Annotated in this window: 49 protein-coding genes and 2 pseudogenes (1 of these 51 running past the window's edge); 30 read left to right on the top strand and 21 right to left on the bottom strand. The window is 71.2% G+C overall.

The window, feature by feature from the left end:
- Nucleotides 1-111 precede the first annotated feature (111 nt).
- Both ACGFX9_RS37065 and ACGFX9_RS37070 read right to left on the bottom strand, forming a co-directional pair.
- A complete protein-coding gene (locus ACGFX9_RS37065) occupies nt 112-681 on the bottom strand; it encodes a DinB family protein (protein ID WP_393483894.1) in 570 nt (189 codons plus the stop codon).
- A gap of 55 nt (nt 682-736) precedes the next feature.
- A complete protein-coding gene (locus tag ACGFX9_RS37070; RefSeq protein WP_393483897.1) occupies nt 737-1,204 on the bottom strand; it encodes a DUF1348 family protein in 468 nt (155 codons plus the stop codon).
- 127 nt (nt 1,205-1,331) lie between these two features.
- Here ACGFX9_RS37070 and ACGFX9_RS37075 point away from each other — a divergent pair, with 127 nt between their 5' ends.
- Nucleotides 1,332-1,883 carry a TetR/AcrR family transcriptional regulator gene (locus ACGFX9_RS37075; RefSeq protein ID WP_393483900.1) on the top strand — a complete coding sequence of 184 codons (552 nt, stop codon included), beginning with the start codon at nt 1,332-1,334 and terminating at the stop codon, nt 1,881-1,883.
- Nucleotides 1,884-2,007: 124 nt separating this feature from the next.
- Here ACGFX9_RS37075 and ACGFX9_RS37080 read toward each other — a convergent pair whose 3' ends face one another.
- Together ACGFX9_RS37080 and ACGFX9_RS37085 are read right to left on the bottom strand one after the other, a co-directional pair.
- On the bottom strand, nt 2,008-3,387 hold the full coding sequence (locus ACGFX9_RS37080; RefSeq protein WP_393483902.1) for an alpha-amylase family protein: 1,380 nt from the start codon (nt 3,385-3,387) through the stop codon (nt 2,008-2,010).
- A 154-nt stretch (nt 3,388-3,541) separates the two neighbouring features.
- A pseudogene (locus tag ACGFX9_RS37085) lies at nt 3,542-4,918 on the bottom strand (alpha-amylase family protein); the annotation flags it as partial.
- 325 nt (nt 4,919-5,243) lie between these two features.
- Here ACGFX9_RS37085 and ACGFX9_RS37090 point away from each other — a divergent pair.
- Both ACGFX9_RS37090 and ACGFX9_RS37095 read left to right on the top strand, forming a co-directional pair.
- A complete protein-coding gene (locus tag ACGFX9_RS37090) occupies nt 5,244-6,158 on the top strand; it encodes a diiron oxygenase (protein ID WP_393483905.1) in 915 nt (304 codons plus the stop codon).
- Between the two features lie 41 nt (nt 6,159-6,199).
- Nucleotides 6,200-7,720, top strand: a complete 1,521-nt coding sequence (locus ACGFX9_RS37095; protein WP_393483908.1) for an FAD-dependent oxidoreductase — start codon at nt 6,200-6,202, stop codon at nt 7,718-7,720.
- Nucleotides 7,721-7,729: 9 nt separating this feature from the next.
- Here ACGFX9_RS37095 and ACGFX9_RS37100 read toward each other — a convergent pair whose 3' ends face one another.
- Nucleotides 7,730-7,942 carry a DUF4287 domain-containing protein gene (locus ACGFX9_RS37100; RefSeq protein WP_393483911.1) on the bottom strand — a complete coding sequence of 71 codons (213 nt, stop codon included), beginning with the start codon at nt 7,940-7,942 and terminating at the stop codon, nt 7,730-7,732.
- A gap of 196 nt (nt 7,943-8,138) precedes the next feature.
- Between ACGFX9_RS37100 and ACGFX9_RS37105 the strand changes: the two genes are divergently transcribed.
- From ACGFX9_RS37105 to ACGFX9_RS37150, 10 genes are all read left to right on the top strand, one after another.
- Nucleotides 8,139-9,725 carry an MFS transporter gene (locus tag ACGFX9_RS37105; RefSeq protein ID WP_393483914.1) on the top strand — a complete coding sequence of 529 codons (1,587 nt, stop codon included), beginning with the start codon at nt 8,139-8,141 and terminating at the stop codon, nt 9,723-9,725.
- A 143-nt stretch (nt 9,726-9,868) separates the two neighbouring features.
- Entirely contained in the window at nt 9,869-12,919 is a 3,051-nt protein-coding gene (locus tag ACGFX9_RS37110) for a BTAD domain-containing putative transcriptional regulator (RefSeq protein ID WP_393483917.1), read from the top strand.
- Nucleotides 12,920-13,255: 336 nt separating this feature from the next.
- Nucleotides 13,256-13,912 (top strand): M15 family metallopeptidase, encoded by a 657-nt coding sequence (locus ACGFX9_RS37115; RefSeq protein WP_393483920.1) that lies wholly within the window; start codon nt 13,256-13,258, stop codon nt 13,910-13,912.
- A gap of 188 nt (nt 13,913-14,100) precedes the next feature.
- Entirely contained in the window at nt 14,101-15,744 is a 1,644-nt protein-coding gene (locus tag ACGFX9_RS37120; protein WP_393483923.1) for an ATP-binding protein, read from the top strand.
- Nucleotides 15,741-16,187, top strand: coding sequence for a roadblock/LC7 domain-containing protein (locus tag ACGFX9_RS37125; protein ID WP_393483925.1), 447 nt, complete (start codon nt 15,741-15,743; stop codon nt 16,185-16,187). The genes ACGFX9_RS37120 and ACGFX9_RS37125 overlap by 4 nt, the downstream gene beginning before the upstream one ends.
- A complete protein-coding gene (locus tag ACGFX9_RS37130; RefSeq protein WP_393483927.1) occupies nt 16,184-16,546 on the top strand; it encodes a DUF742 domain-containing protein in 363 nt (120 codons plus the stop codon). Before ACGFX9_RS37125 ends, ACGFX9_RS37130 begins: the two co-directional genes overlap by 4 nt.
- Nucleotides 16,524-17,174, top strand: a complete 651-nt coding sequence (locus ACGFX9_RS37135) for an ATP/GTP-binding protein (RefSeq protein WP_393483930.1) — start codon at nt 16,524-16,526, stop codon at nt 17,172-17,174. Before ACGFX9_RS37130 ends, ACGFX9_RS37135 begins: the two co-directional genes overlap by 23 nt.
- Nucleotides 17,171-18,469, top strand: a complete 1,299-nt coding sequence (locus ACGFX9_RS37140; RefSeq protein WP_393483933.1) for a cytochrome P450 — start codon at nt 17,171-17,173, stop codon at nt 18,467-18,469. Before ACGFX9_RS37135 ends, ACGFX9_RS37140 begins: the two co-directional genes overlap by 4 nt.
- 48 nt (nt 18,470-18,517) lie before the next feature.
- Entirely contained in the window at nt 18,518-19,777 is a 1,260-nt protein-coding gene (locus tag ACGFX9_RS37145) for a cytochrome P450 (protein WP_393483935.1), read from the top strand.
- A 22-nt stretch (nt 19,778-19,799) separates the two neighbouring features.
- Nucleotides 19,800-20,363 carry a cysteine hydrolase family protein gene (locus ACGFX9_RS37150; protein WP_393484153.1) on the top strand — a complete coding sequence of 188 codons (564 nt, stop codon included), beginning with the start codon at nt 19,800-19,802 and terminating at the stop codon, nt 20,361-20,363.
- A 14-nt stretch (nt 20,364-20,377) separates the two neighbouring features.
- Here the strand turns inward: ACGFX9_RS37150 and ACGFX9_RS37155 are convergent, their stop codons facing one another.
- Complete coding sequence (locus ACGFX9_RS37155; RefSeq protein WP_393483938.1) at nt 20,378-20,704, bottom strand: cupin; 327 nt, start codon at nt 20,702-20,704, stop codon at nt 20,378-20,380.
- Nucleotides 20,705-20,916: 212 nt separating this feature from the next.
- Between ACGFX9_RS37155 and ACGFX9_RS37160 the strand changes: the two are divergent.
- A pseudogene (locus tag ACGFX9_RS37160) lies at nt 20,917-21,191 on the top strand (endonuclease/exonuclease/phosphatase family protein); the annotation flags it as partial.
- 19 nt (nt 21,192-21,210) lie between these two features.
- Here ACGFX9_RS37160 and ACGFX9_RS37165 read toward each other — a convergent pair.
- Nucleotides 21,211-22,248, bottom strand: coding sequence for an NAD(P)-dependent alcohol dehydrogenase (locus tag ACGFX9_RS37165; RefSeq protein WP_393483941.1), 1,038 nt, complete (start codon nt 22,246-22,248; stop codon nt 21,211-21,213).
- 121 nt (nt 22,249-22,369) lie between these two features.
- Here ACGFX9_RS37165 and ACGFX9_RS37170 point away from each other — a divergent pair, with 121 nt between their 5' ends.
- Both ACGFX9_RS37170 and ACGFX9_RS37175 read left to right on the top strand, forming a co-directional pair.
- Complete coding sequence (locus tag ACGFX9_RS37170; protein ID WP_393483943.1) at nt 22,370-22,960, top strand: TetR family transcriptional regulator; 591 nt, start codon at nt 22,370-22,372, stop codon at nt 22,958-22,960.
- 184 nt (nt 22,961-23,144) lie between these two features.
- Nucleotides 23,145-23,564 carry a hypothetical protein gene (locus ACGFX9_RS37175; RefSeq protein WP_393483946.1) on the top strand — a complete coding sequence of 140 codons (420 nt, stop codon included), beginning with the start codon at nt 23,145-23,147 and terminating at the stop codon, nt 23,562-23,564.
- A gap of 293 nt (nt 23,565-23,857) precedes the next feature.
- On the opposite strand, the gene ACGFX9_RS37180 is transcribed toward ACGFX9_RS37175, so the two are convergent.
- Nucleotides 23,858-24,175, bottom strand: a complete 318-nt coding sequence (locus tag ACGFX9_RS37180) for a hypothetical protein (RefSeq protein ID WP_393483948.1) — start codon at nt 24,173-24,175, stop codon at nt 23,858-23,860.
- A 137-nt stretch (nt 24,176-24,312) separates the two neighbouring features.
- Here ACGFX9_RS37180 and ACGFX9_RS37185 point away from each other — a divergent pair, with 137 nt between their 5' ends.
- From ACGFX9_RS37185 to ACGFX9_RS37195, 3 genes are all read left to right on the top strand, one after another.
- Nucleotides 24,313-25,725, top strand: coding sequence for a PepSY-associated TM helix domain-containing protein (locus ACGFX9_RS37185; protein ID WP_393483951.1), 1,413 nt, complete (start codon nt 24,313-24,315; stop codon nt 25,723-25,725).
- A gap of 159 nt (nt 25,726-25,884) precedes the next feature.
- The gene (locus ACGFX9_RS37190) at nt 25,885-26,643 is read left to right on the top strand and encodes a hypothetical protein (RefSeq protein WP_393483954.1); all 759 of its coding nucleotides are present in this window, start codon (nt 25,885-25,887) and stop codon (nt 26,641-26,643) included.
- A gap of 22 nt (nt 26,644-26,665) precedes the next feature.
- On the top strand, nt 26,666-27,565 hold the full coding sequence (locus tag ACGFX9_RS37195; protein WP_393483957.1) for a DNA-binding protein: 900 nt from the start codon (nt 26,666-26,668) through the stop codon (nt 27,563-27,565).
- A gap of 48 nt (nt 27,566-27,613) precedes the next feature.
- Here ACGFX9_RS37195 and ACGFX9_RS37200 read toward each other — a convergent pair whose 3' ends face one another.
- From ACGFX9_RS37200 to ACGFX9_RS37210, 3 genes are all read right to left on the bottom strand, one after another.
- Nucleotides 27,614-29,815, bottom strand: a complete 2,202-nt coding sequence (locus ACGFX9_RS37200) for an FUSC family protein (RefSeq protein WP_393484156.1) — start codon at nt 29,813-29,815, stop codon at nt 27,614-27,616.
- Between the two features lie 520 nt (nt 29,816-30,335).
- On the bottom strand, nt 30,336-31,322 hold the full coding sequence (locus ACGFX9_RS37205) for an AraC family transcriptional regulator (protein WP_393483960.1): 987 nt from the start codon (nt 31,320-31,322) through the stop codon (nt 30,336-30,338).
- Nucleotides 31,323-31,450: 128 nt separating this feature from the next.
- Nucleotides 31,451-32,026, bottom strand: coding sequence for a TetR/AcrR family transcriptional regulator (locus tag ACGFX9_RS37210; protein ID WP_393483963.1), 576 nt, complete (start codon nt 32,024-32,026; stop codon nt 31,451-31,453).
- A 294-nt stretch (nt 32,027-32,320) separates the two neighbouring features.
- Here ACGFX9_RS37210 and ACGFX9_RS37215 point away from each other — a divergent pair, with 294 nt between their 5' ends.
- The 4 genes from ACGFX9_RS37215 to ACGFX9_RS37230 are packed head-to-tail and all read left to right on the top strand — an operon-like array spanning nt 32,321 to nt 37,176.
- Entirely contained in the window at nt 32,321-32,875 is a 555-nt protein-coding gene (locus ACGFX9_RS37215; protein WP_393483966.1) for a 2Fe-2S iron-sulfur cluster-binding protein, read from the top strand.
- The gene (locus ACGFX9_RS37220; RefSeq protein WP_393483969.1) at nt 32,872-33,864 is read left to right on the top strand and encodes an FAD binding domain-containing protein; all 993 of its coding nucleotides are present in this window, start codon (nt 32,872-32,874) and stop codon (nt 33,862-33,864) included. The genes ACGFX9_RS37215 and ACGFX9_RS37220 overlap by 4 nt, the downstream gene beginning before the upstream one ends.
- Entirely contained in the window at nt 33,861-36,023 is a 2,163-nt protein-coding gene (locus ACGFX9_RS37225) for a xanthine dehydrogenase family protein molybdopterin-binding subunit (RefSeq protein ID WP_393483972.1), read from the top strand. Before ACGFX9_RS37220 ends, ACGFX9_RS37225 begins: the two co-directional genes overlap by 4 nt.
- The gene (locus ACGFX9_RS37230; RefSeq protein ID WP_393483976.1) at nt 36,016-37,176 is read left to right on the top strand and encodes an XdhC family protein; all 1,161 of its coding nucleotides are present in this window, start codon (nt 36,016-36,018) and stop codon (nt 37,174-37,176) included. The genes ACGFX9_RS37225 and ACGFX9_RS37230 overlap by 8 nt, the downstream gene beginning before the upstream one ends.
- A 101-nt stretch (nt 37,177-37,277) precedes the next feature.
- Here ACGFX9_RS37230 and ACGFX9_RS37235 read toward each other — a convergent pair whose 3' ends face one another.
- The 7 genes from ACGFX9_RS37235 to ACGFX9_RS37265 form a co-directional block, all read right to left on the bottom strand.
- Nucleotides 37,278-38,042 (bottom strand): YqjF family protein, encoded by a 765-nt coding sequence (locus ACGFX9_RS37235; protein WP_393483979.1) that lies wholly within the window; start codon nt 38,040-38,042, stop codon nt 37,278-37,280.
- Nucleotides 38,043-38,107: 65 nt separating this feature from the next.
- On the bottom strand, nt 38,108-39,328 hold the full coding sequence (locus ACGFX9_RS37240) for an MFS transporter (protein ID WP_393483982.1): 1,221 nt from the start codon (nt 39,326-39,328) through the stop codon (nt 38,108-38,110).
- A complete protein-coding gene (locus tag ACGFX9_RS37245) occupies nt 39,325-40,032 on the bottom strand; it encodes an ATP-binding cassette domain-containing protein (RefSeq protein ID WP_393483985.1) in 708 nt (235 codons plus the stop codon). Before ACGFX9_RS37245 ends, ACGFX9_RS37240 begins: the two co-directional genes overlap by 4 nt.
- Nucleotides 40,029-41,084 carry an ABC transporter ATP-binding protein gene (locus tag ACGFX9_RS37250; protein WP_393483988.1) on the bottom strand — a complete coding sequence of 352 codons (1,056 nt, stop codon included), beginning with the start codon at nt 41,082-41,084 and terminating at the stop codon, nt 40,029-40,031. The genes ACGFX9_RS37245 and ACGFX9_RS37250 overlap by 4 nt, the downstream gene beginning before the upstream one ends.
- Nucleotides 41,074-42,831 carry an ABC transporter permease subunit gene (locus ACGFX9_RS37255; RefSeq protein WP_393483990.1) on the bottom strand — a complete coding sequence of 586 codons (1,758 nt, stop codon included), beginning with the start codon at nt 42,829-42,831 and terminating at the stop codon, nt 41,074-41,076. Before ACGFX9_RS37255 ends, ACGFX9_RS37250 begins: the two co-directional genes overlap by 11 nt.
- Nucleotides 42,828-44,333: an ABC transporter substrate-binding protein gene (locus tag ACGFX9_RS37260; RefSeq protein ID WP_393483993.1), complete on the bottom strand. Its 1,506-nt coding sequence runs from the start codon at nt 44,331-44,333 to the stop codon at nt 42,828-42,830. Before ACGFX9_RS37260 ends, ACGFX9_RS37255 begins: the two co-directional genes overlap by 4 nt.
- A gap of 173 nt (nt 44,334-44,506) precedes the next feature.
- The gene (locus tag ACGFX9_RS37265; protein ID WP_393483996.1) at nt 44,507-44,911 is read right to left on the bottom strand and encodes a DUF5997 family protein; all 405 of its coding nucleotides are present in this window, start codon (nt 44,909-44,911) and stop codon (nt 44,507-44,509) included.
- A 58-nt stretch (nt 44,912-44,969) separates the two neighbouring features.
- On the opposite strand from ACGFX9_RS37265, the gene ACGFX9_RS37270 reads away from it, so the two are divergent.
- Nucleotides 44,970-45,794 carry a LysR family substrate-binding domain-containing protein gene (locus ACGFX9_RS37270; protein ID WP_393483999.1) on the top strand — a complete coding sequence of 275 codons (825 nt, stop codon included), beginning with the start codon at nt 44,970-44,972 and terminating at the stop codon, nt 45,792-45,794.
- 30 nt (nt 45,795-45,824) lie between these two features.
- Here the strand turns inward: ACGFX9_RS37270 and ACGFX9_RS37275 are convergent, their stop codons facing one another.
- Nucleotides 45,825-46,829 carry a YdcF family protein gene (locus ACGFX9_RS37275; RefSeq protein WP_393484002.1) on the bottom strand — a complete coding sequence of 335 codons (1,005 nt, stop codon included), beginning with the start codon at nt 46,827-46,829 and terminating at the stop codon, nt 45,825-45,827.
- 114 nt (nt 46,830-46,943) lie between these two features.
- On the opposite strand from ACGFX9_RS37275, the gene ACGFX9_RS37280 reads away from it, so the two are divergent.
- The 5 genes from ACGFX9_RS37280 to ACGFX9_RS37300 all read left to right on the top strand — a co-directional run bounded on the left by ACGFX9_RS37280 (nt 46,944) and on the right by ACGFX9_RS37300 (nt 54,224).
- Nucleotides 46,944-47,174 carry a hypothetical protein gene (locus ACGFX9_RS37280; RefSeq protein ID WP_393484005.1) on the top strand — a complete coding sequence of 77 codons (231 nt, stop codon included), beginning with the start codon at nt 46,944-46,946 and terminating at the stop codon, nt 47,172-47,174.
- 491 nt (nt 47,175-47,665) lie between these two features.
- A complete protein-coding gene (locus ACGFX9_RS37285) occupies nt 47,666-48,754 on the top strand; it encodes a DUF1996 domain-containing protein (RefSeq protein ID WP_393484008.1) in 1,089 nt (362 codons plus the stop codon).
- Nucleotides 48,755-48,838: 84 nt separating this feature from the next.
- The gene (locus ACGFX9_RS37290) at nt 48,839-50,593 is read left to right on the top strand and encodes a discoidin domain-containing protein (RefSeq protein WP_393484011.1); all 1,755 of its coding nucleotides are present in this window, start codon (nt 48,839-48,841) and stop codon (nt 50,591-50,593) included.
- 65 nt (nt 50,594-50,658) lie between these two features.
- Nucleotides 50,659-53,109: a glycoside hydrolase family 3 C-terminal domain-containing protein gene (locus tag ACGFX9_RS37295; protein ID WP_393484014.1), complete on the top strand. Its 2,451-nt coding sequence runs from the start codon at nt 50,659-50,661 to the stop codon at nt 53,107-53,109.
- 74 nt (nt 53,110-53,183) lie between these two features.
- Nucleotides 53,184-54,224, top strand: coding sequence for a LacI family DNA-binding transcriptional regulator (locus ACGFX9_RS37300; RefSeq protein WP_393484017.1), 1,041 nt, complete (start codon nt 53,184-53,186; stop codon nt 54,222-54,224).
- Nucleotides 54,225-54,358: 134 nt separating this feature from the next.
- On the opposite strand, the gene ACGFX9_RS37305 is transcribed toward ACGFX9_RS37300, so the two are convergent.
- Nucleotides 54,359-54,979 (bottom strand): sigma-70 family RNA polymerase sigma factor, encoded by a 621-nt coding sequence (locus ACGFX9_RS37305; protein WP_393484020.1) that lies wholly within the window; start codon nt 54,977-54,979, stop codon nt 54,359-54,361.
- Between the two features lie 102 nt (nt 54,980-55,081).
- On the opposite strand from ACGFX9_RS37305, the gene ACGFX9_RS37310 reads away from it, so the two are divergent.
- On the top strand, nt 55,082-55,918 hold the full coding sequence (locus tag ACGFX9_RS37310; protein WP_393484023.1) for an alpha/beta fold hydrolase: 837 nt from the start codon (nt 55,082-55,084) through the stop codon (nt 55,916-55,918).
- 49 nt (nt 55,919-55,967) lie between these two features.
- Here the strand turns inward: ACGFX9_RS37310 and ACGFX9_RS37315 are convergent, their stop codons facing one another.
- Nucleotides 55,968-56,870: the 3' portion of a hypothetical protein gene (locus ACGFX9_RS37315; RefSeq protein WP_393484026.1), read on the bottom strand. 483 nt of this gene lie beyond the right edge of the window; 903 of the gene's 1,386 nt are visible here — the last part of the coding sequence; the start codon falls outside the window, past its right edge — the gene reads right to left on this strand; the stop codon is at nt 55,968-55,970.

The raw sequence follows: 56,870 nt of genomic DNA on the forward strand, positions 1-56,870 counted from the left end.
GGGGGGGGGGGGGGGGGGGGGGGGGGGGGGGGGGGGGGGGGGGGGGGGGGGGGGGGGGGGGGCCCCCCCCCCCCCCCCCGCCGCACAGTGATGCGTGGTGTCACCTGCGGGTCACTGACCCACCCTCCCGTCGACACACTCGCGCAACAGGTCGGCGTGCCCGCAGTGACGGGCGTACTCCTCGACCCTGTGCACCATCAGCTCCCGGACCGCGGTGCCGTCCTTCCCGAGGCGCTCGCCCAGATCCGGGTGTCCGGCCAGCGCGGCGTCGGTCTCGGCCTGCTCGCGCGCCAGATCGGCGTACGCGCCGTCGACCACCGCCTGGTCGGCGACGGCTCCGTGGAAGTCCCCGTCATCCTTGCCGTACAGCGTCGGCAGCGGATCATCGTGGGTGATCCAGTTGCGCCAGTCCCGCTCCACCTCGGCGAGGTGGCGCACCAGGCCGAGCAGCGACATCGTCGACGGCGGCACCGACCGGCGGGCCAGTTGCTCCGGGGCAAGGCCCTCGCACTTCATCAGCAGTGTCATGCGATAGCTCGTCAGAAAGTCCTGCAGGGTGGCCAGTTCGCCGTCCGGACTGACTCCTTCGCTGTTGCGGGGGTCGTCGTCCGGGTCCGCCCACATGTCGGGGTAGACGGTTGCCTGGGTCCAGCGCGCGGGTTGGTCGCTCATGTGGTGCATGTTCGTCCGTGGGGGCCTGGGCCCGCCAGTCCTTTTCGCCCGCGGGTCGCCGTGATCACAGGCCGAGATCGCTGAGACCGGGGTGGTCGTCGGGGCGACGGCCGAGCGGCCAGTGGTACTTGCGGTCGGACTCCTCGATGGGGAGGTCGTTGATGCATGCGTGGCGCACACGCATCAGACCGTCGTCGTCGAACTCCCAGTTCTCGTTGCCGTACGAGCGGTACCAGTGGCCGGAGTCGTCGTGCCATTCGTAGGCGAAGCGCACCGCGACGCGGTTGCCGTCGTACGCCCACAGTTCCTTGATGAGCCGGTAGTCGAGCTCGCGGTCCCACTTGCGGGAGAGGAAGGCGACGATGGCGTCTCGGCCCACGACGAACTCCGCACGGTTCCGCCAGCGCGAGTCCTTGCTGTAGGCGAGGGACACCTTCTCGGGATCGCGGGTGTTCCAGCCGTCCTCGGCCAGGCGGACCTTCTCGGCCGCGGTCTCCCGGGTGAACGGCGGTACGGGGGGTCGTGCGGTCATGGCTCTCTCCTGTATCTGCGGGAGCGCCACGATAGGAGAACGAGCGTTCTCGCGCAATGGTGAGGCGCCTCAACTCCCCGTAGTAGCCTTGGAGAACGTACGTTCTCGTCCCTCGTCTGGAGCTCCCATGGATCGCGCTGAAGCGGAAACCAGACTGCTCGACGCCGCCGAAGAGCTCTTCTACGAGCGCGGCGTCCAAGCCGTGGGCATGGACCAGGTGCGTGCGGCCTCCGGTGTGTCGCTCAAGCGGCTGTATCAGGTCTTCCCCTCGAAGTCCGACCTCGTCCTCGCCTACCTCGAGCGCCGCGACCGTCGCTGGCGGGCCCGGCTCGCCGAGTACGCGGACGGCCGGCCCGCGGGGAGGGAACGTGTCCTCGCGGTCTACGACTGGCTGTACGAGTGGTTCTGCGAACCCGGCTTCCGGGGTTGCGCCTTCATCAACTCCTTCGGCGAACTCGGCGCCGTCGACCCGGCGGTGGCCGAGACCGTCCGCGCGCACAAGAGAGCCTTCCGCGACTACATGGCCGCACTCGTGGCCGACGCGGGCGAATCCGGGCAGACTGTCGCCCCGTTGGTCCTGCTCGCGGAGGGGGCCATGACCGCGTCCGCGATATCAGGCTCACCCGAACCCGCGCGCCAAGCCCGGCAGGGCGCGGCCCGGTTGCTGGCGGCGCGGTGACCGCCGGGCGCCCGACAGCGCCTACGCCGACGTGACGGCCGACTCGGCGGACGAGGAGTTCGCCGCCGAGTCGGTACGTCATCCGGTGTTCCGTCCGGTCCAGGCCTGAAGCACGGCCCGACGGTCAGCCGACCCGTGCCCCGACGTGCAGGGCCAGCGCCCCGCGGGCGGGCACCGTGGTCTCGGCCTTCCCGTCGTCTCCGACGGTGACGGTGTTGCCCTCACAGCTGTCCGGGGAGGCCTTGGCGACATTGCAGTACGTTCCGGCGGGCAGGGACGTCGCGAAGGTCTGGGTCAGTTCGCCGTCGCCGTTGTTGAGGGCGACGAAGCCCTTGTCGCCACGGCTGAAGGCGAGGGCGCTGCCGCCGTTGTCCCACCAGTCGGTCAGCTCCGCGGAACCCACCTCGTTGCGGAACCCGACCAGACCGGTGATCGCCTGCTGGGCATGCGTGCCGGTCCAGCCGTCCGCGCCGCTCGGCGGGCCCGAGTCCTTGTCGGAGAACTCGTAGCCGGAGTAGACGTTCGGCGATCCGTAGGGCGAGGCGAGCATGAAGACATTGGCGAGGGTGTAGACCGCGCCGTCCTTGTAGGTGAGCGTCGAGCCGTTGCGTTCGGTGTCCCAGTTGTCGACGAACGTACGCGCCGAGCCGCTGCCGAGCTTGCCGTCCGCGACGGACTTCAGCTGCGCGATGTCGCCGCCCTGGAAGGCGCTCTTGAGGTGCCCGCCGTAACGGAACTCGTCGACGTCCCCCACGCCCGTGTACTCGTCGGCCTGGACTGCCTCCCCCTCGCCATGGATGACCTCCGAGACCCAGAAGCCGGGATCGCTCATCTTGCCCTTGATGGCGGCCATGTCCTCGGCGGCGATGTGCTTGGCGGCGTCGATGCGGAAGCCGTCCACGCCGAGGGACTTCAGGTCATCGAGGTAGGCGGCGATGGTGCCGCGCACCGCGTCGCTGCCGGTGTCGAGGTCGGCCAGGCCCACCAGTTCGCAGTTCTGGACGTTGTCACGGTTGGTGTAGTCGTTGATGCTCGTGCGGCAGGTGTGGAAGTCCGCGTCCTGGAAGTAGCCGGGGTAGTCGTACTTGCCGTAGGCCGTGCCGCCCGTGCCCGTCCCGGAGCCCGCGGCCATGTGGTTGATGACGGCGTCCGCGATGACCTTGACGCCCGCCGTGTGACAGGCGTCGACCATGCTCTTGAAGGCCGCGCGGTCGCCCAGGCGGCCCGCGATCTTGTAGCTGACGGGCTGGTACGAGGTCCACCACTGGTCGCCCTTGATGTGCTCGGATGCGGGCGACACCTCGACGTAGCCGTATCCGTCAGGGCCGAGCTGATCGGTACAGGACTTGGCCACATCCGCGTACTGCCGCTCGAACATGGTGGCGGTGACGGTCTTCTCTCCGGGTGGTGTCGCCTGCGACTGCGAGGGCGCGAACGTCGCGAGTCCTGCCGCGGCCAGGACCCCGGCCGACGTCGCGCCCAGCAGGCGGGAACGGTGCTGCATGGTGCGGCTCCTTCGAGACCGGGCACAGCTGTGCCCTGAGAAGGCAACTCCTCGTGGGGGAGGGTGCCGTGGGGGGATTCCGAGTCGGAGCCTGCCGCTCATGCATGTACGGGTCAAGACTTTCTGCAAGAGATTTCAACTACTTGCGCAAGGTGCAACTCCGGGCTCCCGTGTGAAGGGCAAGGGCTGTGTTGGCGCCCAGGGTCGCCGTGAACCGGCCGGATCCGTCGACGGTCACCGGGGCGTTGCGCTGCACGTCGCAGTAGGTGCCCGCGGGCAGCGAGGTCTGGAACGTCCTGGTGAGGGAGGACCCTTCGTGGTTGAGGGCGACGTACGCCCTGTCGCCGCGGCCGAAGGCAATCGCGTTGCCGCCGTTGTCCCACCAGTTCGTGACGCCCTGCCCGCGCGCGGTGTTGCGGAACTTCACCATGCCCGCGATCTCGGGCCACGCGTGCTGGCACTTCCAGCCGTCGCTGTAACAGGCCTTCACCGTGCCGCCGTCCGGCGGACCGGCGTCGCGGTCACTGAACTCGTAACCGGAGTGCACGTCGGGGGAGCCGTAGGGCCAGGCCAGCATGAAGACGTTGGCCAGGGTGTAGTTGGCGCCGTCCTTGTAGCTGAGGGTGTCGCCGCCGCGCTCGGTGTCGTGGTTGTCGACGAACACGGCGGACTTGCCCGAGGCCATGTAGCCCCAGCCCTCGCCGTAGTTCTTCAGGTAGGCGAGCTTCTCGCCGGTGAAGACCCGCTTGAGGTCGCGGGCGTACCGGAACTCCTGGACGTCACCGCTGCCGAGGTACTCGGTGGGTGAGACGGCCTCACCGGCGCCGTAGATGGCCTCCTGCTTCCAGTAGGCGTTCGGGTTGCTCAGCCGGGACTTGATGTTCGCGAGGTCGCCCGCGGCCATGTGCTTGGCCGCGTCGATGCGGAAACCGTCCACGCCGAGCGACAGCAGGTCGTTCATGTACGCGGCGATACGGCCGCGCACGTAGTCCTCGCCGGTGTCCAGGTCGGCGAGCCCGACGAGCTCGCACTCCTGGACGTTGTAGCGGTCCTGGTAGTTGCTGATCTGCGCGGTGCAGTTGTCGAAGTCGAAGGATGAATAGGTGCCCGGATAGGCGTACTTGGTGTACGACGACCCGCCTGTGCCGGTGCCCGAGCCGGACGACATGTGGTTGATGACCGTGTCGGCGACGACCTTCACGCCCGCTGCATGACACGTATTGATCATGTTCTTGAAGGCGGAGCGGTCACCGAGCCGGCCCGCGATCTTGTAGCTGACGGGCTGGTACGAGGTCCACCACTGGGAGCCTTGTATGTGCTCCTGTGGTGGCGAGACCTGCACGTAGCCGTAGCCCGCGGGGCCGAGCCGGTCGGTGCAGGCCTTCGCCACCGAGTCGAATTTCCACTCGAAGAGCACGGCGGTGACGTCCTTGTCGCCGGGCGGCGCTGCCTGCGCGGGGGCGGGTGCCATGACGGCCGCCGCGGCGCCCGCCACAAGGGCGAGAGCGGCGGCCACGGATCTTCTGGGCATGCGTCCTCCTGGGGGAGAAAGGGGGGTGGCGCGAGCGCGGCAAGTGACGCCAACAGGGCGCGATCACGCCACTCTTGGTGAATCTTGCTGCAAGAACTTGCATCCGGGTGCGGCGAGAACGTATGGCCGCGCCGAGGGTCCGTCAACCCTTCCGGCAGGTCGCGATCAGGTGCCCGGATTCAGTTCTTACTCGGGGGTAGGCTGCCCGGCCCGCTTGTTATACGGTCCGTCTAACAAGCGGGCCGGGGCGCGTCGCGGGACGGCGCCCCGGTCCGTTGCCTGAGCGAACAAGAGAACGTACGCATCAGAGTCAAGGAGCCGCAGCATGGCAAGCAGCACTGTTCGGCCGACAACGCAGGACCGCCCCGAAGGGGACGACGTGGCCCGGCGGTTGCTCGACTCGGCCGCCGTGTCGGCCTACGACCCGGCCACCGAAGTGGACTGGGACACCCCCCTCGACCGGGACTTTCACGGCGCGAGCCCGGAATGGAGCTCCCTGTACGGCACGTCGTACTGGCAGGAGCTCACCGATGCGCAGCGCAAGGAGCTGACACGGCAGGAAGCCGCGTCGGTGGCCAGCACGGGCATCTGGTTCGAGATGATCCTCCAGCAAATGGTGCTGCGTGACGTGTACGCGAAGGACCCGACCAGCGACGAGGTCCAGTGGGCGCTCACCGAGATCGCCGAGGAGTGCCGGCACTCGATCATGTTCGCCCGTGGCGCCCAGAAGCTGGGCGCGCCCGCCTACCGGCCGAACCGGTTCGTGATGGAGCTCGGCCGGGTGTTCAAGACGGTTGCCTTCGGTGAGGCGGCCTATGCCGCGATCCTGGTGGCCGAAGAGGTGCTCGACGTCATGCAGCGCGACTGGATGCGGGACGAGCGCGTCGTGCCGTTCGTCCGGACGATCAACAACATCCATGTCGTCGAGGAGTCCCGGCACATGAAGTTCGCCCGCGACCAGACCACCAAGCGCCTTGCCGGATCGGGCCGGGTGCGCCGCCAGATCAACGCGTTCGTCGTCGCGATCGCGTCGTACTACATCGTCACCAGCATGGTGAACCGCAAGGTCTACGCGAACGCCGGACTGGACGAGAAGCGCGCCATCGCCGAGGCGAAGGCCAACGAGCACCACAAGTCCATGATGCGCTCGAGCTGTTCGGGCCTGATGGATTTCCTGGCCGCCTCCCGCCTGCTCACCAAGCCGGCCCTTGCCTTCTACAAGCGCGCCCACCTCATCTGAACCGAACGAGTCGAGTGAACCGAACGAGTCGAGCCGACGCCATGACCTACGCCATCACCCAGACCTGCTGCAGCGATGCCACGTGCGTCGCCGTGTGCCCGGTGAACTGCATCCACCCCACTCCCCAGGAGCGGGCGTTCGGCAGCACGGAGATGCTGCACATCGATCCCACGACCTGCATAGGCTGCGGCGCCTGCGCCGACGCCTGCCCGGTCGAGGCGATCTTTCCGGTGGACAGCCTGCCCGTCGCGCAGCGGGAGTACGCGGCGATCAACGCGGCGTACTACGAGGACCAGGCACCCCAACCGGCCCCGGACGGGCCGAACTTCCACGCCTGGGACGAGCCGTCCTTCCCGCGCGTCCTGCCCTCGGACTTCGCGCCGCTCAAGGTCGCCGTCGTCGGCACCGGACCCGCCGGGATGTACGCGGTGCAGGACCTGCTCCTGCACACCAGCGCCGAAGTGACACTGATCGACCGGCTGCCGGTGGCCGGCGGCCTGGTGCGCTTCGGTGTGGCACCGGACCACCCCGCCACCAAGAAGGTCGGCGACACCTTCGCGCGCTTCCACACGCATCCCAGGGTGCGGTTGCACCTGGGACTCGACGTGGGCTCCGACGTCAGCGCGCAGGAGCTCGCCGCGCACCATGACGCGGTCATCTACGCCGTGGGCGCGTCCGCCGACCGCACACTTGCCGTCCCCGGCGAGGAGCTGCCCGGCAGTGTCTCCGCGCGGGCCTTCGTCGCCTGGTACAACGGCCACCCGGACGTGGCGCCGGACGCGGTCGACCTCTCCGTCGAGCGCGTGGTCGTCGTCGGTAACGGCAACGTCGCCCTCGACGTCGCCCGCATCCTGCTCGCCGACCCCGACAGCCTCGCCCGCACCGACATCGCCGACCACGCGCTGACGGCGCTGCGGGCCGGGAACGTGCGCGAAGTGGTTCTGCTCGGGCGGCGCGGGCCTGAAGACGCCGCGTACACCAAGTCCGAACTGCTCGCCCTCAAGCACGTTCCCGGCGTGGACCTGGTCGTCGACGACCACGACCCGCGGATCGCTCCGGCCATCGACGAGGCAGGCCCGAAGGACAAGGCGGCGGTCCTGCGAGGCGTCACGCGCGACCGGACCGACTGGGCCCAGGCGCCCGCACCGGGGCGGCGCATCGTGCTCCGCTTCCACTCCGCCCCCCTCGAAGTGGTCGGCGAGAAGGCCGTCCAGGGCGTACGTGTCGCGGAGGCGTCGGGGGAGCGGACGATAGGGACGGACATGGTGCTGCGCGCGATCGGCTACCGCGGTGTGCCGGTCGCGGGGCTGCCCTTCGACGAGACCACCGGCACCGTGCCGCACGAGGGCGGCCGGGTGGCCGGGCAGCCCGGGACCTACGTCGTGGGCTGGATCAAGCGGGGCCCCAGCGGAGGCATCGGCGCCAACCGCACCTGCGCCGCGGAGACGGTCACCACGCTCCTTGCCGACGCGGTCGCCGGCGCCCTGCCCGCGCCGGGACGCGCCCCGAAGGCCTTCCACCGGCTCGCCCGGCGCCGCAACCGAAGGGCGGTCCTGCGCTGAGCCGACCGCTCACGCGCCGCGGTTCTCGGCCACAGTGTGGGCGACGAGAGCGTTGGCGTGTCCGTGACCCATGCCGTGCTCGGTCTTGAGCCAGGCGACGATCTCCATGTGCTTGGTCAGGGGCGAGGACCGGATGAGCTCCTTCCACTCCGCGATCGGGCGGCCGTAGTTCTTCTCGATCGAAGGGAAGTAGCTCGCGGGGCCCTTGGTGGCTTCGGTCATGGTGACGCCGTCCTGTCTGTCGCAGTGCCGTTGCCAGTAGGACGTGTGGGAACGGATCAAGTCGTCGGGCAGCTGGGGTGTCCTAGGTCACATGGTGTCCGTGCCCCGCCATCGAATGGCGGGGCGGGGCAGCCGGGACTAGCCTGAAGTGAGTGAACGTCTGCGTTCACCCACTGCCTTACGCGCGAGCAATCCCATGACGGGCTCTCGGACGACACCCTCAGAGTCTGCCGCAACCCCGGAGCGGGGCAGCGGCAGCGGTATCGCACTCCTCGTCATCGCCTCGTGCCAGTTGATGGTGGTCCTCGACATCACCATCGTGAACATCGCACTGCCGCACATCCAGACCTCGCTCGGCTTCTCGACCGAGACCCTGTCCTGGGTGGTCAACGCCTACACACTGACCTTCGGCGGCCTGCTCCTGCTCGGCGGGCGCCTCGGCGACATCCTCGGGCGCCGCAGAGTCTTCATGTTCGGTGTTCTGCTCTTCGTGTTCGCCTCGCTGCTCGGCGGACTCTCCCAGGAGTCCTGGCAGTTGCTCGCGGCGCGCTCGCTCCAGGGCGTCGGCGGCGCCATCGCCTCGCCCACCGCCCTCTCGCTGATCACCACGACGTTCCGCGAAGGACCCGAGCGGAACAGGGCGTTCGGCGTGTTCGCCGCCGTATCGGCCGGCGGCAGCGCGATCGGGCTGCTCGCGGGCGGACTGCTCGTGGAATGGCTCGACTGGCGCTGGGTGCTCTTCGTGAACATCCCCATCGGCCTGCTCATCGCGTTCGCGACCCCCCGCTACATCCGGGAGTCCGAACGTCATCCCGGACACTTCGACATCCTCGGCGCGCTCACCTCCACGCTCGGCATGGTGCTGCTCGTCTACGGCTTCATCCGCGCCTCCAAGGACGGCTGGAGCGACGGCGTGACCATCGCTGCCTTCGCGGCGGCCGTCGTACTCCTTGCCCTGTTCCTCGCGGTCGAGCGCCGCTCGAAGCAGCCCATCACCCCGCTGTGGATGTTCCGCGACCGCAATCGCGCCGGTGTCTACGGGATGATGCTGTGCCTGGCCGCGGCGATGTTCGGCATGTTCTTCTTCCTGACGCTGTTCGTGCAGAACATCCTGAACTTCAGCCCGCTGCGGGCCGGACTCGCCTTCCTGCCGGTCAGCGCGATCATCGCCGTGGGCGCGGGTCTCGCCTCGCAGCTGCTGCCCAAATGGGGTCCCAAGCCCTTCATGGTGGTGGGCGCGACGCTGGCCGCCGTGGGTCTCGGCTGGCTGACGCTGACCGACGTCGACAGTTCGTACGCGGGCAGCCTCCTCGGCCCGATACTGGTCTTCGGCTTCGGCATGGGCATGCAGTTCGTGTCGCTGACACTGATGGCGGTGTCGGGTGTGGCACCGCAGGAGGCAGGAGCGGCCTCCGGGATCCTCAACGCCACCCAGCAGGTGGGCGGTTCACTCGGCCTGTCCGTCCTCGTCACGGTCTTCGGCACGGCCAGCCGCAACGAAGCCACCGACCAGGTGCCCCGCTTTCTGCGAGAGGCGAGACCCGCCGAGCTGGTGGAGTTCCGCAGGACAGGCCAACTCCCGGGGCGTTGGGGCGACCAGGTCCTCGCGTCGGGTATCTCGAATTCCTTCGTCGCCGCTGCCGTCTTCGCCGTCGTCGCCGCGCTGATCGCCCTGGTCGTCATCCAGGTGCGGCCCTCCGACCTTGAGCGCCTGCAGGGCGGCGGAGCCGTGCCCGGAGCGCCGGGGCCGGGACCGGGCGAAGGCGGCCCTCCCGGGCGCTGAAACGGTCCGGCGGACGGTCGGCGGGCGGATGGCCTGATTCCCTTGGTGTGACCATGGGCCGGGGCTGGGCAGACGTAGTATGACCAGCCGATCGGCAGGGGGCGGTGGGGGCGACACGGGGCAAGGGACCCATGGAGTTGTGCGTGGACACGGACTACCGCTTACTGGGACCTGTCGAAGTGTGGCGCGCGGGCCGACGGCTCGACGTGGGCGGCCCCAAACCCCGGGCACTGCTCGCGGCCCTGCTCCTGGAACCCGGACGCGTGGTGTCCGTCGACGCCCTGATCGACGCCATCTGGGGCGAGCGCCCACCGGACACGGCACGCTCCCTGATCCAGTCGTACGTCTCCGCGCTGCGCCGGGCGCTGTCCGCCGACGCCATCGAGACCCGCCCGCCCGGCTATCTGATCCACGCGGACGCCACGCTCGTCGACCGCGCCGCGTTCGACCGCCTGACCGCCCAGGGCCGGCAGGCCGCCGCCGAGGGCGATCATCCCGCTGCCGCCCGGCTGTTGGCGGACGCCCTCGCGCTGTGGCGCGGCCCCGCCCTGGGCGGGATCGGCACGACGCTGCGTGCCATCGCCGACCAGCTGGACGAGGCGCGGCAGGCAGCCCTGGAGGAACGGATCGCGGCCGAACTCGCCCTGACGGGCCGTGAGAGGGAACTGGCCGCCGAACTCACCGCGTTGGTCGCCACGCACCCCACCCGCGAACGCCTGCGTGGCCAACTGATGCTCGCCCTCTACCGATTGGGGCGCCAGGCGGAGGCGCTCGCGGTGTACGAGGAGGGGCGCGGCGCACTCGCCGACGAGCTGGGAATCGACCCGGGCCCCGACCTCAGAAGAATGCACGAGGCGATCCTGCGCGCGGACGAAGGGCTGCTGCCCGCCGTCCCGGACGCCCCCGACCCCGCCCCCAAGGAACACGCCGTCCCCGTGGCGGCCCTCCTGCCGCCCACCATCGGCGACTTCACCGGACGCGACACCCAGCTCGCCGGTGTACGGGCCGCCCTTTCGGGGCCCCGCGAGGCCATGCCGGTCGTCGTCGTGTCCGGCCCCGGCGGTATCGGCAAGTCCACCCTGGGCGTCCGGGCGGCACACCAGGTCGCCGACGCCTACCCGGACGGGCAGCTCTACGCCGAACTGCGCGGCGCCACCGATCCCGTGGCACCTGGCGAGGTGCTCGGGCGGCTCCTGTACGCCCTCGGGGCCGATCCTCCCGACGGGGATGCCGAGCGGCGCGACCTCTTCCGCAGCCTGGTGGCCGGGCGCCGCATCCTGCTCGTACTGGACGACGCCGGCAGCGAGTCCCAGGTGCGTCCGCTGCTTCCGGGCAGCGCCACCTGCGGCGTGCTGATCACCGGACGGGCCCGCCTCGGGGCCCTGCCCTGCACGCATCGCGCCGATCTCGACGTGCTCGACACGGAGCCGGGGGCGCAGTTCCTCGGCCGTGTCGCGGGGGAGCGGTTCCTCAGGGACGAGCCGGACGCCGTGCGGCGCATCGTCGAGCTGTGCGGGGGGCTTCCGCTCGCCATCCGGATCGCCGGAGCCCGCCTCGCGACCCGTCGGCACTGGACGGCGCGGATGCTCGCCGAACGCCTCGCCGACGAACACCACCGCCTGGACGAACTCGCCGTCGGCGACCTGGAGGTACGTGCGGGCCTCGGCCTGAGCTACCGGGCCCTTGACGCCCCCGCCCGCACCGCGCTGCGCCGCCTCGGCCTGCTCGCCGCGCCCGATGTGGCCGCGTGGGTGGTGACCGCGCTGCTCGACGTGCCGGAGGCCGAGGCGGACCGTGTCGTGGAACAGCTCATCGACGCCCAGCTCCTGCACTGCACCGGCGTCGACCGCGCGGGCCAGCCCCGCTACCGGCCGCACGATCTGGTGCGGGTGTACGCCGCCGAGCGCGCCGACGCCGAGGACCCGCCCGCCGAGCGGGCAGCCGCCGTCGGCCGTGCCCTTGGCGCCTGGCTCTGGCTGACCGGACGCGCCGCGTCCGCGACACCGTCCGGCGCGGTCGAACTGCACCGCGGGCTCCTGGACCCCGGCGGCCCTGGCGGATCCGGTGCCGACAGCCTGCGGCAACTCGTCCGGCCCGTCGGTCCTGAGGCCACCCAGCGGGCGCTCGCCGACCCGGCCGCCTGGTTCGAGGCCGAGGCCGACGCGATCGCCGCCGCCGTCGAGCGCGCCGCCGCCCTCGACCTGCACACCCTGGCCTGCGAAGCAGCGGCAGCCCTGTGCTCCTCCGCGTACACCGTCGGCAACCGGTTCGAGGCATGGTGGCGCACCCACGACGCGGCACTGGCCGCGGCCCGCCGAGCCGAAGACAGCGCGGGGGAGGCCCTGTTGCTCATCGGCCTCGGCCAACTCCGTTACGAACAGGACCGCTTCCCCGAGTCGCAGGGATACTTCCAGCAGGCGGCGAGGCTCTGCGCCGAACTCGGCGACGTACGCGGCCGGGCCGCCGCCTTCGCCGGGCTCGGCAGCGCGCTGCGGGAAGCGGGACGGCTGCGCGCGGCGCAGGAGACGCTCGTCCGCGCCGTCGAGGGGTTCCGCCGGCTCCACGACGATCCCGGAATCGGCCTGTCCTGCCGGTACGCAGGGTCCGTCCAGCTCGAACTCGGCGACTTCGAAGCGGCGCGCGCCTTCCTCGGCGAGTCGTTGCGGGCCTACCGCAGGCTCGGCAGCCGCCGCGGCGAGTCCCTCACCCTGCGCTCCCTCGGCCTGGTGCACCGCGCGCTCGGCGAGTACGCGGAGGCGGAGGAACTCTCCGGGCGGGCGGTGGACCTCCTGAGCACCCTCGGGGACCCGCTCATGCTCGCGTACGCGATGCAGGCCCGAGCGAAATCCCGTATCAGGCTGGGCCGTTCGGACGAGGCGGCGGCTGAGATCCGCGGTGTCCTCGACGTCTGCCGCGCCCACCGCGACCGCTTCGGCGAGGCCCTCGCCCTGCGCACCCTCGGCGAGTGCGAGCTGGCCGCGGGCCGCCTGGACACCGCCGAACAGCACCTGACGGCGTCCGCCGCCCACTGGCACGAACTGGAGCTTCCGCTGCCCCGCGCCCGCACCCTGCGCGACCTCGCGGCGGTACGGGAGGCGGCGGGGGACCGGGCATCGGCGGGTGCCTTGCGCGGCGAGGCGCGCGACGTCTTCGTGGCGTACGAGGCGCGGGAGCGGGACGAGCCGGGTCTCTGACCCCATGCGATGGCCTGGCTCGCGGCGGTCCTGCAAGGCGCTTGTCGCGGACTTGCAGAGAAATTGCAGCGGCCTGCGTCACGCTCTGGGTGTTGGCGGTGAACGTGCCGCCGGCAACGGGGGATCGCAGTAAACAACGGGGGACTCAGCGGAATTCAACGGGGGAAGCACGGGGGAAGGCCACTGATGCCTCGTACGGCCCACACCACCGACACTGTCGGTCGTGTGGGCCGCTCGTCGCGTAGCGCCCCTGCCAGGGCACGGAGGGGACTTCGGGGGCGGGCGGCAGCCCGTCCCCGGAGCTGTGTCCGCCGACCGTCGCCATGGAGGGGCAGCATGTCGTCGATCATCCTCATGAACGATCCCAGAGTCATCGGCATACCGGTCCACGAATGCGGCGAAGCCCTCATCGACCTGCGCCCGCTGCCCTTCGTGGACGTCGACGACCGCCTGGCCGACCCGGCGGGGGCCTACGCCCAGCTGCGCGAGGGCGTCGTCTGGCGTCTGGCGCGTGCCGCCCGGCTGCTGCCCGAGGGCCTGCGCCTCCTGGTCACCGAGGGCTACCGCCCGCTTGACCTGCAGATCCACTACTTCGACGAGTACGCCGCCGAGCTCAGGAAGGCCAACCCCGACTGGTCGGACGCCTACCTTCACCAGCAGACGAGCCGCTCCCTCTCGCCGCCCGAGGTGGGCCCACACGTCGCCGGCGCCGCGGTCGACCTCACCCTGTGCACCACGTCCGGCACCGAACTCGACCTCGGTACCCCGGTGAACGCGAGCCCGGAGGAGAGCGAGGGCGCCTGCTACATGGACTGCGACCGCGTCTCCACGACCGCCCGCCGCAACCGCCGCACCCTCACCGCGGCCCTGGCCACGGCGGGCCTGGTCAACTACCCCACAGAGTGGTGGCATTGGTCCTACGGCGACCGCTACTGGGCGCTCGCCACGGACGCCGGAGAGGCTCGCTACGGGCCCATGACGCTCGACGCCTAGACGCGCGGGCCAGTTCCGCACAAGCCACGAAGATCCCATTTCGGAAGGCAAGCCTCCTCAACCGCGAGCCAATCCACCCGAGTTGACCTAAGATCGCCACGCTCCCCATTCGTAAGGGAGTTCGGAGCGTGCGGGGAGGGTTCGTTCGTCGTGGTGAAGGTGTGCGGGATCGCCGGGGCAAGTGCTCCATGGTGAGCCGTCTCAAGCGTGAGTCCGTGGGCCGCGAGGCCGTGGTCTGGCTGACGGCCGTGCTGCTCGCGGCCGTGGGCGCGGTGCTGGCCGCTCTGGACGCGGCGGCCGAGTGGCGCCAGGTCCTGGCCGGTGGCTGCGCCGCGGTCGCGGTGCTTTTGCTCGCCTGGGTCCTGGTGCTGGTCCGGCAGTTGTCCGCCGAGCGGGCCGACCGGGCCCGCCACGAGCGGCTGGCCGAGGCCCGCGGAGCGGAGCTGGCGCACCTCGCCGGTGTGCGGCTCCCCGCGATCGCGGAGCGGGTGCGCACGGGACAGCGGCTTGAGGGTGTGCCGGGGCCGTTGGCGGCGCCCGGCGAGATGGGCGAGGAGTTCGCGCGGGCGCTGTCCGCCGTGGTCGTCGCACTAGGGTCGGACGAGGCGGTACGCCGCGAGCGCGGCCTGCGGGACTCGGTGCAGGCCGCCTTCGAGTCCGTCGCGCGCACCATGCACGCGATGGCCACGGTCCAGCAGCAGGTCCTCGACCGGGTCGAGCGCTCCATCGACGACCCGCACCTCATGGACGAGGTGATGAAGGCGGACCACGCGGCCGCGCAGATGACCCGCAAGGCCCAGACGCTGCTCGTGATGTGCGGGATCTGGCCCGCCCGCCGGGAGACACGGCCGGTCTCGCTGTACGACTGCGTACGCGGCGCACAGTCGCGGATCGTGGAGTACAGCCGGATCGAGGTGCACGGCGGGCAGACGCTGTACGCGGTGCCGCCCGCGGTGGAAGGGCTGATGCACGCCATCGCCGAACTCCTGGAGAACGCCACGGTGTTCTCGCCCTCGCGCTCGCACGTCGTCGTCACCATCCGCGAGGTGGGCGCAGGAGCGGTCCTGGAGATCGACGACGCCGGGCTCGGTATGCCGCCGGACGTGCTGCACCGGGCGATGGGCCAGCTCCGCGACGACCAGGACCTGGCCCGCCTCGGCGCGGTGCCCCGCCTCGGTCTGGCCTGCGTGGGCCGCTGGAGCCGGGAGCTCGGCTTCAACGTGGAGCTGAGCGGCGCCTCGGCCTACGGCGGTACGCGCGCCGTGACGTTCGTGCCGTTCCGGCTGCTCACCGAACCTCCCTCGCGGCTCGCGGCGGCTCAGCGGGCCGACGCGCGGGGGGAGTTGCCGCCGCGACGGCCTGCCGAGCCGGTATCCGAGCCTGACCTCGCGGCCGGGCAGCGGCCGACGGCATCGGGTTCGTCGCTGTCGCCGTCGCCGTCACCGGAGCACGCTGCCGCGCAGCCGCACGAAGCGCACGACTCCATCGAGCTGTCCGCCAGGCCCGCGCCGGGCGGGCCTCCCGTGAGCGAGACAGCGGCGGGGCTGCCCCGTCGCCGCAACCGGCGGCAAGCGGCATCGGCGGGCGCCCGCAGGCCGGCGTCGTCACCGTCGCCGGAGCGGCAAGCGGCGCCAGGCGCCGCACCCGCGGCCCCGTGGACGCCTGAGGCGGCCCGCGCCTCGATCGCCAGCGTGGTGTCCGGCTCGCTGCGGGGCCGCGCGGCCCTCGACGCGGACCGGCTGACGGAACAGACCGCGAATCCCACGGCTGAACCGTCGCCACAGCCGCCCCAACCCCCCACCACCGACGACCATGACGGAGGCCGGCAGTGACCGGAATCATCACCCCCCTTCCCGACCTGGGCTGGATGCTCCGCCCGCTGATCGAGATACCCGGTGTCCGGCACAGCGTGGTGGTCTCCGAGGACGGACTGCGGCTCGGGCACGCCTCCGCGGAGAACCTCTCGGGACCGGTGGCCGACCTGAGCGTCGCCGAAGCCGAGTCCCTCTCCGCCGCCTGTGCGGCGATGACCATGACGGGCCGCTCCACGGCCGCGCTGCTGTTCGGCTCCGGCGCCGACGTACGGCAGTTGATGCTGGAGTCCGACCATGGGTTCGTGCTGTTCACCCATGCCGGTGTGGGCGCGCACCTGGGTGTCGCCACCGACCTGGAGGCCGATGTCGGCCTGGTCGCCCAGCAGATGCAGCTGCTCGTGGTGAAGATCGGCTCGCACCTGAGCAGTCAGCCGCGGGATCCGGCCGCCGCGGCGTCATGACGGAACCGCGGCCGCAGGAGCGGCCGGCCTCGGCGGTCCGCCCGTACGTGATCACTCGCGGGCGGGCGGCATCCGACACCGAGATCCTCGCCTGGGAATCCCTGGTGATGGCGACGGACGCGCCGTTCCCCGCGTCCCTCCAGCCCGAGCATCAGACCATCCTGGCGCACTGTCAGGGTCTCCTGTCGGTCGCCGAGGTGGCCGCGCACATCGGCCAGCCCCCCTCGGTCGTACAGGTGCTGCTGTCCGATCTCCTCGAATGGGGGCTCATCGTGACCCGCCCGCCCGTGCCCCCGGCCGAACACACCGATGTGACCATGCTCAGAAAGGTCCTCCATGGTCTCGAAAGCCGCCTCTGACGCGCCGGCCCAGGCTCCCCAGCCGTCCGAGGCCCGCGAGCCGTCCGGGTCCGCCTCCGGCAAGTACCTCACCTCAAGCGTCGCGGGCGCCGCCAAGATCCTGGTCGTCGGGCCGCTCGGGGTCGGCAAGACCACGCTGATCGGCACCGTCTCGGAGATCAAGCCCCTGTCCACCGAGGCCGTCATGACCCAGGCGGGCGCCCGGGTCGACACCAACGTGGCCGACGGCAAGACGACCACCACAGTGGCCCTCGACTTCGGCCGGATGACCATCGACGGTGAGCTGGTGCTCTACCTCTTCGGCACCCCGGGCCAGCAGCGGTTCCTGCCCGCGTGGCGGGACCTGGCCAAGGGCTCGCTCGGCGCCCTGGCCCTGGTGGACACGCGCGACCTGGCGGCGTCCTTCGACGCCCTGGGCAACCTGGAGGAGCTCGGACTGCCCTTCGCCGTGGCCGTGAACGTCTTTCCCGGCAGCCCCCAGTACGGCGTGGACGACCTGCGCGCCGCCCTCGACCTGCTCCCCGACACCCCCGTGGTGGCCTGCGACGCACGTGATCCGTCGTCCTCGGTCCGGGCACTGATCGCACTCGTCAGCCACCTCATCCACGTCGCCACGGAGACCCCATGACCTCGCCCCACGCCGCCGGTCCGCCGACCCGCTGCCCGGTCACCGGCGCCGCCGAGCCGCCCGCCGCGCTGCACGGTCCCGGCCTCGACGGCGACGCGCTGCCCGCCCTGTACGAGCGGCTGCGCCGCGACCACGGACCGGTGGCGCCCGTCTCCATCGCCCCCGGAGTCGACGCCTGGCTCGTCATCGGCCACCGCGAACTGCTCCAACTCACCCGCGACGAACAGGACTTCTCGCACGACCCGCGCCGCTGGAGCCTGCTGCGGGAGGGCCGGGTGCCCGCCGACTCGCCGATCCTGCCCATGGTCGGCTGGCGACCTGCGCTGCTGTTCGCCGACGGCCAGCAGCACCGCAGGATGCGCGCCGCGGTCTCCGCCGCGCTGGCTGGGATCAACGGCCACGAACTGCGGCGCTCCGTGCGGGCAGCCGCCGAGCAGCTGATCGTGTCGTTCGCCGAGCGCCGCGAGGCCGATCTCGTGGCCGACTACGCGCGCAAACTGCCGATGCGCGTCATCACCGCCCTGCTGGGCGTGGACGAGGAGACAGGCCGGCAGCTGGTCGAGGCCGTCGCCGGTACGGTCGCCGCCACCAGCGCCTCCGCCGACGCCAGTCGGCGCATGGGCGCCATCCTCCTCCAGCTGATCGAGGAGAAACGACGCCACCGCGGCAACGACATCACCTCGGCGCTGCTGCACCACCCGGCCCAGCTCACCGACGAAGAGGTGCTGCACAACCTCGTGGTCATGTTCGTCGCGGGCAACCAGACCACGGTCAACTGGATCGCCACCACCCTGCGCATCCTGCTCTGCGACCCGCAGTTCCGCTCCTCGCTGACCGGCGGTCACCTCAGCGTCGACGACGCACTCGACCTGGTCCTGTGGCGTTTCCCGCCCACGCAGAACTTCCCCGCCCGCTACGCCACCCGCGACATGACCTTCGGCGGGCAGGCCATCCGCACGGGCGACATGCTCATCCTCGGCCTGGCCGGCGCCAACGCGGACCCGCTGATCCTCCCGGACGACGGCGTTCCCGTCGTCGGCAACCGTTCCCACCTGGCGTTCGGCGCGGGCCCGCACATCTGCCCGGCCCAGGACCCGGCACGGCTCATCACCCGTACCGCCGTGGACACGATCCGCCACCGGCTGCCCGATCTCGAACTGGCCATCCACGAGAGCGATTTGGAGTGGATCAAGTCGCCCTGGAGCAGGGGGCTCTCCGCGCTTCCGGTGCGCTTCACGACGCCGGTCCTTTCCCAGCATGCCGCCCCCTTGCCGGAGCTCAGGCCCGTGCTGTGAGCTGCCTCAGCCCTTCGCCCGTTCGCCCCTCAGACCAGGAGAGCCCTGTTGAACACGTCACCGGTGAACACCGCGGCCGAACAGCCGCACCGCTTCGACCCGTCCGGCGGCTGCCCGCACGCCGACAACGCCCGGCTGCTGGCCCGGGGCGCCGTCGCACCGGTCGTCCTGCCCGGTGACGTACAGGGCATGGCGGTCCTCGGCCACGACGCGCTCAAGGAGTTCCTCGCCCACCCCGATGTCGCCAAGAACGCACAGCACTTCGCCGCGCTGCAGGCCGGCGAGATAGCCGACGGCTGGCCCCTGAAGACGTTCGCGACGGTGCAGGGCATGACCACCGCCGACGGCGACGACCACCGCAGGCTGCGCTCCCTGATGAGCAAGGCGTTCACCCCGCGCCGGGTGGCGGAACTGCGGCCGCGGATCGAGGCCATGACGGACTCGCTCCTCGACCGCCTGGACCGGGCCGCCGCGGCGGGCGACGGCGTCGCGGACCTGCGCACGCACTTCGCGCTGCCGCTGCCGATGGGCGTCATCTGCGAACTGCTCGGTGTGGACGCCGAGTACCACGACCGGCTGCACCACCTGTCGAACCAGATCGTCGCCACCGACATCGGCCCCGAAGCGGCCATGGCGGCCAACCGCGAGATGGTGGAGGTCCTCGGGGCCGTCGCCGCTGCCCGTGCCGCAGAACCGGGAGACGACCTCACCAGCGCCCTGATCGCGGCCAGGGAGGAGAACGGCGACCGGCTCAGCCCGCACGAGCTGATCGGCACCCTGATGCTCACGATCATCGCCGGGCACGAGACCACCCTGAACCTGATCACCAACGCCGTACGCGCCCTGTGCACGCACCGGGAGCAGCTCGACCTCGTCCGGTCCGGCAAGGCGGGCTGGGCGGACGTGGTGGAGGAGACCTTGCGCTGGGACAGCCCCGTCAGCTACTTCCCCTTCCGGTACCCCACCCGGGACCTCACGCTCGGCGGCACCGTCATCCCCCAGGGCACCCCCGTGCTGGCCGGATACTCCGCCGCGGGCCGCGACAAGCAGGCCCACGGCCCCGACGCCGACCGCTTCGACATCACGCGCGAGAGCACCGCCCGGCATCTGTCCCTGGGGCACGGCGCGCACTTCTGCATGGGCGCGCCGCTGGCCCGCATGGAGGCCACCATCGCTCTGGAGCAGTTGTTCACGCGGTTCCCCGGCCTCGACCTCGCCGTCCCGGAGCCCGAACTGCCCCGGCACGCCTCCTTCGTGGGGAACAGTGTGCAGAAGCTGCCCGTGCGGCTGAGCGGTCGGAGGCCGTAGGGAGCGGGAAGGGATGACCGACATGGCGAACAACGCACTTCTGGTGATGGACGTCCAGCGGGACGTCGTGGCCCTCGCCGATGACGGGTCCGGGTATCTGCCGCGCCTGCGCAAGGCGATCGACGGAGCCCGTGCCGCGGGCATACCGGTGATCTACGTAGCCATGGGTCTAAGGGCGGCCCAACCGGACGTCAGCCCGCGCAACAAGCCGGTCACCGGCGCCGTCCAGGCCGGTCTTTTCACCGAGGGCGAGCCCGGCACCGAGATCCATGACGACATCGCGCCACGCGAGGGCGACATCGTGGTCACCAAGCGGCGCGGCAGCGCTTTCTCGGGCAGCGACCTCGACCTGGTGCTCAGGGCCCGGGGCATCAACAGCCTTGTGCTCACCGGCATCGCCACCAGTGGGGTCGTGCTGCACACCATGTGTCAGGCCAACGACCTGGACCTCGGCCTCACGGTCCTTGCGGACGCGTGCCTCGACCTCGACCCCGAGGTGCACCGGGTGCTCATCGAGAGGCTGTTCCCGCAGTGGGCGGACGTCGTCGCCGTCGAGGAGTGGCTCACGGCGATCGCACAGCGGTAGGGGGCCCAGCAGGCTCAGACTTCGGTGACGGCGGTCAGTACGACGGCCGAGTCGTCCAGGGCGGTCAGGCCGTGGCGCTCGTGCGGGATGGGCGCGAACTCACTCGCGCCCAGCTCCAGCGAGGGCGTACTGCTCTTCGTGGTGAGGACGACCCGGCCGCGCAGGACGAACAGCGTCGCGGCCGTCGGTGTCACGTGCTCGTCCAGTTCCGTACCGGCGGTGAGCACGATGAGGCTCTGCCGCAGCGGACCGTCGTGCAGGAGCAGATGGGCGCTGCGTCCGTGAGCGGAGGCGTGGGCTTTTTCGAGATGCTCTCCGACCAGGGCGTTGAGATCAGCCACAGTGTGTCCCTTCAACGGAAGAGGGGTGCTGGTACGCGCCCAGGGTGCCCGTTGCCCGCGTACCTAGTCATCGGGGCGCGCCGACGCCACGTACCGGAACCTGATCATCCGACGGTGCGTCGTACCAGGCACGTCACTGGGGCAAGAGGGGGGGGCGAGAGAGCCTTGGCGCCGGAGTATCCCTACCGGGCGGTCCCGGGCACGGTAGGACTACGCCATGGGGGGATGTCGCGGTGTACGTCGTCCAGCTGCCTTCGGTGCGCGTCCAGTTGGGCGGCTTCAGTTCGGGGCGGCGAGACGAGAGCGCGGGCCTGCTGGGTGAGGCGCTGGACGCCGAGAGGCTGGAGGAGGTGCTCCCGCCGCCTTCCCCATGTCCCGGATCGACCACGTCATGACCCGCTCGGCGACCGTCACCCACGTCCGGACGCTGCCCGCCACCGGCAGCGACCACCTGCCGCTCACCGCCGGCATCGCGCTTCACCCCTGACGCCGACGGGCCTGCCCGCTCAGTCCAGGTCGGACAGGTCGAGCACGAAGCGGTAGCGGACGTCGTTGCGCCGCAGCCGGTCCAGGGCCTCGTTCACGCGCGCCGATGGGAGCAGTTCGATGTCGGCGGTGATGCCGTGCTCGGCGCAGAAGGCCAGCATGGCGGCGGTCGCCGGCCTGCCGCCGCTGCCCGCGGAGCTGAGCCGCTTGCGCCCCACCAGCAGGTCGGTGATCTCCAGGGTGACAGAACCGAGATGCCCGAGGTGGCTGAGCGTCCCGTCCATGGCGACCAGGCGCAGATAGGGGCCCAGTTCGTGCGGGGCGGCGATGGTGTCGATGACGACGTCGAACCGGTCGCGGGCGGCGGCCATCTGCTCCGGGTCCGTGGAGACGATCACCTCACGGGCGCCGAGCCGGTGTGCGTCGTCGGCCTTGTCCGGCGACCGGCTGATGACCGAGGTGTCGGCGCCGAGCGCCACGGCGATCTTGACGGCGAGGTGGCCAAGACCGCCGAGCCCCGCCACGGCGACGCGGGAACCCGGCCCCACTCCGAGGGCGTGCAGCGGCTCCCACACGGTGATTCCCGCGCAGAGCAGGGGAGCGGCGGCTGCCGGGTCGAGTCCGCGGGGGAGCGGGTAGGCGAACCGATCGCGGACGACGTACTCACGGGAGTAGCCGCCGTGGGTGGGTGAACCGTCGTGGCGGTCGACGCCGTCGTAGGTCAGCGTCGGGAACGTGTGGCAGAAGTTCTCCTGGCCCGCCCGGCACATGGCGCAGGTGCCGCAGGAATCGACGATGTTGCCCACCGCCACCGGATCGCCGATGGCGAAGCCTGTGACCTCGGACCCCGTCTCGGTCACCACGCCGGTGAACTCGTGCCCCGGCACCAAGGGGCGCCCGTCCTCGCGTGCCTGCACGGCGTGCAGGTCCGTGTGGCAGACGCCGCAGTAGTCCACGCGGACCGCGAGGTCGTCGGCGCGCAGGTCACGCCGCTCAAGCGGCGTTCGCCGCAGTGTCGTCCCGGTCCCGTGGGGCTGCCAGCTGACAGTGGTCCTCATGGAGGTTCTCCTTCATCGGCTTTCGGCGGATTTCCTAGACAGACTGTTCGGTCTATTTGGAGAGTAGGGCTCAGTGAACCTCCCAGGCAAACCAACTGTTCTGTTTGGTAGCCTGGCGGACATGGCCGACCAGCCCCTGACCTCGCGCGGAGCCGCGACCTACCAGCGCATCCTCGAAGTGGCGACCCAGGAGTTCGCGGAGCACGGCATCGCCGGAGCGCGCGTCGAGCGGATCGTGGCAGCCGCGCGCACCAACAAGGCGCAGCTCTATGCCTACTTCGGGAACAAGGAAGGGCTCTTCGACGCCATCTTCTTCGGTTCGCTCGAGCGGATCGTGAACGTCGTCCCGATCGATGCCACCGACCTCGCGGACTGGGCCGTACGCCTCTACGACGAATACCTCCGCCGCCCGGATCTCATCCGGCTGGCCACCTGGGCCCGCCTGGAGCGGCGCCCGGCGGGTCACCTGGTCGAGGATCCCGACCGCCTCGACGACCGCAAACTCCGCGCCATCGCCGAGGCGCAAGCCGCCGGGCTTGTGCGCCCGGGTGATCCGTTCGACGTGATGGCCATGGTCATCGCCATGTCGATGGCGTGGTCACCGGTCAGCAACGTCTACGCCGCCACCGCCGAAGAGCCGCCGGAACTGCACGAGCAGCGCCGCACCCTGCTCCACGAAAGCGTCCGGCGCGCGATGGAGCCTGTTTGTTGATCCGGCGAGGAAGCTTGCCGCCTCTGCGCGCGAAAGTAGCCCTTTGGTTGGTTTTGCGAGACCTGTTACGTGATCTAGGGGCGGCCGCAATGTCGGATGCGTACGTTTATGGTCCTCGCCGCAGTGATCGTCGCGCGACGAGGACCGCGTACTGACCGACACTCTGAAGGAGCTCACTGCCGATATGCGTAACAACCGCCGCCGCAGCCTTCTGCGTACCGCCGCTGTCTCCGCGCTCGCCGGATCGGCGCTGCTGGTTCCCGCCACCGTCGCGCTCGCCGCCGATCCCGTCCCGGTGCCGCACGCGGCACAAACCGACCCCGCGCCCGTCGCCGCCACGCTGACGGCGAAGGCATCCGCTACGCATGTCCGCGCATGGCAGGAGCTGCGCATCACGGGCAAGGCGACCGGACTGAAGGCCGGCAGCAAGGTGACCCTGCAGCAGAAGCAGCACGGGGTGTGGAAGGCGCTGCCGGCCAGCACCGTCACCAACGCATCCGGGAGCTACGGTCTGCGCGTCAAGCTCGGCCTCAAGGGCAAGAACGAACTCCGTGTCGTCAGCGGCACCACCGTCTCGCCGGTCGTCTCGGTGACCGTGAGCTGACCCGCGGAGGGGCGGGGGCGCCGAGTGGGGCGCCCCCCCACCTCGCTTGACTGATCGGCGAGTTGGCCATCCGCAGCGACGCGTCCCGCACCGCCCGGGGCAAGCGGCGCCGAACCGGGCACTGCGGCGCACGATGCCCTGCGGTGGTGGTCCGCCTGGGGGGGGGCAGCAGCCAACGCGCCCGGCTCTCATGCCCTCTGCGTCAATGGGCGGGTGCCTGATAGCGCCAAGCGCCCCTGCTGGTCAGCGGCTTGGCGCGGTATCCGTCACGGGCTGCATGCGGTGACGGGCCGTCACTCGCGCTCCGCGCCCGCCGTCGGCTCGGCGGAGCTCTCGGCGGCAGCGGCGTGCTGGTCGACGGCCGCGGCGGCGTGCGCGTCGACCTGCCGCCCCACCTCACGCGCCTCGTCGCTCAGCATGCGCAGCCTCGCCTCGGCCTGGTCAGCGCGGGCCTGGATCCGGGCCGTGTCGTCGGCGATGACCTGGCACGCCAGATCCATCGCGGCGTCCACGTCCTCCGGAGAACCCCGTTCCGCCAGCTCCTCCAGCGCGCTCTTGACGGCGGGGATGCCGCCCCGGTGGTGGATGTCGTTCCAGAACTCATAGTCCATCCGGGCAGTTTGCCGGAAGGGGAGACCCCGGAGCGAACCGTGGCGGCCCCGCCGGGAACTTTTCCGCGCCCGCAGCCGACTCCTGGACCGGTCCGATACGGCCGATCCGCATCAGCCTTGATCCAGGAGAGCAGCTCATGTCCGCCGAACCCACACTTCTCGCCCCGCCCGACGGGCAGGAGACCCAGGGGGCGCCGCCCTCCGCAGGACGGTCCGGATGGGCGTCGCTGCGTCCACTGGTGCTGCGACTGCATTTCTACGCAGGGGTGCTCATCGCGCCGTTCCTGCTCGTCGCCGCCACCACCGGCCTGCTGTACGCCTGCTCGTACCAGGCCGAGAAGATCGTGTACTCCCACGAACTGCGGGTCCCCGTCGGCGAGAACAAGACCGAGCTGCCGCTCTCGGAGCAGGTGGCAGCCGCCCGCAAGGCGCACCCCGAGGGCACGGTCAACGCGGTGCGGCCCTCGCCGGAGGACGGTGCGACGACCCGCGTGCTGCTCTCGGGCGCACCGGGCGTGGACGCCGACCACACCCTCGCCGTATTCGTGAACCCGTACAACGGTGAAGTGCGTGGCGCACTGGAGCAGTACGGCTCCACCGGCGCGCTGCCGCTGCGCACCTGGATCGACGAGCTCCACCGCGATCTGCACCTGGGGGAGACCGGCCGGCTCTACAGCGAACTCGCCGCCAGCTGGCTGTGGGTGATCGCGGGAGGCGGCCTTGTGCTGTGGTTCGGACGGCGACGGTCCCGGCGCAAGCTGCGCGGGACCACCGGCCGTCGGCGCACGCTCTCGCTGCACGGCTCGGCGGGCGTGTGGGCCGCCACCGGACTCGTCTTCCTGTCGGCGACGGGGCTCACCTGGTCGACGTACGCCGGAGCGAGCGTCGGCGACCTGCGTGAAGCCATCGGCCAGACGACTCCGGCGCTGACCGCGAGCGCCGCGGGCGGCGGCGGAGAACACGCGGGCCACGGCGCGGCGGGGGCGGCCGGGGCCACCGGCGACGGCGTCGGGCTCGACGCCGTGCTGAAGGCGGCCCGTGCCGAGGGGCTTTCCGACCCCGTGGAGGTCGTGCCGCCCGCCGACGCGTCGTCCGCGTACGTCGTCCGGCAGATCCAGCGCAGCTGGCCCGAGAAGCAGGACTCCGTCGCTGTCGACCCGGCGACCGGCGAAGTCACCGAAGTGCTGCGGTTCGCCGACTACCCGGTGCTTGCCAAGCTGACCCGCTGGGGCATCGACGCACACACCGGGACCCTGTTCGGAGCCGCCAACCAGATCGCGCTCGTCGCGCTCGCCCTCTGCCTGATCCTGATGATCGTGTGGGGCTACCGCATGTGGTGGCAGCGCGGACGCGAAGGCTCCTTCGGGCGTCCGCTGCCGCGCGGAGCCTGGCAGCATGTGCCCGCGTACGTACTGGTCCCGCTGATGGCGGTGACCGCGGTGCTCGGCTACTTCATGCCGCTGCTCGGCATCCCGCTGGCGGCGTTCCTCGCCGTGGACATCGCGATGGGGGAGATCGCCTACCGGCGCGGGAGGCGCCGCTACACCTGAGGGTGTCCCGTGCGGCGGTTCCGGGCGTGCGGGACCTCGGTGAGCCGCGGGTTCGCTGGATCGGCCACAAGGCCCGGGCGCACCACGGGGCTTGAACGGGGCGAGGCCCCCGCGCGCGGACGGGTGCCATCGGCGGGTGGGGCGCCTAGGCTCTGTGATGTGCTGAGCATTGTTGATGACCTTGCCGGGATCGGCCCGCTGCGGATGTGTGCCCACGCGCCATCGCCCGACGACCCGGACGACCTGAGCGGCCTGCGGGTGCTCCTCGTCGCCGACGTCCTCGCCCGCGTCGTCGAGCTGGGCGGCCGGACCGTACTCATCGGATGGACCTGCCCGCGATCCGCTTCGGCCGACGCGGCAGGCATCCGTCCGGCCGACGCCCACGGAACCCCCGACGAGATCACCGAAGCTCTGGGCGGCCCACCGGCCGTGCACCTCACCGGCCGTACGTACGAAGCCGCGGGCGGTCTGTCCCTGCACATCGGGGAGGCGCCTGCCTCCGGAAGCCTTTCGGCAGAAGAGCGCGACACGGAAAGTGGCGCCACAGACGGCACGGGTTACGACGCGCTCGCCCTGCGGCTCCTCCTGCTCGGCCACCCGCACCACGAACCCGTCGAGGTCACCGGCGAGGCCCTCGCCGCCGCCGGTGAGCGGCTGGCCAACTGGCGCAAGGCCGTGGCCGCTTGGGCCGACGAGCCGTCCAAGGCGATGCCCGCCGACTTCGTGCGCACCGCCGTCGCGGCCCTGGAGGACGGTCTGGACACCCCGGCCGTGCTGCGGCTACTCGGCGAGCTGGAGGCGGCGGGCGACGTACCGGGCGGGGCGAAGTTCGAGACGTTCGCCCACCTCGACCGCGTACTCGGCCTCGAAATCGTCCGCGATGTCGGCCGTTCGCACCCCACCGAGGTCTACCGCTGAGCCTTCACACAGGGGTCGGCGGATGCCGGATCATGACAGGGTGATCCCCTTTGTCGTACGCGTGATCGAGCGCCTCGTCTCCCTCGACGCCACGTCCGGCGCGAGCGCCGCGATGCCCACCGTGCGCGCCACCCTCCGCCGTCTGCCGGACCTGTCCGCCGATCCCGGGTCCCTCCATGCCCGGCCCATCGACCGTCTCGCTGCCCTGGCCGAGCTGTGTGAAGTCATCGGGTGGATCCTCTTCGACGCGGGCTTCTACCGCGAGGCCCACCGGATGAACGCCCGCGCGCTGACCCTGGCGGAGCTGTGCGGTGACCGCTGGACGGCCCGCTTCGTCCTGCTGAACGACAGCATGCTCAAGGCCCACACCGGCAGGCCGCGCGCGGCTCTGGAAGCGACGGCACGCGTAGCCGGGCCGCGGGAGCTGCCCGCCAGGGTCAGCAGTCTCGTACTGATCCGCCAGGCACACGCGATCGCCATGCTGGGCGGCCACCGGGAGCCGATGGACCTGATGGGCCGCGCCTGGAGCCGGTTCCTGGACGGTGTCTCCCGCCAGGATCCGCCCTGGGCCTGGTGGATCGACGAGACCGAACTGCTGGGCCACCAGGGATGGGTCTTCGCCAGACTCCGACAGTGGGACCGGGCCATCCCCCTCCTGCGTCAGGCGGCCACCGCACCAGGCCCGTCCTACCGGAACCTGTTCACCGCCGAGCTCCTCGCGGCCCTGGCAGGGGCCGGAGCCTGGCGGGAGGCGGAGGAGCTCATCGTGGGCCTCGCGTCCCACGCCGCTCACATCGGATCGGCGCGGACGACCCAGACGCTCGGCAGGACCGCCTCCCGCCTGCGAGGCAATCCCACCGCTCCAGCACCCCTGCGAGACGCGGCCGTCTTCCTGCTGGAGTCCCTTCCCCGCCTGCCCTGAACGCCGGAGGGCCCGGCGGTCGAGCGCCTGCTGACTCCCCGGGCGAGGTCAGATCCGCGGAGCCCTGCTCGCGGCGCGGCCCCGGCCCTCGACCGGGACGTCGAGAGGGCGGGCGAGTCCCACCACTCCTTCGTCGAGGCGTTGCAGATGGCGCAGGACGCGGTAGGTGACCGTGCCCGACCGGGGCGCGCCCGAGCCCTCGGCCTCCAGCATCGAGGCGATGCTCGCACCCGACTCGACCTCACCCTTGGCCTTGTCGTCGTCCACGTATCCGGAGATGACCTCGATGTTGCGCGCGATGCGCCGTCCGGCCCGCGCCAGGCGCGGATCGGCCGCCACGTTCTTGCTGTAGGGCACCAGCTCGGCGGTGGCCGCCAGGGAACGGGCGTGGTAGGCGCAGGTTTCCAGGAGCGCCACCAGATAGCGGGCGGTCCGGCGCCTGCCGCGCAGCGGGGTGATCGGATGGGTCAGCGGCTGGATGGAGGCGCGCAGATCGTCGAGCGCGGTGTCCAAGTCCCTCGCCTTGTCCAGGAGATCGGCGGCGGGGCCGCCGCTGAGCTGCTCCACCGATGCGGAGATGACGTCGGAGAGCCTGGTCAAAACCGTGTTCAGGAGCTCGTCCGTGCGGTGGTCGGTGTGTACGGGCAGGACGAGGACCGCCGCGATGATGCCGCAGGCGGCACCGAGCGCCGTCTCCTCGATGCGCAGCCAGAGCACGGAGAGGCTGTAGGTGTTCAGGAGCGTGTAGAGCAGGCCCAGCATCGCCGTGACGAAGAAGGACATGAGCGCGTACGACAGGGGAGCGGAGAAGAACATCGCGAAGATGAAGACCAGGACGAGCGCGAACGCGACCCATGTGTGGTTGCCGACCAGACCCGCGAGCGCCACACCGGCGACCACCCCGAGCACCGTGCCGAGCAACCGTCTGTAGCCCTTGACCAGGATCTCGCCTGTGGACGCGGTGTTGAGGAACACCACCCAGCAGGTGAGCACCGCCCAGTACCAGCGCTGCGTGGAGAGGAACTCGCCGCCGATGATGGCCAGCGTCGAGCCCACCGACACCTGGAACGCGGCGCGGGTGGTGGGGCGCCGCAATCCCGTGCGGTCGTCATCGGCGGACTTTTCCGTCTCTTCGCTGCCTGCGAGCGCGATGTCCTCGGCGTCGAACTCCTCGCGGGAACGGGTCGTCGCCGGTGAGTCGTCGGACTCGTCCTGGGGGCCGTCGAGCGCGAGCCGCAGGCCGAGCACGGCACGGGCGGCCTCACCGATACCGCGGAAGACGTCCTGCACGGCCAGTGATGCCCGCGGCAGATTGTCCTCGTCGCGGTAACCGAGCAGCCTGTTGCGTACGTGGGCCACGGCCGTGCCCCGGTCACCGGTCACCGGACGGCCGACGAGCAGGTGCAGGGCGCTGAGGTCCCGGCGCAGGGTGACGGTCGCGTCGTCCTCGGCGCGTATGCGCGTGCCCGTCGCCGGTACGGGTGCGTGCGGCAGGTGCAGGGTGAGGGTGTCCGCGCGTTCGGCGCTGCGCGCGTTCAGGAGGAGTACGCCGAGGCGTTCGGCGGCGATCTCCGCGTCCGCCACACGGCGTTGCACCAGGTCCGCCGTGGCCGCGTCCGGGGTGCCCTCCTCAAGGCGGCCCTGGATCATCAGGGCGGTCTCGTGCAGCCTGGCGGTGCCCCGGCGCAACTCGTCGAGCACCTTCTCCAACTGCTCGGGCGCCGCGTCGAGCAGCTCGATCTGGGTGGCGACCAACTGCGCGAGCCGCGCTCGGAAGGCGACGCGCAGCCGCCCCAGATCACGCTCGGGCGTCTCCGGCACGACGGCGAACCGTACGACGGCGCTGCACACGAAGGCGACGGCGAGCGCCAGATACAGCCGGGGCAGGGCGGACGCGGTGGCGCCCACGAAGAGCGAGACGAAGTAGATCTGAAAGCCGATCAGGCCCAGAGCCGTGCCCCGGTCACCGAACCGCCGGCTGTAGACGGCGCCGAAGATCAGCGCCACGAAGAACATGTCGCCCGCGATGACCTGTTTGTGCAGCAGCGCCCCCAGGGAGATCGCCGCGATCGCGACGGGCAGGCCGAGCGCGAGCGTGAGTGCCTGACCGCGTACCTCCTTCTCCTTGATGGCGAAGGTGGAGACCATCGCGGCCATGGCGCCCGCGACCATGTGCGTGACGTCCGTGCCGAGGAGCGCGAGGACGACGAGGGTGAGCGCGATCGCACCGACAGTCCGCAGCCCCGCCATCAGCCGCAGGAGTCCTGGGTCCGATGCCACGAAGCGGTCCCATGTGCCGGTCCTGGTCCGCCGTGTCACTGCGCTCACACCCTCGTTGCCGCTGATCAGGCCGAGATTCTGTCACGGCGATGTGCGACGAGGGGTTGAGGGTTCATCATGTGGCGGCCCCGCGGCGTGGCTCGGCGTGCCGCACGTCCACAGTGCAGAGGCCCGGCCTGAGGTGCGGGGGAGCGGCCGGGCCCGAGGCACGCAGGCTGTCTCCCGCTCCTGCGTACGCATCCACGGCGGAGAGTGTCCTGCCAGGGGATGAGCGGCGCCGACTCTGCTCATTCCCCACCGCACGCGCGTCTGCCGCGCGCACCCGCTCGGCCGTGGTGGAGGAAGAAGGTAATGGACCGGAGCGTCCGAGGGCGCTCCGCAATGCGCGACGCTGTCCAGAAAGCGCGAAAATCGAGCGGATATGCGGAACCGGCGCCCTGTTCATACGACTTCATGCGGCTTCATACAGCTTCGCGCGGCTTCGTGCCGTTCACACCGCACGCAGCGTCTGCGAGGGGGACTCCCCGAACCGGGCCCGATAGCGCTGAGCGAACCGCCCCAGGTGGGCGAACCCCCACAGGAGGGCCACCTCCGTCACGGTGACCGTCCCTGGAGTCGCGACGCGCAGCTCTTCCCGCACCCGCTTGAGCCGGACCTCGTTGACGTACGCCATGGGTGACATGCCGATGTTGGTGCGGAACGCCTCCTGGAGAGTACGGAGACTGACCTGGGCGATCTCGGCGAGGCGGGCCGCGTCATAGGGCTCGGCGGGCCGCTCCCGTACGGCGTCCATGACCCGCTTGACCGCCGCGGGCCGCATCGTCAGCGGGGGCGACTCCAACGCGTCGCGGTACTGGTGGTCGGCCGCGAGCAGCAGCCCTTCCAGCAGGGTCTGCTCCAGCCGTCCCGCGATGATCGGCTGCTGGAGCAGCCCGTGCGAGATCTCCTTCTCCATGAGGCTCCACCGCGCCAGGTTCATCCAACTGCGGCCCGGCCCCTGGGAGACGTCGATGTACGGAGGGAACCGCAGCCGGTGTGGGACGGGCCTGCCCAGCAGGGTCTCCAGCTGCCGGTGCACTGCCTGTCTGTCGATCGTGACGGTGAGGGAACGGCAGTCGTTCACCCAGTCGGCGAGACGGATTCTGTCCTCCGGTTCGCAGAGCACCGCCTGACGTTCGGTGGGGTGCCTGATCTCCGCGCGGCCCTGCCGGATGGTGTAGCTGCCGTGGAGCGGCACGGTGATGACATAGACGTCCTGTCCGGCCCAGCTCGCGGTGATCTCGGTGTTGAAACTGGAATCCCCGACGGTGAGCGCACCGAGTTCGACGACGTCCATGCTCGACAGGAAGTCCGTCAGCGCCCCCGTCACTTCGAGGCTGACGTCGAAGAAGTGCTTCGCGATCGCCGCTGTGGACTCTTCCGGGTCGGGCGTGACATAGCGGCTGAATTCGGCCCCTCGGCCATTTCCCGCAGCCATGATGATGCTCCCCCTGACGCGGCCACGACCTCTGCGCCGTGACGCTCCGTTCAGCATGGCACCGCCGGGGTCCGCGCGGACGCGCACTTTGCGGACAGGCGTCGCGGCGGGCATCGCCCGCTCGGCTCTCAGCGGCCGGGAGCCCCGGCGCGCAGCCCGTCCATGACCAGGTCCAGCAGCCGTCCGGCGCGCGCCTGCCAGTCGCTGTGCGGGTCGATCTGCCAGAGGCCCGCGATGGCGAGCATGAAGTCGTCAGGGGTGAGGCCCGGGCGGATGGTGCCCGCCTCCTCGTTCGCCTTCAGGAGGAGCGTGATCGCCGAGGTCACAGGACCGTGCCCGAGGCCGGCCAGGCTGCCGTGCGCGCTGGTGGCCGCGCGCATCGCGGCGGCGAGACCGGCCTTGGCCATGGCGTACTGGGCGAGTCGGTCCATCCACTCCCGCAGGGCCTGGTCGGGCGGGCGGGTCGACAGCAACTGGCAGGCGGTGTCGGAGACCTGCTGGACCTCGTAGCGGTAGACCTCAAGGACGAGCGCCTCGCGGTTGGGGAAGTTCCGGTAGAACGTCCCCTGCCCGACGCACGCCTTCTTCGCGATCGCGCTCAACGGAGCGTCCGCCGAGTGCGTCAGTTCGACAAGAGCCACTTCCAGGATGCGCTCGCGATTGCGTTGCGCGTCCGAGCGCAGTTGGTCCTTCTTCGGGTGCACTCGTCCTCCTCCCGGAAAGCGCGGCCTGGATCTCCCTTGCTAAGCGGACAGCTGTCCACTAAGTTTTGAAGCTAACGGACAGCTGTCCGTTTACGGTCACCATACCGGCAGTCTCGGCCGGCGGGGACGACCGGTCACGGACCCGCCGACCCCACGCCCCACCGCCTACGCCACGGGGTGCCCCGAGCCGACCCCCTCAAGCGCAGCGCCACCCCTTACGGAACTCCGTCGGGACCGCCCCATACGGCGCTCCCGCACGTGCCAGAAGCTGACAGAAGCGAAAGAAGGCTGATCGTGGCCCTATCGACGTCCAGCGCCATCACCCTGAACATCAACGGCGAAAAGCACACGCTGCCCGTCGATCACCGCACCACCCTCCTCGACGCGCTGCGCGAGCGCCTCGATCTGACCGGCACCAAGAAGGGCTGCGACCAAGGCCAGTGCGGCGCCTGCACGGTGCTGATCGACGGGCGCAGGGCGGTTTCCTGCCTGCAGCTCGCCGTGGCCTCCGAGGGGCGCGAGATCACCACCATCGAAGGCGTGGCGCAGGGCGAGGACCTGCACCCGGTGCAGCAGGCGTTCCTCGACCTCGACGGCTACCAGTGCGGCTACTGCACGCCCGGACAGATCTGTTCCGCCATCGCGGTGATCGAGGAGCACGCGGCCGGCTGGCCGAGCGCCGCCACCACCGACGTGCGGCCCGAAGCGGGTGTCCCGCGGCTGACCGCCGACGAGATCCGCGAGCGCATGAGCGGCAACCTGTGCCGCTGTGGTGCGTATGTGTCGATCGTCCAGGCCGTCGCCCAGGCGGCAGCGGCCGAGACCAAGAGCGCGGAGGCGGCAGCATGAGGGAATTCGGATACCAGCGGGCGCTCGACGTCCCCGGCGCGGTGGCGCTGCTCGGCACCGACCCCGACGCCCGCGTCCTGGGTGGCGGCACCAACCTCGTCGACCTGATGAAGACCGGCGTGGAACGGCCCGGACTCCTCATCGATGTACGCGAGTTGCCCCTCGACCGGATCGAGGCCACGGACGACGGTGGGCTGCGGATCGGCGCGACCGTCACCAACAGCGACCTCGCGGCCGACCCCGAAGTGCGGCGCCGCTACCCGGCGTTGGCCGAGGCCGTCCTGGCCGGCGCGTCGGGGCAGCTGCGCAACATGGCCACCGTCGGCGGAAATCTGCTCCAGCGCACCCGCTGCGGCTACTTCGCCGACGTGACCAAACCCTGCAACAAACGACTCCCCGGCAGCGGTTGCCCCGCCGTCGAGGGCGAACACCACAACCACGCCATCCTCGGCGCCACCGAGCACTGCGTGGCCGTGCACCCCTCCGACATGGGGGTGGCGCTCGCCGCCTTCGACGCCGTCATCTCGTACGAAACCGCCGAGGGCACCGGCGAGTTGCCGCTCGCCGACTTCTACCTCGCGGTGGGCAGCACCCCGCACCTGGAGACCGCTCTGCCCTCCGGAGCGCTCATCACCGGCATCACGCTGCCTCCCGCCCCGGTCGCGGCCAACTCCCGATACCGCAAGGTGCGTGAGCGCGCGTCGTACGCCTTCGCGATCGGCTCGATCGCCGCCGCGCTCGACGTCCAGGACGGGGTCGTACGCGAAGTGCGCCTCGCCTTCGGGGCGGTGGCGTCCCGGCCGTGGCGGGCCCGCGAGGCGGAGCGCGTCCTGACCGGGGGCCCGGCGACCGCCGACGCGTTCGCCGCCGCGGCGGACGCCGAACTGGCGGCAGCCCGGACGCTGCCGCACAACGGCTACAAGGTGACGCTGATGCGCAACCTCGTCGTCGCCATGCTGACCGAGCTCACCGAGGAGGCGACCCGATGACGGCGCGGACCACGACGACCCCAAGTCCCGCGGCGACAGGCGCCGTCGGCGCCTCGTACTCCCGCGTGGAGGGCCGGGAGAAGGTCACCGGCGCGGCCCGTTACGCCGGGGAGATCCCCTTCACCAACCTCGCCCACGGCTGGCTCGTGCTGTCCACCATCGCCCGCGGCCGCGTCACCTCCATCGAGTCGGACCCCGTCCGCGCGATGCCGGGCGTCGTGGGCGTACTGCACCACGGCAACGCGCCGCGTGTCGACGGTGACTACATCGGCATGATGGGCAAGCCCGACCCGATCGTCGTGGCCTTCCAGAACGACCGCGTGCCGTTCGTGGGCTGGCCGGTGGCGCTGGTCGTCGCCGAGACCTCCGAGCAGGCAAGGGAGGCCGCCGAGGCGCTGGTGGTGCGGTACGAAGAGGAGCCGCACGACGTCGCGTTCTCCACGGAGCACCCCGGCACCTACACGCCCGAAGGCGACGGCGCGGTGGAGAAGGGCGACCTGGCGGCCGAACTTGCCACCTCCGCCCATGTGGTGGACGCCGAGTACACCACTCCTGAAGAGCACCACAGTTCGATGGAACCGCACGCGGCGATGGCGCGCTGGGACAGCGGACGCCTTGAGGTCGTCGACTCCAACCAGGGCAGCACCTGGGTCGCACAGGAGCTGGCGAAGCTGTTCTCGCTCGACCCGGCCTCGGTGCGGGTGCGCTCCGAGCACATCGGCGGCGCCTTCGGCTCCAAGGGCCTGCGCGTGCACCAGGTCCTCGCCGTGATGGCGGCCACCGTGCTCGACCGTCCGGTCAGGGTCGTCATGACCCGGCGCCAGATGTTCTCGCTCGTCGGCTACCGCAGCCCCACCGCCCAGCGCGTCAGGCTCGGCGCCGACTCCGACGGGCGGCTGCGCGCCCTCGACCACCAGGTGCACAGCCTCACGTCGACCGTCTACGAATTCGTCGAGGGCGGCGCAGGGTTCGGACGTCCGATGTACGCGTCCGACGCCCACCACAGCGTCAACCGCGTGGTGCGCCTCGATGTGCCGACGCCGACGTTCATGCGTGCGCCCGGTGAGGCCCCGGGCTCGTTCGGCCTGGAATCGGCGCTCGACGAACTCGCCGAGCGGTCCGGCGTGGACCCGATCGCGCTGCGTGCCCGCAACGAACCGGAGGTGGGGCCCGTCTCCGGGCTGCCGTTCGGCTCCCGCAATCTGCTCGGCTGCTTCGAAGAGGGGGCCCGCAGGTTCGGCTGGGCGGACCGCGATCCGCGTCCCGGCCTGCGGCGCGAAGGGCGCTGGCTGCTCGGCACCGGTACGGCGGCGGCCACCTTCCCGGTGATCGTCATGCCGTCCACGGCAGCCGTGACGGCGGAGGCGGACGGCACCTTCACGGTGCGGATCACCGCGTCGGACGTCGGTACGGGGGCGCGGACCGCGCTGACCCTCATCGCCGCCGAGGCGCTCGGGGTGGCCCGGGAGCGCGTCCATGTGCGCATCGGGGACAGCGACTTCGGCCCGGCGGCGATCTCCGGCGGCTCCATGGGCACCCGCTCCTGGGGCTGGGCGGTCACGGTCGCGGGTCGTGACCTGCGGGAGCAACTGGCCCTGGGCGGCGACATTCCGCCGCAGGGCATCACCGTGCGATCCGACACCAGCGAGGCCGTCGGCGCCCTCTCCCAGAAGGAACGGCACTCCTACGGCGCGCAGTTCGCCGAGGTCGCGGTGGACGTCACCACCGGTGAAGTACGCGTACGGCGCATGCTCGGCATCTTCGCGGCGGGCCGCATCGTCAATCCGCTGACCGCGCGCAGCCAGCTCGTCGGCGGCATGACCTGGGGCCTGTCCATGGCGCTGCACGAGGAGGCGGTCAGGGACCGGGCGACGGGCGGCCACGTCGGCGCCGACTTCGCTGGCTACCACTTCGCGGCGAACGCGGACGTGGCTCAGATCGAGGCGGACTGGGTGGACGACCCCGACGCGGACGACCCGGTGGGCATCAAGGGCATCGGCGAGATCGGCATCGTCGGAGCCGCGGCGGCCGTCGCCAACGCGGTCTGGCACGCGACCGGCGTACGCCACCGGAACCTGCCGATCCGCCCCGACCGCGTCCTCGCGGCAGGAGCGGCCACGGCAGGAGCAGCGGCCACGGGAGGAGCCAGGGATGCTTGACATCGCCGATGCGCTGAACCGATGGGTCGAGGAGGGCCGGGACTTCGCCGTCGCCACCGTCGTGGCGGTGGGCGGCAGCGCCCCGCGCCCGCCCGGCGCCGCGCTCGCCGTCGACGGCGAGGGCACGGTCATCGGTTCGGTCTCCGGCGGTTGCGTGGAAGGCGCGGTGTACGACCTGTGCGTCCAGGCGCTCGCGGACGGCGCGCCCGTCCGCGAGCGGTTCGGGTACAGCGACGAGGACGCCTTCGCGGTCGGGCTGACCTGCGGTGGAGTCATCGAGGTCCTGGTCACGCCGCTGGGCGTGGACGCACCGGACAGGGCGGTGTTCGCTGCCGCCCTGTCGGCCGCCGCCGGGGGAGGGACGGCGGCGATCGCCCGCGTGGCCCGGGGCCCGGCCGAACTTCTCGGCAAGGCCGTGCTCGTACATCCCGACGGGTCGTACGAAGGTGGCCTGGGCGGACGTCCGGACCTCGACCGGACGGCGGTGGGGGAGACCCGCGCGATGCTCGACGCGGGTCGCACCGGCGAGTTCGAGGTCTCGGCGGACGGATCGCGCTGCGGGGTCCCCCTCACGCTCTTCGTCGAGTCGAGCGTGCCGCCGCCCCGCATGATCGTCTTCGGCGCCATCGACTTCGCGTCGGCCCTGGCGCGCGCGGGCAAGTTCCTCGGCTACCACGTGACCGTGTGCGACGCCCGCCCGGTCTTCGCCACCCGGGCCCGCTTCCCCGAGGCCGACGAACTCGTCGTCGACTGGCCGCACCGCTACCTCTGCGGCACCGCGACCGACGCACGCACGGTCTTGTGCGTGCTCACTCATGACGCCAAGTTCGACATCCCCTTGCTGGAGGTGGCGCTGCGGCTCCCGGTCGCGTTCGTCGGTGCGATGGGCTCGCGCCGCACCCACGAGGACCGCAACCGCCGCCTGCGCGAAGCGGGCGTGACGGAGGGGGAGTTGGAGCGCCTGCACTCCCCGATAGGCCTCGACCTCGGGGCCCGTACGCCCGAGGAGACCGCCCTCTCCATAGCGGCCGAGATCGTCGCTGCGCGCCGGGGTGGCACGGGCGTACCGCTGACCGGGTCCGGGGCGCCGATCCACCGTGAGGCGAGCGTGGCCGAGCGGGGCGATGGGGTCACTGGGACACACGCCGCCTAGTGGGCCTGGTGACTGGCAAGCGCCGTAGTCGGGGCCGACTACGGCGCTTTGTCTGTGCCCTGCGTCAGATTCTCGGGGCGTGCCCAGGGGCCTGCCGATGCTCAGGGAGTCGGGATGCCGCCCGGGCGGGCCGGGCGGCCGAAGCTGACGGGGACGCCCGGTGAATACAGCACGCTCACCGGGTCTCCCACCGGGCGCGGCAGCCCCGCGGCCGGGACCAGGTCCTCGTCGCACTCGATCAGGTCGGCCCGGTGCAGCGGCCAGCGCGGATGCGCGTTCGGCAGGAACATCGCCCGCCCGAAGAACGTGTTGTGCATGCCCCACCGTGCGGTCAGGAAATGCTCGAACTCGGTGGGATTCTCGACCCGCTCGCCCACCCGGACGACGATGCGGCTGTGCGCCCCGCGCGGCCCCGGCCAGCGCCTGGCACTCGTGTACGTGACGGTGTCGCCGCTGTGCCGGATACTCATCCGCGACCACTGGTACGGCAGCCGGAAAGCGCCGCGCGCGACCGCCACCGGTATCAGGCGCGAGGCGTCGAGGGAGCGGAAGACGACTCCGCGGCGGCCGTGGGCGTCCACCGAGTAGAGGCGGACGTTGGTCTCGGGGAACGTGCCCAGGTAGGGAATGCCGGGCAGCCGGAACCAGCCGACCCGGTGCATACGGAACGCCACGAGCCCCACATAGGTCGCCCCCTCGTGGATGTCCGGAACGGTGCCGGGCGGAAGGAGCGGTGCCACGTCCGCGGGGTCCACGGCCCAGTGCAGGAACGCGAGGTCCAGCCACGACTGCGTGAGCAGCGGGTTCTCGGCACGGGTCGGCGGATCGGCGGATATCGGTTCCGGGGCGGAAGGGGTGAGCACCACGGAATCAGCATCGCAGGCGCCATGTGCGCCACGGATGGGGGGTGGGCCGTCGGAACTCAGGACCTTCAAGCGGCGGGTGTCCCCTCCGGGGCCGTCACCGACCGAGCACCCGCGCCGGCCGCCTTCGCCGCACGGCCCCCGCCCGGCACGAGCGCCAGCCCCATGAGCGGCACCACGGCAAGCACCGTCCACGGCAGCACCCCGCCCCTGTCGAGCAGCGCTCCGGCCGGCCCGCTCCCCGCGAGGACCACCACGCCCGACAGGGACGACAACGCACCGGTGAAAAGGCCGAGGTGGCGAGCCTCCACCATGTCGGGCAGCCACGCGCGCGTGGCGGGCACCACCAGCATCTGCCCCAGCGTCAGCAGCACCACAAAGGCCACCGACGCCCACAGCCCGCCGAGCGGTGACACCGCCCCCGCCACCGCGAACGCACCCGCCAGCAGCGCGAGCCCCCACCTCAGGCACCCGCTCCAGGAGAGCCGCCTGCCCGCCCACCGCTCCAGGGGCAGCTGCCCGGCCACGACCATCGCCGACGACAGGGCGAACAGCCAGCCGAGCGTGGCCTGCGGTCCCGTCGACCGTTCCAGCTCGGCGGGCAGCGCCAGATAGAGCTGGTTGTAGGCCAGGAGATACGTGGAGTAGGCGAGGGCGAGCGCGAGGAAACGGCGGTGGCGCAGCGGTGCCGTGACGTCGACGGGCCGACGGTCCGCCGTGCCCGCGGGGGAGTGGGGCATCAGCCGCCAGTGCCCGGCAAGGACCAGGGCGAAGACCCCCGCCCCCGCGAGACACGCGGCACGGAAGCCGCCCAGCAGGAGGAGCACGCCGAGCACGGGACCGATGAGCGCACCGGCCTGCCCGCCTGCCGAGAACTTCGCGAGGACACGCGTACGCGGCGCGCCCCCCGCCTCCTCCAGACGGACCGCCTCGCGTGCGATCTCCGTCTCCACGGCAGGCGAGAAGAGCGCCGCGGCGAAGCCCACGACCACCACCGCCCCGATCACGGCGGCCGTACCGGTGGCGAAACCGAGCCACACGAAGCCCGCGACCCGCAGGGCGCACCCGGCGAGCACGACGGGACGCGGTCCGAAGCGGTCGGTGAGCGCCCCGCCGACGACGAAGAGCCCCTGCTGGCTGAACGTGCGCAGCCCAAGGACAAGACCGACCAGCCAGCCACCAAGACCCAGGGCACCGCTCAGGTGATCGGCGAGATACGGCAGTACGGCGAAGAAGCCGACGTTGAAGGCGAACTGGCTGGAAACCAGCAGACGGGCGAGCGAACTCACGCGGCGAACCCCTGCCTGGCAGAGGCGGCGACGACCCGCCCCGCGCGCATCTCGACCGTCCGGTCACAGAAGTGCCGTACCACCGCCATGTCGTGGCTGATGAAGAGGTAGCCGAGGCCGAGACGTTCCTGGAGGCCGGCCAGGAGATTGAGGACGCCCGCGCGAAGCGACGGGTCAAGGGCGGAGACCGGCTCGTCCAGGACGAGCAGCCGGGGCTCGCTCGCCAGGGCCCGGGCGATCCCGGCCCGCTGGCACTGCCCGCCGGACAGCTCGTGCGGGAGCCGGTCGCCGTGGGCGGCGGCGAGACCGACCAGATCAAGCAGCTCGGCCACCCGGCCGGGCCCTTGGGCATCCCAGCGGCCCTGTACGCGCAGGGGCTCGGCGATGGCGTCCCGTATCCGGTGGCGTGGGCTGAGGGAGCCGTACGGATCCTGGAAGACCGGCTGCATCGCCGGACGCAGGGGCCGCAGCCCGCGCTCGTCGAGCGCGGTGAGTTCCTGCCCGTCGAACCACACCTCGCCGCCGTCGGGGCGGCGGAGCTGGAGGACGCCCGCCGCGGTGGACGACTTGCCGCAGCCCGACGGGCCGATCAGCGCCACCGTCTCGCCGGCGGCGACGTCGAACGACACCCGGTCCACGGCGAGGACCTCGCCGTAGCGCACCACAAGGCCGCGTACGTCGAGCAGCGGTATCGGACGGCTCATGCGACGGTCACCTTCTTCAGGAACAGGTCGGCGGGGGAAGAGGGCAGGTCACGCCAACGGTGGCACGAGACCGTACGGCGGTCGTACGTCACCTCCGGCCCAGGCACCGACGGCTCGGGCGTCTCCGTGGCGCACCGCTCGACGGCGAGCGGGCAGCGCGGGGCGAAGGCGCAGCCGGGCGGCAGGGCGTCGAGCGCGGGCGGGGCGCCGGAGATCGCCGGGAGGCGGCGGCCAGGCAGGGGCTCTTCGGGAGGCAGGGAGGCGAACAGTCCGGCCGTGTACGGAGCCCGGGGCCGCGAGAACACCTCGTCGACCGGCCCGGCTTCGACATGCCGCCCCGCGTACATGACAAGCACCCGGTCCGCGTGGCCCCGTAGGACGCCCAGATCATGGGTGACCAGGAGCAGCGACGCACCCGCCACCTTGCACCGCTCCACCAGCAGATCAAGGACCTGGCCGCGCAGCTCAGAATCGAGGGCGGTGGTCGGCTCGTCGGCGACCACCAGGTCCGGCGCGTTCACCGTGGCCATGGCGATCACTGCCCGCTGTCGCATCCCGCCGGAGAACTCATGCGGGTAGGCGCGCGCCTTGCGTCCGGCGTCCGCGATGCCGACCTTCTCCAGCGCCGCCACGGCTGCCGCCCGCGCCTGTCCTCGGGAGAGCCCGCGCACGGACCGTACGGCCGCGGCGAGCTGGTCGCCGACGGGGTGCACGGGGGAGAGCGCGGACAGCGCGTCCTGCGGCACCAGCGCGACCCGGCGCCCCCGGAGCGCGGCGAGCGCGGCCTTCTTCGCACCCACGATCTCGGTGCCGGTGTCCCCGGGCCTCCCGTGCAGCGTCACACTCCCGGAAACCGTGGCGCCCTGCGGAGCCATGCCGAGGACGGCCCGTGCCGTCACCGACTTCCCGGCGCCCGATTCACCTACCAGGGCGAGGACTTCACCCCTGCGGACGTCGAAGGAGATGCCGCGTACCGCTGGCCCCGAGTCGAAGGAAATCCTCAAGTCCTGTACGGAGAGCAGGGGATCGGGCGTGCTTTCCTCAGGCTTCAAGGGAGAACTCCTTCCGCGAACGCGAACGCGAACGCGAACGGGAACGGGAACGGGAACGGACAGGCCGCGCGGCCCCGCCGATGCCCGAGCCAAGGGACACCGCGAGCCCCGCGAGCAGCGCCAGCGCCACCGCCGGTGCGAGCGCGGCCCATGGCGCGCGCTCCACGTAGGCCCGTGATTCGTCGAGCAGCAGCCCCCACTCCGGGGCGGGCGGCTGCGCGCCGAGGCCCAGGAATCCGAGCGAGGCCAGCGCGAGCGCGATGCCGGGCAGGCGCAGCACCGCGTGGCGGGCGACCGGGCCCGCGACCGAGGGCAGCACATGGCGGGTCAGAATCCAGCGCGGTGACGCGCCGATCGCCCGCTGTGCGAGGAGGAAGGACGAGGCCCGCACTTCCTGGGCCAGCGCCGCGGCGTGCGCGGCGAGCGGTGGCCAGGAGACAAGCCCGACGGCGAGCGCGGCACCCCCGGTGCCGGGCCCCGCCACCGCCGCCACGAGGATGCCGACGATGACCGGCGGCAGAGCGTTGGCGATGTCCGAAGCGCCCTCGGCGAACCGCGGCAGGAACCCGAGCGCCATCGCCAGCAGGAAGCTGACCGCGCACACCGCGGCCGCCGTACCCACGGTCGAAGCGGCCCCGTGCCCCAGCCTGGCCAGCACATCGCGGCCGAGCCCGTCCGTTCCCAACGGGTGCGCCCAGGACGGCGCCGCCAGCCGGGACGTGGTCACGGCGTACGGATCACGCAGCAGGCCCCAGCCGATCGTGGCCAGCAGTACGGCTCCGAGCGCGACCGGCACGGCGGGCCGCACCCGCACCGGGCGCGCCGTCGGCAGTGTGAGCCCCGCGTCGCGCAGCGCGGGCCCGAGCAGCCGCCGCCGCACGACCGCGGCAAGACCGCCGGCGGCCAGGCCGAGCGCGAGCAGCGCGAGGACCGCCCCCTGGAGCAGCGGCACATCCTGTGCCTTGGCCGCGCCAAGCGCCGTGCGCCCGATGCCGGGGACCGCGAACACGCTCTCCACGGCGACCGCACCGCCGGTGAGGCCGACCGCGACCATCCCGAACTGCGGTACCAGCGGCGGCAGTACACGCCGGAGCGCGGCCCCCGCGACCCGCGAGCGGCTCACGCCCGAGCCGCGCCACAGCTCCACCCACCGCTCGTCGAGCACCCCTGGCAGCATGTCGGCCACCAGCCGCCCGAGCAGCCCACCGGCGGGAACCCCGAGGGCGACCGCGGGCAGTACGAGGTGGGCGGGCCCCTGCCAGCCGGACGTCGGCAACCATCCCCACCACACCCCGCACATCAGCAACGCGACGGTGGCCAGGAGGAATTCGGGCACGGCCGCGAGCATCGCGGCGAACGCGCCCGCCGAGCCGCGCCCGCGCACGAGAACGGGCACCACGAGCGCGCCCGCCACCACGATCGCCACCAGAAGGGCGGTGCCCATCAGCGTCAGTGACACCTGGAGACCGGCGGTCACGGACGGAAGGACCGGAGTTCCCGACACCCAGGAGGCCCCGAGGTCCCCGCGCAGCAGCTCGGACGCCCAACTGCCCAGCAGCGCAAGGGGAGGGGAGTCAAGGCCGAGGTCGACGCGGATGGCGTGCAACGCCTCGGCCGTCGGCTCCTGCTCGGCCGACCGGGCACGCAGGACACTGAGCGCGGGATCGTTCCCGGAAAGCCACGGCAGCAGACCGACGGCCGCGAGGACAGCGGCCAGACACCCGCCCCGGGTCAGTGCGCCCTTCACTTGACGTAGGTGGCGGCCGTGACCAGCTCCCGCTCGCGCGGGTCGTGCGCGGCGCCCACCACGGACGTCGCGTCACCCTGGATCACGCGCTCGTGGAGCATCGGAACGGCGGCGTCGGTGCCGAGCACGGCGCTCTCGGCCTCGATGACGGCCTTGCGCCGCGCCGCCCCGGCCGGAGCGGCAGCCGCCTCCTTGAGGGCCTTGTCGACGGTGGGGTCCTTCAGCTGGGAGATGTTGAAGGAGCCCTCGGAGCCGAAATCGCTGTAGAGGTACGCGGCCGGGTCGCCGGAGTCCAGGACGGTGGCCCGCGACAGGATGAACGCGTCGAACTCACCGGCCAGCGCGTCGGATTCGATCGCCGCGTACTCGCGGACCTCCAGCTTCACCTTGAAACCGGCCTTCTGGAGCTGCTGCTGGAGCGTCGCCGCCACCTCCGGCAGCTCCGCGCGGTCGGTGAAGGTGCCGATGGTGATGGCGGCACCGTCAGGAGCCCCGGCCTTCGTCCGCGCGGTGTCCTCGGCATTCCGGGGGCGTAGGTCGGCCGCCCAGGGCAGTGCGGGCCCGAGCAGCCCGTCAGCGACATCGGCACGTCCCTCGTACACGCCCTTGACCAGCGCTTCGGCGTCGATCGCCGAACGCACGGCGGCACGGATGCCCGGACTCTTGAAGGGGCCCTTGGCGGTGTTGAGATAGAGGGTGTTGGTACGCGGCATCGGCACCTCGGTGATCTGGTTCGCGTCGAGGAGCGAGGCCTGCGAGACGGGTACGGCCTCGGCGATGTCGGCCTCGCCGCTGCGCAGGGCGGCGGCGCGCGCGGTGCCGTCCGGCACGAACTTCACGTCGATGCCTGGGGACTTGGCCTTCTTGCCCCAGTAGCCCTCATAGCGGTCCAGGGCCGCCGACGAGGTGCCGTTGACGCCGGTGAGCTCGAAGGGGCCCGTTCCGGTGCCGATGGGGCTGACCGTCTTTCCCTCGTACGCCTTGGCCGCGAGGACCGACAGCTGCGGCGAGCTCAGGCGCTGCGGGACGAGGGGATCCGCGGCGGCGGTGGTGACGGTGACCTTGTCTCCGTCGGCCTTCGCCGTCAGGTCGACGCCGTCGAGGATGCGGGGCTTGGGCGAGGCGGACGCTGCCTCGTCCAGGGAGCGGACGACGGCGTCCGCGGTGAGCTTGGTGCCGTCGTGGAAGGTGACGCCCTCGCGGAGGGTGAACGTCCAGGCCGTGCCCGACTGCTCCCAGCGGGTGGCGAGTGCGGGCCGGGCGTCTCCGTTGGCGTCAAGGCGGACCAGGGTCTCGGCCGTCGCCCAGCGCGACAGCTTGAAGGCGTCGTCGGAGAGGGGCGAGAGGCCGGAGCGCGGCGGCTGCATCATCGCGAGACGTATCCGCTTGCCTCCGTCCCCGGAACCGGAGGAGGTCGAGTCCGTCGCGGCGAAGCAGCCGGAGAGCAGCGCCGAGGCGAAGGCCACGGCGCTGACGGGGAGAAGGCGGGCGGGCAGGTGCACGGGAACCCTTCCGGGTAAAGGGGTGGTCAAGGCGTGGCCGACCGTAGCACGATGACAATCGTTTTCAATAAAAGGGTCCGCGATGTGGCCCGGTCTGCATGGGGCCCGGACATGAGTGAGCCCCCGCTGCCGAGGGTGTCGGCGTACGGGGGCTCACTTGCTGGAGAACGAGGTCAGGAACCCTGCTTCCGCTCCTGCGCGGCGCGCTCCGCGTTCTTCTCCTTGATGCGTACGGCTTCCTTGCGGACCTCGGCCTGCGTGGCGCGCTCCTTCTGCAGCCACTCGGGGTTGTCCGACTTCAGCGCGTCGATCTGCTCCGTGGTGAGTGCCTCGGTGACCCCGCCGCGCGCGAGACCGGCGATGGACACGCCGAGCTTCGACGCGACGACCGGCCGCGGGTGCGGGCCGTTGCGGCGCAGCTCCTGCAGCCACTCGGGCGGCTCGGTCTGCAGGGCGTTCAGCTCGGTGCGCGAGACGACACCCTCCTGGAAATCGGCGGGGGTGGCCTCGAGGTACACACCCAGTTTCTTCGCCGCGGTCGCGGGCTTCATGGTCTGGGCGGTCTGGTGCGACGTCATGGTCCCCAGGGTATCGAGCGTGTGAGCTACCGCCGACCACGACCGGTAACCTGGCGGGGTGACGGACTCGCAAGTAACCCCTTCTTTCAGGCTCGCGTATGTCCCGGGGGTGACGCCCACCAAGTGGGTGCGGATCTGGAACGAGCGACGCGTCGACGTGCCCTTGACCCTGGTGGCGGTGGCCGCCGGTGAGGCGTTCGAGCTGCTGCGGGGCGGCGGCGCCGACGCGGGTTTCGTCCGGCTGCCGGTCGACCGCACGGACCTCAGCGCCATCCCTCTCTACACCGAGACGACGGTGGTCGTGATCCCCAAGGATCACGTCGTGGCGGCGGTGGAGGAGGCGTCCACCGAGGATCTGGCGGACGAGATCGTCCTGCACCCGCTCGACGACACCCTCGACTGGGAGAACCTGCCGGGGCAACCCGCGAACGAGCGCCCCGCCACGACCGCGGACGCCATCGAGCTGGTGGCGGCAGGGGTGGGCGTCCTCGCCGTCCCCCAGTCCCTGGCCCGGCTGCACCACCGCAAGGACCTCACCTACCGGCCGCTCTCGGGCGCCCCCGAGTCGCGGATCGCGCTGTCCTGGCCGGAGGAGGCGACCACGGACCTGGTCGAGGATTTCATCGGCATCGTCCGCGGCCGCACGGTCAACAGTTCACGGGGCCGTACCCAGGCTCAGGGCTCGGCGCCGGACCAGCCGAAGCGCAAGCGCCCCGACACGGGTGGCACCGCCAAACGCAAGCCCGCGGCAGGCAAGCCGACCGCGAAGTCGACGGGTAAGTCGTCCGGTAAGTCGTCCGGAAAGCCGGGCAAGGGCGCGCGGAGTGGTTCCGGCGGTGCCTCGAAGGGCGGCAAGCGGGGCAAGCCGCGCGGCCGTTCATAGCCCTGGCGCGGGACGCCTGGGGGACTCGCTCTACCGCGTCCACCAGGCGAGCACTCCGCCCAGCACAAGCAGCGAGCACACGCCGACGTTGGTCCGCTTGTAGGCGACGAGCACCGCGGCGAACTCCCGGATCGTCGCGGTGGGCCAGAAGTACGGGGCCGTCGGCGAGCCCACCACCTGGCCCCTGATCCCGGCCCGTCGAGCGGTGAGCGCGGCGCGGAAGGCGTGGTAGTTGTTCGTGACGATCACGCACCGGTACTCCGGATGCGTCTTCTCCATGATCGCCTTGCTGAACCGCAGATTCTCCTCGGTCGTCGTCGAGCGGTCCTCCCGCTCGATCAGGTCGGCGGGAAACCCGCGCCCGATCAGGAAGTCGGCCATGGCGTCGGCCTCCGGCAGGTCCTCGTCCGGCCCCTGACCCCCCGAGGCGATGAGCACCGGAGGGCCGCCCCGTTTGGCGAGCCGCGCGTGCACGGAGTGGGCCCGTCTGAGGCGACTGGCCAGGAGAGGCGACACAGTGGAGCCGCCGATGAGTCCCGAGCCCAGTACGACCACATAGTCGGCCCTGCGGCGCACCCGCAGCCGCCCGTAGAGGAACGCGTAGCAGACGAAGCTCAGGAACAGGAACGACAAGTACCCGGCCAGGCCCGCGGCCGCCACTCCGACCCCGATCCACACCGGTGTCCTCTCGGCCACGGCGGTGATCAGGAGCGCGACGACGGTGAGGACGGCCAGCGCCGCCATCAGGGAGAGCAGGTTGGAGGGGCTCCTGCCTTCCTTGCGCAGCATCTGCAGGCCGTTGAGGATCAGGAAGCTCGTCAGTACGAGGATGCCCAGCGCCCCCACCGCCAGGAGCGCCCAGGCGATGGCCTGACCCGATGCCGAGCCGGACCTGACCAGTTGGGTCATCCAGGCGGCGAGACCACAGAGTGCGGCGAGCCCCAGGATCACGGCGTTGCTGAACTTCCTCCGCTCGCGCTGTACGCGCACGCAGAAGACGAGGAAGAGGAGCGCTGCTGGGGCGTAGAGCAACATCCGCACAGCGTAGGCGCCATGAACGGGCGCCTACGACCCGGCACCGAGCCGTCCACCGCGGTGATCTCGTGGCTCAGGCCGTGCCTTTATGAGCGGCGGGTAGTTGACCCCGGTATGAAGAAGCGAAGCGTACTGGCCGTTGTCTCCCTGGCCGCCGGAGCTGTCATCGCCGCGATCAGCCCGCCCCAGGGCGCGGACACCGCGGCCACCACCGAACCCGCCCACGCCATCGGGGCGCTGGATGATTCCGCGGACATCGACACGTGGGTCAACGGCACGGCGCGGACGGACGACGCCGCATTCGGTGTGAACACCTCGGATGTCTCCGGTACGCAGGCGTCCTGAACCGAATACGCAGGCGTCTTGAACCGACGGGCGCGAGATCGGTGGTGCCTGTACCGGCCCGCTGCCCCTTCCAGGCCCGGGCAGTCCGGTGAACGGCACCCGCCAGGGCGCGGATGGCCTGTGGCAGGTCTCGCGCACCGACGACGGCCGGCGGCTCGGCTTCATGAGACCGGCCGACCTCCGCTGTGACGGCGGCTGACGCTCCGACAAGACGTAGCCCCTGCAAGCACGGCATCGGCAAGACATAGCCCCTGCTCACCGGTCTCGACCGGCGGGTGGGGGCTCAGTCGTGTCCAGGAGCGATCACGCCCCATCTGGGAGAGCGCTCTCCCGTACCTCTTGACACGCTCGCGTCACGGTGGGAACACTCCGGGAGAGCGCTCTCCCGGAGTTCCGTCCCGGGCGCGCCACCCGGCGTTCCGGGGGTGCACGGCCACGGCTCCCGGCGGACCGGTCCCCCCCAGTCCCTCTTCACGTGGCAGGAGGTCTCCATGGCACGGAGATCGAGGACCCTTTCAGGAGCGCTGATCGCATGTGCCCTGATACTGAGCTCACTTGGTATCGGCGGCATCGCGGTGAGCGCCGACAACACTTCGGAGCCCCCGACGCCGGACGCCGCGGCCTCACACTCGGGGCACACCATGGCGGCTTCGACCCGGATGTCGGCGGAGGACGCCGACGGCGACGGATCCATCCCCGCGAACCCGCCCGTCACCGGCGTCAAGCCGTCGGTGAAGGAGCCGCCCCATCGGTACTTCCACGAATTCCAGGCGCACTGCTCGGTGACGCACACCGCTCCTGATGACCCCATCGTGTATCCCGGGCAGCCGGGCAAGTCGCACGACCACACGTTCATGGGCAACACCACGACCAACGCGAACAGCACCACGGAGTCGCTGGACGCCGGCGCCACCAAGTGCCTTGCCCCTGGCGACAGGTCGGCGTACTGGATGCCCACGCTGTTCAACGGCGACAAGGAGGTACGTCCCGTAGGGGATCAGACCATCTACTACAAAGCCGGAGTCACGGACTACACGAGTGTGCGGCCGTTCCCCAAGGGGCTCAGGTTCGTGGTGGGCAGTCCGATGCAGACCGCGCAGGAGTTCCGCGATCACCCGGGCTTCGTCGAAGGGTGGGAGTGCGGGAACAGCTACTTCAACGTCGAGTTCCCCCAGAGCTGTCCCACGACGGCCGACACCCAGCTCAACATCCGCTTCCAGGCGCCCAGTTGCTGGGACGGCACGCACCTGGACAGCCAGAACCACCAGAGCCACATGGCGTATCCGGTCGTCAAGGACGGCACCAACGACAACGTGTGCCCGTCCAGCCACCCCGTCGCCCTGCCGATGATCGAGTTCAAGATGGCGTTCCCCGTCAACGGGGATCTGTCGAAGGTCCGTCTCGCGAGCGGCGCGGGCCACTCCTTCCACTACGACTTCTTCAACGCGTGGGACGACGCGACGCTGAAGGCGCTGGTGGACCACTGCGTCGTCGGCGGCCTCCAGTGCGACCCGCGCGGCTACGACCAGACGCATCCCGAAGCGGGCGCGGCGCTCGACGAGAACTACGAACTCCCGTGATCCAGGCCTGCGTAGGGCGGAGCCCCCCTTCGCCCTACGCAGGCCCCTCGCCCCCCATCCGTCCCCCCGCCCCAGGAGACCCCCATGCGCAGACCCGGTACCGCCCTCTTCCTACGCGGCCTCGTGGCCCCCGTGGCCGCGGGCCTGCTCGCGGCCGGCACGCTCGCTCTCCCCGCACAGCAGGCGCACGCGGCCGGCAGCGTCGTGAAGGTGACCGGTTCGCAAGGCAACTGGCAGCTCACCGTCGACGGCTCCCCCTACCAGGTCAAGGGATTGACCTGGGGACCAGCCGTGGCGGACGCCGACAAGTACATGCCCGATCTGCGGTCCATGGGCGTCAACACGATCCGTACCTGGGGTACCGACGCCTCCAGCAAACCGCTCTTCGACTCCGCGGCCGCCCACGGGATCAAGGTCGTCGCGGGCTTCTGGCTGCAGCCCGGGGGAGGACCGGGGAGCGGCGGCTGTGTCAACTACCTGACGGACACCGCGTACAAGAACCAGATGCTCCAGGAGTTCCCCAAGTGGGTGGACACCTACAAGGACAACCCGGGCGTCCTGATGTGGAACGTCGGCAACGAGTCGGTGCTCGGCATGCAGAACTGCTACGCCGGTGACGAACTGGAGAAGCAGCGCAACGCGTACACGACCTTCGTCAACGATGTCGCCAAGAAGATCCACACGGTGGACCCCAACCACCCCGTGACGTCCACCGACGCCTGGACCGGGGCCTGGCCGTACTACAAGAAGTACGCCCCCGACCTCGACCTGTACGCCGTCAACGCCTACGACGCCGCCTGCGACATCAAGTCGGACTGGGAGAAGGGCGGTTACAGCAAGCCCTACATAGTCACCGAGACAGGGCCCGCCGGTGAGTGGGAGGTCCCCGACGACGCCAACGGAGTCCCGCAGGAGCCCACCGACCAGGCGAAGGCCGCCGGTTACACGAAGGCCTGGGAGTGCGTCACCGGCCATCGTGGTGTCGCCCTGGGGGCCACGATGTTCCACTACGGCACGGAGTACGACTTCGGCGGGATCTGGTTCAACCTGCTTCCCGCGGGCCAGAAGAGACTCTCGTACTACGCCGTGAAGAAGGCCTACAAGGGCAGCACCACCGGAGACAACACCCCGCCGGTCATCTCCGGACTGTCCGTCGACGGAGACGCGGGCAAGGTCCCCGCGGGCGGCCCGCTCACGCTCGACACCAAGGTCACCGACCCGGACGGCGACACCCTCTCCTACGAAGTGCTCGCCAACAGCATGTACATCGACAAGAGCAAGGACCTCACCCCGCTGGCGGCCACCCATCAAGGGCCGGGCCGTCTGAAGGTCACTGCCCCGGACAAGCCCGGCGTCTGGAAGATCTACGTCAAGGTCACCGACGGCAAGGGCAACGTCGGCGTCGAGACACGATCCGTGCGGGTGGTCGTACCGCCCGTCGACGGCACCAACATCGCCCTGGGCAGGCCCGCGACCGCCTCGTCCTTCCAGCCCGGCGGCGGCGACTGCCCCTGCACCGCGGCCAACGCGGTCGACGGCAAGCAGGGCACGCGGTGGGCCAGCGACTGGAGCGACCCGCAGTGGCTCCAGGTCGACCTCGGCTCCACCACGTCCTTCAACCACGTCCAGCTGGTCTGGGAGACCTCGTACGCGAAGACGTACACGATCCAGACCTCCGACGACGGACAGAACTGGAGGACCGTGCACACGGTGAGCGGCGGCAACGGCGGCGTCGACGACTTCGACGTGAGTGGTTCGGGCCGCTACGTACGGGTCAACGGCACGCAGCGAGGCACCGGCTACGGATATTCGCTCTACGAATTCGGTGTCTACAAGTGACGTGATCCGGCGCCCGGCGCGGGCGGAGCTCGGAGGGGCAAGGGAGCGGTGAGGAGGAGCAAGGAATGACGCACGACGAACTGGTGAAGCTGCTGGGGACGCTGGACCTGACACAGAAGGTCGGTCTTCTGACCGGAGCCACTGCGTGGCGTACTCGGGCCGAACCAGCCGTCGGACTACGGGAGATGGTCTTCTCGGACGGCCCGGCGGGCGTGCGGGGAGAGGCGTGGGACGAACTCCGCCCCTCGCTGCTCCTGCCCTCCCCCTCCGCGCTGGGTTCACTGTGGGACGAGCAACTGACCTTCCAGCTCGGCGAACTGCTCGCCTTCGAAGCCCTGGACAAAGGGGTGCACGTGGTCCTCGCGCCCACCTTGAACCTCCACCGCACCCCGCTGGGCGGGCGTCACTTCGAGTGCCTGGCCGAGGACCCGGAGCTGGCGGCGAGTACCGGAGTCGCCCTGATCCGCGGCATTCAGGCCCATGGGGTCGCCGCGAGTGCCAAGCACTACGTGGCGAACGATTCGGAGACCGAGCGGCTCACCGTGGACGTACGAGTGGACGAGCGGACGCTGCGAGAGGTGTACCTCGCCCCGTTCGAGGCCGCCGTCCGCGCGGGCGTGTGGCTCGTCATGAGCGCGTACAACGGCGTCAACGGTACGACGATGACCGCCAACGAGCTGTTGGCCGAACCACTGAAGGGGGAGTGGGGCTTCGACGGGGCCGTCGTCTCCGACTGGGGCGCCGTGCGGACCACAGTCGAGAGCGCCGGCGCCGCCCAGGACCTCGCGATGCCGGGGCCGGAGGGCGCATGGGGCGCGGCCCTGCTGCGGCAGGTGCGCGGCGGCGGCGTGCCGGAGGCGGCGATCGACGACAAAGTGCTGCGGCTGCTCACCTTGGCCGACCGGGTCGGCGCGCTCGGGAGCGCGAGGAGACGCTCACAGCGACGCTCACAGCGCTCGCTGACGGGCGCCGCCGCCCGCCGTCTGCTGCGCGAGGCCGTGGCGGCGAGCACCGTGCTGCTGCGCAACGAAGACGTCCTGCCCCTGGACGTCGCAGCGTGCCGCAGTGTTGCGGTCATCGGACGGCACGCCGTGACACCACGGCTTCAGGGAGGGGGCAGTGCCGGAGTCTTCTCGTCCGGCATCGTCACACCGCTGGACGGTATCCGGGCCCGGATGCGTGGCCGGGGGCAGGTGCTGTACGCCCCTGGCCCGGACCTGGGTGGGCAGCCGTTGCCCCTGGATCCGGCACGGTGCCAGAACCCTGACACCGGGGAGCCGGGTGTGCTGCTGCGGGTGCTGACCGCGACGGGACGTGAACTCTGCCGCGAACACCGCCTCTGGGGGCGGCAGTTGGAGCCGCCTGCCATGGCAGGAGCGCATACCGTGGAGATCAGCGCGCTGGTGCGCTCGGCCGACGAGGGGAAGTGGACGTTCGGGATCGGCGGCTTCGGCCGCATGAGCCTCGCGGTCGACGGAGAGCTCCTGGTGGAGGGCGAATTCGCGCGCGAGACCGAGGACCCTGCCGTCACCCACCTCGACCCGCCCCGGCAGCACGCGTCGGTATGGCTGCCGGCCGGTCACGCCGCACACGTCGTCGCGCGCCGGGAACTGGCACCCGATACCGGCCGTGCAGTCGTCGTGACGGCCGCGGCGCCCGAGCCGGATCCTGACCAGGCGCTGTCGGAAGCGGTCGAGGCCGCGCGGGACGCGGACGTGGCCGTGGTCGTGGTCGGCACCACCGAGGGCAGCGAGTCCGAGGGGCACGACCGCACCTCCCTCGCCCTCCCCGGCCGCCAGGACGAACTGGTCGCCGCGGTCGCCGCCGCCAACCCGCGCACCATTGTCGTCGTCAACGCGGGCGGACCGATGGAGCTGCCTTGGCGGGAACGGGCCGGGGCGGTGCTGCTGACGTGGTTCCCGGGCCAGGAGGCGGGCGCCGGGCTCGCCGATGTCCTCTTCGGCGAGGCGGAACCGGGCGGCCGGCTTCCCACCACGTGGGGAGCTGCCCTGGCGGACGCGCCGGTCAGGGAGACCCGCCCGTGTGACGGCACCCTGAGGTACGCGGAGGGCTTGCACATCGGCTACCGGGCCTGGCTGCGAGAGGGCCGCGAACCCGCCTACTGGTTCGGCCACGGTCTGGGCTACACGACGTGGAGCTACGAACACCTGCGCGTACCCGGGACGGTTGCCGGGGGAGAACACTTTGCCGTGGAGGTCCAGCTCCGCAACACAGGCACACGTCCGGGGCGTGAGGTGGTGCAGGTGTATCTCGCTCGGTCCGACTCCGCGGTGGAGCGCCCGGTCCGCCGGCTCGCGGGCTACACCGCTGTCCGGGCGGAGCCGGGGGAGTGCGTCACGGCATCGGTGGGGGTAGCGGCCAGGATGCTGAGCCACTGGGACACGGACGAGGGCGGATGGCGAAGCGAACCGGGTGACTGGCGGGTTCTCGTCGGGCGCAGCGCGGCTGATCTGCCTCTGGCGGCGCTGGTACGCAGCTCGGGCGACGGCCAGTAGTCGGCTAGCGGAGGCGGGGAGCGGTGCGGGAGAGCGCTCTATGACGTCCCAGGGCGGGGCGTTAGGGTTCCCGAATGGACAGACAGCTCCCGACCCTTGAGGACGTGGCGCGCGAAGCGGGGGTGTCCCGCGCCACCGTCTCGCGGGTGGTCAACGGCGTGCGCAATGTCGCTCCCGCCATCCAGGACGTCGTACGGGCGGCCATCGAGCGGACGGGCTACGCGCCCAACAGGGCGGCACGCTCCCTGGTGACCCACCGGGCCGAGACCGTCGCCCTGGTGGTCTCGGGTGCCGGCGACCACTCCGACACGGCGCAGAACACGTTCGCCGCCCGGGTGTTCGCGGACCCGTTCTTCGGCCGGGCCGTCAGCGGGGTGGTGGGATTCCTGAGGCCGCGCGCCATGCATCCGGTGCTGATGTTCGCGGAGACGGAGGAATCCCGGCAGCAGGTGCTGACATATCTGCGCCAGGGCAACGCGGACGGTGCCCTGGTCGTCTCGACACATGCCCAGGACCCGCTGCCGGCGCTGCTCGCCGAAGCAGGGCTGCCCGCGGTGTTCTTCGCGCGCCCCTCGGTGCGGGCCCGCGTCACGTACGTCGACTTCGCGCACAGGGACGGGGCGAGGCTGGCCGCCGACCACCTGCTGGCGCGCGGTTGCCGCCGGGTGGCGACCATCTCGGGACCGCTCGACATTCCCGCAGGCCGGGAGCGGCTCGCGGGGTTCCAGGAGGGCATGGAGCGGGGCGGGCAGCCCTGTATCTCCGTTGCCGAGGGGGGCTTCACCCTCGACAGCGGTGCGAGGGCGATGCGTCGACTGCTGGCGGGGCATCCGGACATCGACGGCCTGTTCGCGGCCAACGACCTGATGGCACAAGGCGCGTGCCAGGTCCTGAGGGAGGCGGGGAAACGGATGCCGCGGGACGTGGCGGTGGTCGGATTCGACGATTCGAGCGTGGCGGTGACCTGCGAGCCTCCCTTGACGACGGTGCGGCAGCCGGTGGAGGAGATGGGCGCGGAGATGGCACGGCTGTTGCGGGAACAGATCGAGGGCGTACGCAGTGAGGCGAAGTCGGTGATCTTCGAGCCGGAACTCGTGGTGAGGGAGTCGGCGTAGGGGAGCGGGGACGACGGGAAGACGCCCCCGTCATGGGGGCCGGTCGCGTTGCGCGCATCGAGTGATGTCTCGACCTCGACTGGAGCGTGAGGTCGAGGGGAGGCCGCTCGGCCGTTCGTCCCGAAGGACCGGGATCAGACGTCGCCGCCGAGTCGGTCGCGTTGGATCCGGCGGGCGAGGGTGCGGCGCAGGGCGGCGGGGCCGGAGGCGGTCGTGGCGGTCGTCCTGGTCGTCTTGGAAGGGACGTCGAGGCCGCGGCTGATGCGGTCGTAGGCGTCCTGGTGGCCGGTGGGCAGCCGCGCCCGGTGGTGCCTGAGGTCTTCTTCGATCAGGCGCCGCAGCGCGTCGACGTTCTGGGGTGTGAAGCGCTTCTTCCCGCGGGCGAGGGCGTGGATGCTGCTGGTGCAGTGGGCCGCCTCGTGGAGGGTCCGGGAGATTTCCTCGGCCAGGCCCCACAGACGTCCTTCGAGCCAGGGGATGTCCTGCTGGTCGAGGGCGATATCCATGGGCGGCGGCGGGCCGTCCGCCCTGTGCTTGGTCACCTGCTTGGACACCGCGGGTTGGCTCATGTCGGTGAGTTGGGCGATCTTGTCCTGGGTCCAGCCCAAGCCGACGAGCAGTTTGATCATCTCGGCGCGCAGCTTGCGCATCTCCTCGCCCGCGCGGATGACGTCGTTCATCTCGGCGAGCATCCGCCCGGCCTGCTCCTCGGTCAGCGTCTCGTGGGTGTCGTGCATGTTCTCGTCGCCGGCCATGACGCGGTTATATACCGCGGCGTCCCGTCACCACAACCAGAGCATAACCCGAGTTGTATAACCTGGTTGTAATCGGCTGTGCGGGGTGCCAGGATCGTGTCCATGCCTACCTTCTGCGCACCTGACGGAACCCAGCTCGCCTACCGCGTCTACGGAGCCGACCGTGACGGCGACCCGCTGCTCTGCATCCCTGGCGGCCCCGCGGACTCCGCCTACCTCGGAGACCTGGGCGGCCTGGCCGCGCACCGGCGACTGATCGTCCTGGATCTGCGGGGCACCGGCCGGTCCGCGGTGCCCGAGGACACCTCCTCCTACCGCTGCGACCGCCTCGTCGGCGACATCGAAGCCCTGCGCGACCACCTCGGCGTACGGCGGATGGATGTGCTCGCCCACTCCGCCGGGGCGAACCTCGCGGTGCAGTACGTGGCCCGACACCCCGGCAGCGTCGGCAGGCTGGCCCTGATCGCTCCCAGCACGCGGGCAGTCGGCATTGACATCACCGGGCCGATGCGGCGCGAGGTCGCGCGACTGCGCAGGAACGAGGACTGGTTCGAGGTGGCGTTCGCCGAGCTGGAGGCGATCACCCAGGGGACGGGCGGCGACTGGGAGGCAATTGCTCCCTTCTTCTACGGCCGATGGGACGCCGAGGCACAGAAGCATCACGCGGCCGGTCAGCCGGACAACAGGGAGGCGGTGGCTCTCTTCGCGGCGGAGGGCGCCTTCGATCCGGAGGCCACGCGCGCGGGTCTTGCCGCCTTCCGGGCCCCGGTACTGGTACTGGCCGCGGAGTTCGACCTGAACAGTCCGCCGCGGGCGCTGGCCGAACTGGCCGGGCTTTTCCCCGCCGCTGAGCTCGTGGTGCAGCCGGGGGCGGGGCACTATCCCTGGGTGGATGACGCCGAGTGGTTCGTGGCGAGTGCGGCGGCGTTCTTGGCGTAGCGCCCTCGGCCCCGGGGACTTCGACACCGCAAGCGCCCGCCGGTCAGGGTCACCACGCCGTCAGCAGAAGATGGTTCAGCAGCAGCGCCAGCGACGCCTGCGCCCCGAGCCAAGCCCGGGGCCGGGTGAGGAACGCGCAGGCCGGGAGCAGCCACATCGCGAAGGGGAGCCAGATGCGTTCCGTCTCCGCCTTGCTCATCCCCGACAGGTCGGCGGCCAGCAGCGCGAACAGGGCGGTGGACACAAGGAGCCCGAGGCGAACGTCGGCCGAGCCGCGGCCGGGTGAACCGCCGACGGAGCCGTACAGCAACGCCCCGGCCCGCCGCAGCCCCGCCACCGTGGCCACCCCCGCGATCAGCACCGTACAAGCGAGGTTGGCCCATACCCAGTAGCCGTAGGGGCGCACGCCACCCGCCCCCTGGTAGTAGCGCGTGACCAGGAGCTGGTAGGCCTCCCACCAGTTGAACCCGGCCAGCGTGAACGCCACCGGGACCACGGCAAGGCCGGCCAGCAGCAGTGCGAGCACGGCCGGCCGCTCCCGGACTCGGTGGCGGTTGAGCACCAGCACCACGGCCCCGATGAGCGCGAACAGCGTGAGGCCGTAGGAGAGATAGAACGTCAGACCGAACAGGAGACCGGAGAGCGCCGCCCGCCACAGACAGCGCTGGGTGACGGCAAGCGCCAGAAGCGCCACGGCCCACGCGGCGACAGCGGCGAAGTAGGCGTCGGCCGACGCGCCCATCCATACGGCGGCCGGGGCCAGGACCAGGAAGGGCGCCGCCCGCCGCGCCAGTTGTTCCCCGGCGAGGGCCCGCACGGCGACCAGTACGGCCACGCACGCCGTGGCGCCGACGACGATGCACCACATGCCTGCCCAGCCACCGCCGCCGAGTCCTGCACGGTCGAGCAGGACGAAGGTCAGCGGCGCCGCTGGTGGGTGCCCCGCGGTGTG

Source organism: Streptomyces sp. NPDC048436 (genome assembly GCF_043200355.1).
GTDB lineage: Bacteria > Actinomycetota > Actinomycetes > Streptomycetales > Streptomycetaceae > Streptomyces.

Bases quoted from the DNA above. Each gene is read 5' to 3' on its own strand.
- ACGFX9_RS37285 (WP_393484008.1), top strand. From the start codon at position 47,666: ATGGCACGGAGATCGAGGACCCTTTCAGGAGCGCTGATCGCATGTGCC.
- ACGFX9_RS37070 (WP_393483897.1), bottom strand. From the start codon at position 1,204: ATGACCGCACGACCCCCCGTACCGCCGTTCACCCGGGAGACCGCGGCC.
- ACGFX9_RS37310 (WP_393484023.1), top strand. From the start codon at position 55,082: ATGCCTACCTTCTGCGCACCTGACGGAACCCAGCTCGCCTACCGCGTC.
- ACGFX9_RS37220 (WP_393483969.1), top strand. From the start codon at position 32,872: ATGAGGGAATTCGGATACCAGCGGGCGCTCGACGTCCCCGGCGCGGTG.
- ACGFX9_RS37080 (WP_393483902.1), bottom strand. From the start codon at position 3,387: ATGCAGCACCGTTCCCGCCTGCTGGGCGCGACGTCGGCCGGGGTCCTG.
- ACGFX9_RS37245 (WP_393483985.1), bottom strand. From the start codon at position 40,032: ATGAGCCGTCCGATACCGCTGCTCGACGTACGCGGCCTTGTGGTGCGC.
- ACGFX9_RS37295 (WP_393484014.1), top strand. From the start codon at position 50,659: ATGACGCACGACGAACTGGTGAAGCTGCTGGGGACGCTGGACCTGACA.
- ACGFX9_RS37170 (WP_393483943.1), top strand. From the start codon at position 22,370: ATGGCCGACCAGCCCCTGACCTCGCGCGGAGCCGCGACCTACCAGCGC.
- ACGFX9_RS37075 (WP_393483900.1), top strand. From the start codon at position 1,332: ATGGATCGCGCTGAAGCGGAAACCAGACTGCTCGACGCCGCCGAAGAG.
- ACGFX9_RS37175 (WP_393483946.1), top strand. From the start codon at position 23,145: ATGCGTAACAACCGCCGCCGCAGCCTTCTGCGTACCGCCGCTGTCTCC.
- ACGFX9_RS37200 (WP_393484156.1), bottom strand. From the start codon at position 29,815: ATGGCGGGGCTGCGGACTGTCGGTGCGATCGCGCTCACCCTCGTCGTC.
- ACGFX9_RS37305 (WP_393484020.1), bottom strand. From the start codon at position 54,979: ATGGCCGGCGACGAGAACATGCACGACACCCACGAGACGCTGACCGAG.
- ACGFX9_RS37150 (WP_393484153.1), top strand. From the start codon at position 19,800: ATGGCGAACAACGCACTTCTGGTGATGGACGTCCAGCGGGACGTCGTG.
- ACGFX9_RS37090 (WP_393483905.1), top strand. From the start codon at position 5,244: ATGGCAAGCAGCACTGTTCGGCCGACAACGCAGGACCGCCCCGAAGGG.
- ACGFX9_RS37065 (WP_393483894.1), bottom strand. From the start codon at position 681: ATGCACCACATGAGCGACCAACCCGCGCGCTGGACCCAGGCAACCGTC.
- ACGFX9_RS37290 (WP_393484011.1), top strand. From the start codon at position 48,839: ATGCGCAGACCCGGTACCGCCCTCTTCCTACGCGGCCTCGTGGCCCCC.
- ACGFX9_RS37180 (WP_393483948.1), bottom strand. From the start codon at position 24,175: ATGGACTATGAGTTCTGGAACGACATCCACCACCGGGGCGGCATCCCC.
- ACGFX9_RS37120 (WP_393483923.1), top strand. From the start codon at position 14,101: ATGGTGAGCCGTCTCAAGCGTGAGTCCGTGGGCCGCGAGGCCGTGGTC.
- ACGFX9_RS37300 (WP_393484017.1), top strand. From the start codon at position 53,184: ATGGACAGACAGCTCCCGACCCTTGAGGACGTGGCGCGCGAAGCGGGG.
- ACGFX9_RS37195 (WP_393483957.1), top strand. From the start codon at position 26,666: ATGCCGGATCATGACAGGGTGATCCCCTTTGTCGTACGCGTGATCGAG.
- ACGFX9_RS37265 (WP_393483996.1), bottom strand. From the start codon at position 44,911: ATGACGTCGCACCAGACCGCCCAGACCATGAAGCCCGCGACCGCGGCG.
- ACGFX9_RS37165 (WP_393483941.1), bottom strand. From the start codon at position 22,248: ATGAGGACCACTGTCAGCTGGCAGCCCCACGGGACCGGGACGACACTG.
- ACGFX9_RS37105 (WP_393483914.1), top strand. From the start codon at position 8,139: ATGACGGGCTCTCGGACGACACCCTCAGAGTCTGCCGCAACCCCGGAG.
- ACGFX9_RS37135 (WP_393483930.1), top strand. From the start codon at position 16,524: ATGGTCTCGAAAGCCGCCTCTGACGCGCCGGCCCAGGCTCCCCAGCCG.
- ACGFX9_RS37100 (WP_393483911.1), bottom strand. From the start codon at position 7,942: ATGACCGAAGCCACCAAGGGCCCCGCGAGCTACTTCCCTTCGATCGAG.
- ACGFX9_RS37185 (WP_393483951.1), top strand. From the start codon at position 24,313: ATGTCCGCCGAACCCACACTTCTCGCCCCGCCCGACGGGCAGGAGACC.
- ACGFX9_RS37115 (WP_393483920.1), top strand. From the start codon at position 13,256: ATGTCGTCGATCATCCTCATGAACGATCCCAGAGTCATCGGCATACCG.
- ACGFX9_RS37280 (WP_393484005.1), top strand. From the start codon at position 46,944: ATGAAGAAGCGAAGCGTACTGGCCGTTGTCTCCCTGGCCGCCGGAGCT.
- ACGFX9_RS37095 (WP_393483908.1), top strand. From the start codon at position 6,200: ATGACCTACGCCATCACCCAGACCTGCTGCAGCGATGCCACGTGCGTC.
- ACGFX9_RS37225 (WP_393483972.1), top strand. From the start codon at position 33,861: ATGACGGCGCGGACCACGACGACCCCAAGTCCCGCGGCGACAGGCGCC.
- ACGFX9_RS37230 (WP_393483976.1), top strand. From the start codon at position 36,016: ATGCTTGACATCGCCGATGCGCTGAACCGATGGGTCGAGGAGGGCCGG.
- ACGFX9_RS37205 (WP_393483960.1), bottom strand. From the start codon at position 31,322: ATGGCTGCGGGAAATGGCCGAGGGGCCGAATTCAGCCGCTATGTCACG.
- ACGFX9_RS37130 (WP_393483927.1), top strand. From the start codon at position 16,184: ATGACGGAACCGCGGCCGCAGGAGCGGCCGGCCTCGGCGGTCCGCCCG.
- ACGFX9_RS37275 (WP_393484002.1), bottom strand. From the start codon at position 46,829: ATGTTGCTCTACGCCCCAGCAGCGCTCCTCTTCCTCGTCTTCTGCGTG.
- ACGFX9_RS37140 (WP_393483933.1), top strand. From the start codon at position 17,171: ATGACCTCGCCCCACGCCGCCGGTCCGCCGACCCGCTGCCCGGTCACC.